This window comes from Microthrixaceae bacterium, assembly GCA_023957975.1.
Lineage (GTDB): Bacteria > Actinomycetota > Acidimicrobiia > Acidimicrobiales > Microtrichaceae > JAMLGM01.
This window is the reverse complement of sequence record JAMLGM010000008.1, coordinates 57,672-115,342: the sequence shown is the minus strand read 5'-3', so window position 1 is coordinate 115,342 and position 57,671 is coordinate 57,672. Positions and strand designations below refer to the sequence as shown.

Sequence of the window (57,671 nt, the reverse complement as noted above, 5' to 3'; positions counted from 1 at the left end):
CGGTGGCCTCCTCCCATTCGGCGTCCGACCCGATCGCCTTCTCCTCGGGCTTGGTCGACAACTCGAGGTAGAAGTCGTCGAGGCCGTAATCGCGCAGCAGGTCCAACACGAAGTCGAGCAGCGAGGAGATCTCGGCGGCCATCTTGTCTTTCGTGGTGAAGATGTGCGCGTCGTCCTGTGCGAATCCTCTCGCCCGGGTCAGTCCGTGAACGACGCCGGACTTCTCGTAGCGATACACCGTGCCGAATTCGAACATGCGAAGCGGCAGATCGCGGTAGGACCGCATCTTCGACCGGTAGATCAAGATGTGAAACGGGCAGTTCATCGGCTTGAGGTAGTACTCGGCGCCGTGACCGTGCTCGTCGTCGAGCGTCATCGGCGGGTACATGCCATCGGCGTACCACTCGAGGTGGCCGGACTGCTCAAATAGTTCGCCCTTGGTGATGTGTGGCGAGTACACGAACTCATAGCCGGCCTGCTCGTGGCGGACCCGGCTGTAGTCCTCCATCAGCTTGCGGATGATGCCGCCCTTGGGGTGAAACACCGCGAGGCCCGAGCCGATCTCCTCGGGGAAGCTGAACAGGTCGAGTTCGGCGCCGAGCTTGCGGTGGTCGCGTTTGGCGGCCTCCTCGAGCCGATGCAGGTGCGCGGCCAGTTCCTTCTTGTTCGCCCACGCGGTGCCGTAGATGCGCTGCAGCATCGGGTTCTTTTCCGACCCGCGGAAATAGGCGCCGGCGACCCGCATCAACTTGAAGTGGCCGAGCCGCCCCGTCGACGGCACGTGGGGGCCGCGGCACATGTCGACGAATTCCGGCGTGTTGCGATAGAAGCTGATCGTCTCACCGCCGGCGACCTCCCCATCGGAGTCGTCGCCCGACTGGGCGAGATCCATGAACGCCTGCTTGTAGGGATGATCCGCCATGAGGTTCTTCGCCTCGCCGAGCGGCAACTCGAAGCGTTCGAACGGTTGGTCGGCACCGATGATCTCGCGCATCTTCGCGTCGATCGCATCGAGGTCCGCGTCGGAAAAGGTTGCGCCGTCCGGCAACTCGAAGTCGTAGTAGAAGCCGTCTGCGATGGGCGGCCCACCGGCGAAGGTCGCACCCGGCCACAGCTCGAGCACGGCCTGGGCCAACACATGCGCGGTCGAGTGGCGGAGGTGTTCGAGCACGTCGGGGTCGCGATCGGTGAGAAACCGCACCGCGACCCCGTCGCTCAACGGTGCCGCGAGGTCGACGGGGGTGCCGTCGACCTCGACCACGAGGGCCGCCTTGGCGAGGCCCGGACCGATCTCTCCGGCCAGCGTGGTTCCGGTGGCGCCCTCGGGGAGTTCGCGCTCGGATCCGTCTGGCAGGGTGATCGTGATGTTCGACATGGCGCCAATCCTACCGGCGGCCAACCACCCTCCCGGTGGAGTAACGGCCGGGGTTCCCGACGGGTGCGGCCGTGGGCGTCAGATCGTCAGATCGACGAGTGGCCGGCTCTGGCGAAGCACCTCGGCCGACGACTTCGGCGCCGTGGCCCCCGAGCGGCTGCCCGTGGCGTCGATGGCGGCTTGGCTACCGACGGCGGGTTCGAGGACGGGGCCGTTCACCTCGATGACCGGGTCGAGCTCGATAATCGGGGTCGGTTGCGTGGTCGCAGGCGTCGGGGTCGCCGGCTTCGCCGCCCCGGCCGCTTGCTTGGTGGCGTAGGTGTCGACGTACTCCTGTCCCGACATGTCGCGGATGGAATACATCACCTCGTCGGTGATCTGGCGCAGCACCATGCGGTCACTCGCCCGGTCGCAGTACCGGGTGACGTCGATCGGCTTGCCGAACCGGATCGTCACTTCGCGAAACGGCTTGGGGGTCTTGGCGTCCGGGGGCTGAACCTCGACGGTTCCGACGATGCCGACCGGAATGATCGGCGCCTTGCAGCGCAACGCCAGGCGGGCGACTCCGGTGTGGCCCTTGTGCAATTTGCCGCTGCGGCTGCGGGTGCCCTCGGGGTAGATGCCGAACAGTTCGCCGCGATCGAGCACACCGGCTGCGGCATCGAGCGCACCCTTGGAGGCATCGCCGCCGGAACGATCGATCGGGATCATCCCCATCGCCGGGAAGAGCCACTTGGTCTTCCAGTCGTCGAGGTATTCCGCCTTGCCGACATAGGTCATGCGCCGCTTCAGCACGAGCGGCACGAAGAAGCTGTCGAGCACCGAGGTGTGGTTCGGGGCGAGAATCGCCGGTCCGTGTTCCGGGATGTTCTCGAGCCCCTCGGTGCGCACCCGCCAGAGGAATCGGAATCCCGGGGTGAGCACCGCCCGAAAGAGTGGTTGTAGTCGTCCCGCATCCTGTTGATCCATCACCCCTCCCTTCAGTCCCTGGGAATGTCGTCGGCCCATGATGGCGCGAATTGACGGGTCGGGTGGATCAATTCGATGAACTGCCGATGAAATTCTTCAGCCACCGACGCCGGCCGCCACCGCTCGACTGGTATCGACACCGAGGAGTACCGCAGCTTCGCTGACCCCGAGCCCCGCCGCTGCGGCGGAATCGATCGCTGCGACGGCCTCGGTGGTGTTCAGGTCCTCGTCGAGTGCGGAACGCACCGAGTCGAGCGCCCCGCTGCCGGGGCCCGCCGCCACCCAGGCCCGCAGCCGCTCGTCGTTGCGGGCCATTCGGGTGTCGTCCCACTCCCATTCGGTGCGGTAATGGTTCTCGACCACCGCGAGGCGAATCGAGCGCGGGTCCCACTCCTTGACCAGGTCGCTCACGAACACGAGGTTGCCGAGGGATTTCGACATCTTCTCGCCGTCCATGCGCACCATCGCCTGGTGCATCCAGTAGCGGGCGAAGCTCTGGCCGGTGGCGGCCTCCGATTGCGCTGCCTCACACTCGTGGTGCGGAAATATCAGGTCCGCTCCCCCGCCGTGAAGGTCGATCGTGGCGTTGCCGTGTTCGCGAAGGCACAGCGCCGAGCACTCGATGTGCCAACCCGGACGCCCCGGACCCCACAGCGAATCCCAACTTGGCTCATCGGGCAGCGACGGGTGCCACAGGACGAAATCGAGGGGATCCCGCTTGTGGGGGTCCTCGACGTTGCCGCCGCGTTCGGCCGCACACTGCAACATGTGGGCGCGGTCGTAGTGACTGATCTGGCCGAACTTCGGGAACTTGGCGATCTCGAAATACACCGATCCGCCGGCCTGGTACGCGTATCCGCCGTCGAGCACCTTGCCGATGAAGTTGCGGATGTCGGCGATCGCCGAGGTGGCGCGGGGCTCGGCATACGACGGGATCATCTCCAACGTCGCCATGTCGTTGTCGAAGCGGGCGATTTCTGCGGCCGCCAGGTCGAGGTAATGCACCCCGAGTTCGCGGGCCTTGCCCAAGATCGAGTCGTCGACGTCGGTGATGTTGCGAACGCAGCGGGTCTCGTGGCCGAGGTCGCGCAACCGGCGCTGCAACACGTCGTAGGTCAGATAGGTCGCCGCATGGCCGAGGTGGGTCGAGTCGTACGGGGTGATCCCGCAGGTGTACATCCGAACGACGGGGCCCACCTCGAACGGGACGATCGCGTCGGCGGCGGTATCGAAGAGTCGCACGGCCGCCAACGCTAGTCGAGTGTCCCGGGGCGGCTATTCGGCCGAGCCGGTACCGGTGTCGGCGCCAGCTGCGGCGGTGCCGGCGTCGGTGCCTGCGTCGGTGGCGGATCCGCTCGCCGACGCCGGAGTCTTGAGCTCCGCCGTCTCGAAGGTGGCGAAGTGCTTTTCGAGCCCGGTGAGCTGCAACGCGACACGGGTCTTGTACTTGACGTTGAGCTGCAGCATCACCGACACGAAGGCCTCGATCGGCGCCGCGTTCGACAGCTCGCCCGAATCGAGCGGACGCATGCCGGGGAGCTTCGACACGATGTCGATGGTCACCTCGGTGGCCTCGGGATGATCCGAACACACCAGCACGTCGGAAATGCAGGGGTGGCGCAGGTTGCCGAGTTCCTTGGCCGGGACGTGGTGCAGCGCACCGGCGACCATGGCCTGGGGAACCGCGGCCTGCACGGACGCCGCGACCGAACCGCGCGGTGGCACCAGGGGTTGAAACTCGTGGCCGACCTTGGCGATGGCATTGGCCATCGAGATCACGACCTTGCCGCGAAGCTCCTCGGCGACCTCCTTGGCCGTCGAGGCGGCGGCGTCCCACGGCGTGGCCACGACGACGACATCGGCGCTCGCCGCCTCGGAGTTGTCCCCCGCGAACAACGGCAGGTCGTAGTCCGCCCACTTTTCGATGAGGTTGTCACGCACCTCGAGCGCACGGTATTTCGACCGGGAGCCGATGATCGCCTCGAATCCGACCGACGCCAACCGCGCGGCGAGACCGCTTCCGGCAGGACCTGTTCCACCCAATACTCCGATTTTCATCGGTGCATCTTGGCGAACCGTGGTCGGGTTGCGCCAACCAAAGGGGGATTCCTTGCCGTACATCAGCGTCTCCTCCCCTCACCGGTAGCCCGGGTTGGCAACCGAAAGCCGGTCCTCGACCGAGCCGCTCAATTGCGACGCTACCGCCAGCAGGCGCTCGTCGAACGCCCCGGCGCGTATCGCTTCGGCGAGTTCCTCATCGCTGCCCACCCCGAGGACGGCGAGGCGTTCCGCGTGGCGCCCGGCTGGTGCCTCGCCCGCCGCCAACTCGCGCTCGACGATCGCCAGCACGTTGATCGCCACCCGGGTGTGGAACCGCACTCGGCCCTCGGTCGCGGCCAGAACGTCGTCGGCCAGGAACTCGCGAACGCCCTCGAGCAGTTCCGCCGCGGTTGGACGCCCGTAGAGGCTCCGGGCCCGATCGTCGCTCAAGTGGCTGACCTCGTCCGGTGCTTGGCCGGCGAGTTCGCCGCCGACGAGCTCCGCGAGCAGGTTCAACGCATCGTGTTCGTTCTCGGCGATGCGCCGCCCGATGGCCGCCAACTCGACCGAACGGGTCGCTCCCGACAGGTGATAGTGCGCCTGCATCGCACAGATCACCCCCCACTTCACGGTTCCGAGAAGCTCCCACCACGCCAACTCCTGCGACGTCACGTCCTCGCCACTCACGGCGCGGTAGCCGGCGAGCAGGTCCTCGACCGAACCGAACCCGCCCGCCCGATGGGGCGATCCGAATCGCCAGGCCCGCACGCAGAACCAGCCGAGGTCCTCCACGGGGTTGCCGAGATGGGTCAGTTCCCAATCGAGCACCGCGGTGAGCCCCGCAGCGTCGGAGTCGTCGTGGTCGACCAGGAGGTTGCCGGTTCGAAAATCGCCGTGCACCACGACCCGATCGCGCCGTGGCGCCGGGTTCAGTTCGAGCCAGCGCAACACGAGTTCGAAGACCGCAGAGACATCGCTCACCGTATCGAGGACCCGGCGCAACGAAGCGATCTGGTCCTCCTCGCTCAGCCGGCCGACGAAGGGCTCCGGGTCGATCCGGTGGATCGCTCCGATGGCCTCGCCGCAACGCCGTGCGAGACCGGCGCGCACCCCGGCGAATCGTTCGTCTCGCAGCAGCGTCCGGGGCAGCGACTCCCCCGGCACGCGCGCACAGATCATCCACGGCGCTCCGAGGGGCTCATCGACGCCGTCCCCGCTGGCCACAACCTCGGGCACCGCGACCCCCGCCGCTCGGGCTGCCCGCAACAGGTCGGCCTCCTGGGCGACCGATGTGGTGATCGACGAGTCCTGCTCCCCGGCCGACGTACCACCCGAGGTCGTACCGCCCGAGGTCGCGCCGGCGGTCGCACGTCGCTGCAGGATCAGCGGTCGATCGGTGTCGAAGGCCCAGGTCTCGCGACTCGCCCCCGCCGAGAGGCGAACCAAGTGGTGGACCTCCGTTCCGAGGGTCGCTTCGAGCGCTTCGGCCACGGTCTCAGCGAGCGACGCTGGCCGCTGTGGTTCAGGTGGACGCTGTGGTTCATTCGGCACGGTGCCGGTCCGACTCATCGACGATGTCTCCCACGATCTCTTCGAGAATGTCCTCCATCGTGACCATACCGACGAGTTCACCGGCGCCGTCGTCGATCAACGCAACGTGGCGCCGAGATCGTCGCATCTGCGCCAACACGTCGCCGAGGGAGGCGTCGCCTTTGGCCCGCAACGTCATGCGGATGATGCCGAACGAGATCGGATGCTCACGCCGGGAGGTCGGGACGGCCATGAGATCCTTCGCGTGTACGAACCCGAGGACCTCATCGTGGCGCGTCGCCGTCGGGCCCCGGACCAACAGGCGACTATGGCCCGAGTTCATCACCACCTGCTCGGCCTCCGCCACCGAGGTCGAACGATCGACTCCGACGATCTCGGCGACGTTCACCATCACCTCCTCGGTCCGGCGCTGTTCGAAGGCCAACGCGTTCACCAACATGGCGTGGTCCTCCTCATCGAGCAGGCCACCCTCAAGGGAGGCTTCCAGCGAAGCCTCCAATGAGGGCTCGAGGCAGGACTCGGGGCCGGACTCGGCCCGCTCAACCCTGTCGGCGGGTCCGACCCCGGACAACGCTGAAGACAACGCTGAGGACAGCGCCGAAGACAGCGCGGTCAACGGCGCCACGACTCCCGAGGCAAGGGCCACGATGGGTGAAGCGAGTTCCAGCACCCGCGCCGGCGATCGCCGCGCCGCCGCGTCCCCGGCCGCGGCACTCACGCCCATCACGACCATGACGAGGACCGCTTCGGACCAGCCGCTGGTGGTACCGATGGCGATCCCACAACCGACTCCCGCGCCAACGACGACAACCTGGGCGGCGAGAACGCTTCGGGCTGGGGCGGCCCACAGGCGAGTCGATGAGCGAGTGCGGACTCCCGCCGCATCGCCGACACCGACCCTCGTGGTCGCATCGGAGCGGCGTGTGCGACGTCGATCCGGGTCGTCGAGTCGCGCCTCAACCGTCGACAGGAGCGCCCGACGAGCCCCGACCGACGCTGCAACAAGCACCGATGCAACAAGCATCGACGGTACGGCAGCGACGTCCACGACCGCCGCCATCACCACCGACCACCGCCCTGACGACGCCGGTCAGGCCCCTGTGCGCCGGTCAACGCTGCCCCTCGGGTTCGATCACCCGCACCGACATCACCCGCCGACGCAACATGTCGAGGACCTCGAAGCGGTACCCGGCGAACTCGAACCGGTCGCCGACTTCGGGCACCGCCCCCACGCGCTCCATGACGAACCCTCCCAGGGTCTCGTAGCGCCCATGCGGTAGGCATAGCCCGACGAGCTCCTCGACCTCGGCGAGGTTGAGACCTCCCGGCAGGACCGAGGTGCCGCCGAACTGCACGGGGTGGCGGCGCGCACCGGCACGGTCGTGTTCATCGTCGATCTCGCCGACGAGTTCCTCCACCACGTCTTCCACGGTGACCAGACCGGCCGTGCCCCCGTACTCGTCGAGCACCACCGCTATCGGCGACGCCGCCACGCGCATCTCGCGGAGCAGCTCGACGAGACGCAACGAGGCGGGCACCATCATCACCTCCACCGCGAGATCGCCCAGAAGCGCCGCAGCGCGCTGCGGCTCGGCGACCGCCAACAGGTTCTTGATGTGGACCTGTCCCACGATGTCGTCGAGGTCGCCGCCGGTCACGATCACCCGGCTCAGACCGGTCCGCTGCGAAAGCTCGGCGAGGTCGGCGCCGGTCGCGTCAGCCCCGAGCGAGACCATCGAGGTTCGTGGGGTCAACACCTCCGCGACCGTGCGTTCGCTGAACACAGCACTGCGTCGCAACATGGCGACCGACCGGAGCGCTACGGGCCCCTGGGGATGCGGAGCGGTCGCCGCCGCCGCTGCCGCCGCCGCTGCGACCAGCTCCGCCTTGGTGGACAGGGAGCCCAGCCGACGATCGGGACGCGACAGCATGGCCCACAGCGCCGACAACCCGACGACGACGACCAGACCGATGGCCGCCAGCCACCCTTCCGACCCCGACCCCAACCCCGATCGCCCGAGCGCGACACCGCCGACCACCGCGACGAGGGTGGCCGTGACGGTGGCCGCCGTCGAGTCCTGGCCGCGCCTGGCGCTCATCGCTGTCAACCTATCGCCCCTCGGCCGATGCCCCGCCGCGACCGGCGCGATCTGGCCGCCGCGACCGGCGCGATCTGGCCGGCGGGTCCGGCGCGATCTGACGTTACGGCAGCACAGCGGCCACGATGATGACGATGCCGCCCACCTCAGCCTCATCATCGAGTTCGTCGTCCGCCCTCGAGATGGCCGACGTTTCGGTCGTGCGCGGCGACCGCACCGTGCTTGCCGATGTGAACTGGTTGGTCGAACCGCATCAACGCTGGGTCCTGCTCGGGGCGAACGGATGCGGCAAGACCACACTCGCCCGCATCGCAGCGCTCTATGACCACGCCAGTTCCGGCACGGTTCGGGTTCTGGGCGAAACCGTCGGCCGCACCGACGTGCGCTCGCTGCGCAAGCAGGTGGCGTTTGTGAGCGCGGCCTTCGTCGATCTGCTCCGTGGGGACCTGATCGCCGCGGACGTGGTGATGTGTGCGATCAACGCCTCACTCGAGCCGTGGTGGCACACCTACAGCGATGACGATCGCGCCGCGGCGCGCGCCGCGCTCGCCTCACTCGGGATCGGCCACCTCGCCGATCGGCGTTTCGGGTCGCTGTCGAGCGGGGAACGCCAGCGGGTACAACTCGCCCGAGCGCTCATGACCGCGCCCGATCTGTTGGTCCTTGACGAGCCGACCGCCGGTCTCGACCTTCGCGGCCGGGAGGAGTTCGTCCGCGACCTCGACGCAATCGCCCTCGACGGCCCCGCAATGATCCTCGTCACCCACCACCTCGAAGAGATCCCGGAAACCTTCGACCGCGTGATGATCCTGGGCTCCGGCGCCGTGATCGCCCAAGGTGACATCGACACCTGCCTCACCGACGCATCGTTGAGCGAGTCGGCGGGGGTCGATGTGACGATTCAACGGCATGGACGACGCTGGGCGGCTCGGGCAGTGTTTTGACCGTGGCCCATGTTCTGCACGCGGTTGGCCAACGGCGGGGCGGCTAGCGCCCCGAGGCCCGGTGGCTGGAGGTGTAGGCCACGAGCCGTGCCCGACTGCGCTCGATCTCGTCACGAAGGAGACGGTCGAGCATCGGCATCCACATCGTGCCGCCGTAGTGAAGGCGCATGGTCAGCTCGGTGCCATCCGGTCGCTCGTTCAGGTCGGCGGTGAGCACCCACTCGGAGTGCTGCCGTCCGTCGAGTTCGGCACGGTCGAATCGCACATACCGGTTGATCGTCGCCTCCGTTCGCACCATGCGCAGCCGCTTCGATCGGCGCAATGGACCGAGCTGACCGCGAAGATCGATCGACCAGGCTTCGATCGGCTCGTCGCTGTCGTCCGGGGCGCTTGAGTCGCCTGCCACTCCAGTCGACGATTCCCTGGCCGACGATTCTCCGGTCGTCCCGGCATCGGTCCTCACGGCACCCGTCGTCGCGGCATCACGCACGGCGTCTGGTGGATCGACCTCGGCGACGGCGCGACCGACGATGCCGATCCACTCCGGATAGGTCGCCAGGTCGATGAGGACCGGATAGAGCTCCTCGGCTCGAAGGTCGGTGCGCAGCGTGGCGTTGATATCCACGTTGTTACCGTTCCTCCTCAGGTACCGCCGCAACGGCCGCGATCGCAGCAGCGACGGCCGATTCCGAACGCATCGGGCGGTCTCCCCACACCGTACGAAGCAGCGGGAAGGGATTCACCGGGGCACCGCCTGCCGGATGGATCTCGAAATGGAGGTGGGTCGCAGACCCGGGAGCACCGGTATTTCCCACGTAGCCGAGGACCGTTCCCGGCTCGACCACCGCTCCCTCGAGTGCCGCCGGTGAGTAGCCGGAGAAGTGGGCGTAGTAATAGCTCGTTCCGCTCACCCCATCGAGCCACAACCGCAGGCCGCCGAGGCCGCCGTCCCCTCCGACTTTGCGCAGCGTTCCCGCCTCGACCGCCACGACTTCGCGGCCACCGGGAGCCATAATGTCGGTGCCTTCATGCCAGTGCGCGTTCGCGTTACCGGTCTGGCGAGCGAATCCCCACGAGTCGATGAAGTTCACCTCACCGGGCACGGGAAAAATGAACCCGTCCGGGCAGACGTGGCTCGCCGCGGCGAACGCACGTTGACACATCGACGCGTTGGCGAGTTCGGTACGAGCCGTCGTGAGCTCGTCCTCGGCAACCCTGCGGCGCTCGTTGGCGTCGACCTGTGTTTCGACGAGTTCGCGTTCCTCCTGATTGAGCCGGGCTACTGCGGCCTTGTAGGCCCGTTCGGCGGAGCGATCCTGATCGGCGAGGGCCTCGAGGTACCGGTTGGTGCGCGAGTATTCCGCAGGATTTCCGAGCGTGGCGAGTAGCTGTATTTTCTGGTCCCCTCGGACATACGCACTGACCGCCCGGCGCCGCATGTTCTCGCGGGCCTCGACGGCGGCCGCAAGGTCCGCTTGACGGTCACGCCCGAGCTGATCGATCCGAGTCGCGGCCCTCGTGTGAGCGTCGATCGCCGCGCTCAGCGTCGTCTCGGCGGTCTGGTACGTCGTCTGGGCCGTTGAAAGCCGATCTGTCGCGGCGGACAGCAGCGGGGCCGACACCGCACGCGACGCCTGCGAAAAGGCTGCTTGCCCGGAATAGGCGCCACCGCTCAACCCCTCTCCCGACTCCGCCAGCGGATCTGCGAACGGGTTGGCCAGCGGGTCGATTCCCTCGGTGGCGCCTTGTGGTGCGACCGGGTTCGCGGCGGTGGGTTCCGGAGACGATCCGGGCCCTGTCGACGGATCGGCGGTGCCTGTGATGCCCGTCGGATTCGGACCTGTCGGATTCGGACCTGGCGGGCTGGCGGGCTGCGAGCTCGGCGAGGCCGCTGCATCCGGGGAGTTTTGTGCCATGGCGATCGGCATGAACACCGACGTCGAACCGGCGGTAACGAGACACACCAGCGACAACGTCACTGCAACCGCCGAACGACTGGGCTTCCAACGCATAGCCAACACACGCTATCGGGTTCGACCCAATTCACCCACCCGCCCAACGGCGGCACACATCGCCCCGACCGCCGATTCTGGGTGGTGGCTGGGGCTTCGGGGTCGGCAGCGTGGCGCGGCACCGGGTGACCGCGTCGAGACAGCGAACGGCGTCACCTGCCTGTCGCTGAGCGCAAACGTTCGCAGACACGGCGCTAGTGTGACTCCATGGTCCAAACGCTGTTGCGAATCCTGCTGATCGTTTTCGGGGTCGGTGTCGCCGGGTGGTTGCTCGTCGCCGAACGGGCGTTCCGCACCAAGTTCGCCTCCTTCTCCGAGCGGGCCTCCAAAGCCAAGGATTCGAAACCAGCGCCCCCGAGCGACCCGGACAAAATCCTGGTCTAACCCACCACCGCCGTTGCGGGACCCGCCGACGCACGAGTTCGTGCGATCCGGCGGGTCTCATGCTTTTTGGGGACCGTTCGGGATCTCATCGGCGTCAGCAGGAGGACCCTGCTGCGCGGCGGCGGGGTCCGCGGCTTGGGTCGGCAGCGGGGTTCTGCGGCCGCGTTTCTGCGGCAGCGTTTCTGCGGCCCGGGTTCTGGCGTTCGCAGTCCCTGGCTTCAGTGTCGGGGGTCGCGTTTAGAATCATACATATGTTCGAGGGCTTCGACAGCGAACTGAATAACCTGGGTTCCGGGATCGACGATGTTGCGGTCCTGTTCGAACTGCAACGCCGTTTGGATCTGCACATGATCGACGCGCTCGGGGAGTTGGATGCGGTTGGGATGACCGACATCGTCGAGGGCCTGTCCACCAAAGCGTGGGTGTCGAAGACGGCTCGTTGTTCGGGGGTGACCGCGGCGCGTCGGGTTTCGGTGGCTCGGGCGGTGCGGCGCCGGTATCGGCCCGAGGTGTTGGACCGCCTGCGGTCCGGGGTCGTGGGGTTTGATCATCTGGTCGTGATCGGCCGGTGGTCGAACCCGCGTATCGAACCCACCTGGTCCGACAACGCCGGACCCATGTTGGATTTGGCCGAGCATTTGACGTTCGCGAAATGGGAAAAGATCATCGCCGCGTTGGCACGCCTCGTCGACACCGACGGCACCGAACCCGCCCCACCAGCCGAAGAATCCTGGCTCGACCTACGCGACATCCACGGCCCCGACGGTGTCATCGGTGTGGAAATCGTCGGAGAGTTCTTCGGCGACTACGCCGAAGTCGTCCGCCAAGCCATCAACGACGCCACCGCACGTCACCGCAAACAGGTCCGAAACGACGCCGAACAGTTCGACCGGTCACCGACGACGTCAGAGTCGCAGTTGCGGGCTAAAGCGTTGATGGACCTGTGCCGGTTCGGCACCCAGTTCACCCTGTCGGGTAACTACCGGCCAGGAACCGCAGAAGTGTCAGTGATTCTGCAGGCCGACGAACACGGCCAACCACGCGCGTATTCGCCTACGGGTGATCCACTCACCGCCGATGTGATCGAACGGATGATGTGTGACCCAGAACTACGTGCCGTGCTGTTGGACTCGTTGGGCCAACCGCTCGATGTCGGCCACTCCGTGCGATTGGCGACCGATGCTCAACGCGCCGCGTTGGCGGCACGGGATGGGGGTTGTTGTTTCCCCGGCTGCGAAGCACCGGTCCAGCAGACCGAAGCCCACCACGTGCGCCATCACCGCAACGGCGGCGCCACCGCAGTGACCAACCTGGCGTGTCTGTGCCGACACCACCACGGCCTGGTGCACCGCGTCGGATGGGCCATGCACATCACCACCGACGGATGGACCCTCTACACCCACCCCTGTGGGATCACGATCTGGGGTCAACAACACGGTGTTCAACGCCAAGGCCCCATCCCCGAAGAACTCGCGGCACAACCCGAACCCCCGGCCCGGCCGAAGGTGAAAGTCCGCGGCGGAACCGTCGATCTCGCTGACGCGATCGCCACGATCCGGCACCGCTACGACCGTATGGCCGCCACCCCCGACACCCGCATCCACCGACCCCACGACGCCCGCAGGTCAGCCTCCAGCCGAGGTTCAGGCGGGACCCGAAGCGGGAGGGGCGGTGGGAGGACGGGGCGGCGAGCCACGGCCGGGCAACTCTCACTCACCCCGACCAAACCACCCCAACCACCGATACGCCAATGAACCGGCGGCGGACGGCGCCAGGACTCACCCCACTAGGACTCACCCCACCCAGGTCACGCGCAATCAGACCCCGCCCTTCACCACGCCCAGGCGTGGCCACCGGCGCGCCCGTGTTTGTGCCGTCGGCGTCGCAGGGGGCTACCCAGGTCGCTGGTCGCTGGTCGCGGGGCTCGGCAGCGACGATCGCGACAGAAAGGCTCTATCCTGCGCCGAGCACCGCTCGCACCGTTCGCCGGTCGGGGGATCGGGTTTGGGGAGACCTCGGGAAAAGGACGCCATGCAATGACCGAAGACAACGTCGATACGCACGACCAGCACACCAGCGACCAGCACACCAGCGACCAGCACACCAGCGGCCCGTCCACGTTCGGTCGCCGCCGGCTGTTTCGTTGGGCCGGTGCAGCGGGCATGCTCGCGGCGACGGCCCCGCTCCCCGTAGTCACCGCTTGTTCCCCTCAAACAATCCCGGGGTCCCAGGGATCCGATGCCAACGGGCTGCGCCTTCCCCCGGGCTTCACCAGCAGGATCATCGCAGCGGGCGGCCAACCGGTCGCCGGCACCACCCACGTCTACGGCATCTTCCCCGACGGCGGCGCAACCTTTGTCGACCGCGAAACCCCCGGTGGGTGGTATTACGTCGCCAACCACGAGGTCCCCTTCGGTGGCGGCGGCGTCACCTCCTTTCGTTTCGCTCCCGACGGCACGATCGTCGACGCCTACCCGATCTGTTCGTGGACCTCGCTCAATTGCGCCGGCGGCGCCACCCCGTGGGGCACGTGGCTGACATGTGAGGAGTTCGACGGCGGCGGCGTCTGGGAATGCGACCCGACTCGGCCACGAAGCGCACGACGACACGCGGCCATGGGGTTGTTCGCCCACGAGGCCGCCGCCGTGGCGATCGACGATCGGGTGTATCTCACCGAGGACCGACCCGACGGCGGGTTCTACCGATTCACCCCGGACCGGACGGGAGATCTGTCATCCGGCCTCCTCGAGATCGCGTGCGGCCCGACACATGCTTCCGAGGTCGGGACCGTGACCTGGCGGCGGGTGCCACATGTTCTCGCCGATCCCGTTCCCTGCCGAAGGCAGGTCCCCGACGCACTTCACTTCGACGGCGGTGAGGGAATCGCCACCTCGAACGACTCGGTGTGGTTCACCACCAAAGGCGACAACCGCATCTGGCACTACTCGATCGCCACCGACGCCATCGATGTGCGACTCGACGCCGACCCGACCATGCTCGGCGGAGTCGACAACCTCTGGGTCACCGACGGACGCCTCGGCGACATCTTGTTGGTGGCCGAAGACGGCGACGACCTGCAGATCGTCGCCGTCCGTTCGGACAACTCCATGTTCGAGGTAGTCCGCGTCATCGGACATCCCGGCAGCGAGCTCGCCGGCCCGGCGCTGAGCCCCGACCGGACGCGGCTCTACTTCAGCAGCCAGCGCGGACCCGCCCCGAACGACCTCGGCCCTGGCGCCCCGGGCCCGATCACCGGTGTGACCTACGAGGTGACCGGCCCGTTCGCTGACCTCTTCAACGCCTGAGCCTTCAACGCCTGAGCCTTGAGGGGTTCAGCGTCGATACCCACACTCGTCGAGCGCTATGGCTGAATCGATGACTGCGAGGTGCGAGTACGCCTGGGGAACGTTGCCGAGGCCTCGCTCGGTGGCCGGGTCGACCTGCTCGCTCAGGAGCCCCGTGGGGCCCACCGGTTTCACGAGGCGGTCGAACCAGTCGGCGGCGTCGGAGACGCGACCGTTGCGGGCCAACGCCTGCACCAGCCACCCCGTGCAGATCAACATGCCTCCCTCCACCCCCGACAGCCCGTCGTCGCTCTGGTAGCGGTACACCGCAATGCCCTCGCAGAGTTCTCGTTCGATCCGACGGATCGTCGACGCGAACCGAGGCTCGGTCGGATCGATGAAACCGACCAGACCCATCATCAGCAGGCCGGCATCGACGGACTCCCCGCCGTATTGCGCCGTGAACGTCTCATGACGATCGCTCCATCCGAGAGAGTGGACCTCGCCGTGGATCGCGTCGCGTTCGGCCACCCACCGTTCGGGAACGTCTCGCCCGGTCGCATCGGCGAGCGAAATGGCGCGGTCGAGCACCACCCAACACATCACCTTCGACACCACGTTGTGCTGCCGGGCAAGGCGCACTTCCCAGATGCCGTGATCGGGCTCCCGCCAATGCTCCACCACCACATCCGCGAGCTGCTCCATCAGCGCCCAATGACGCGCCCGAAGCCCACCTCCACTGGTGAAGATCAGATGGACGAGGTCGGCGACCATGCCGAGCGCGTCGAGTTGCACCTGGTTCTCTGCAGCGTTGCCGATTCGCACCGGCCGACTTCCCGCGTATCCGGCCACCTCGGAAATCGTGGCCTCGGGCACCGGGTCGTCGCCGGTGACCCGATACAGCGGACGCAACAGGTCGGGCCTCGTCGCGTGTTCGACCCGCTCGACGAGCCAATCGAGCAGCGCCAAACCCGGCTCGAACCGTCCGAGCCGCACGAGGCTGGCACACGACATCGACGAATCGCGCGGCCAACAGAACCGGTAATCCCAGTTCCGCGGCCCGCCGATGCTCTCGGGCAGGCTCGTGGTTGCGGCGGCCAGCATCGCTCCCGACGGCTGATAGCGAAGTGCATCGAGCACCAACGCCGAGCGCCGCACCAACGTCGGGGCAACCGAGGGCAGCCGCAGCGGCTCGGTCTTTGCCCTCCAGAACGTGGCGGTCTCGCGCCGACGGTCCGTCTCGGGCAGCGGCGCCACGGCGTCGTGGTCGATCCGACCGAGTCGAAGGTCCAACACCACCGGGGCGCCACCCAGGTTCACCACCGCATGAGCGCTCTGATGTCGCCCCTCGGCGGTGATCTGCCAGTCGACGTCCGGACTGTGCAGGAAGATCGGCTCGTGGCCACCCATCACCGCCACCCCATCGGGGGTGATCTCGAGTTCGGTGTAGCCGCGACCGAAGTCGACCCGCGGCACGAACAGGATCTCGGCTCGCCCATCGCCCTCGAGAACGCGTACCAGATCGGACCGCCCGGCGAGTTCGTTCGCCCGATGTTCCGACACGTCGAGGTAGTCGGTCACGGTCATCGAGCGCCACTTGGTCTCGAGAATCATGGTGTCGGGGAGATACCGCTGCGTCGACGGCCCGTTCGAATCGAGTGGACGCACGGCGAAGTACCCGGTGGTCGGCCCTCCGATGAGCTCGCCGAACACCGCCGCGCTGTCGGCGCGCGGGTGGCACAACCAACTCACTCGAGCGTCGGGGTCGACGATGGCCAGCGTGCGCTGGTCGGACAACATGCTGTGTCGTTCGATCGCCGGAGCACGGTGCCCTGCAAGCCAGGCCTGCCGGTCCTCGAGGAGGCGACCCAACAGGTTCGCCACCTCGGTCGGGCTCTCCACCCGGTGGGCCGCCAGCGTTGTCCCCTCCCCTACCTTCACCCCGATATCGGGTCCGCGCAGGCGTGCGAAGGCGTCCTCGTCGGTGGCGTCGTCTCCGAGGAAGATCACCGTGTCGGCACCGAGGATCGAACGCAGCCGGTCGAGCGCCGCACCCTTGTCGGTGTCGACCACCGACAGTTCGACGACCGCCTTGCCCTCGCGCACGTGAACGCCCGCTCGTCTGGCCGGCCCGGCCAGGACCTCGGCCGCGGCCGTCGCGCCGACATGGGCATCCGCGCGGCGGTAGTGAAAGGCCGCCCCCACCGGCTTGGGTTCGACCGAGCAGCCCGGATAGTTCGATGCGATCGCCAGCATCTCCCTGGTCACATCGTGCAACAGCGCTATCTCGGCCTGGCCCAACCGTCCGGTGTCGTGGGGTTCGAATTCCGAACCGTGACTCCCGACGAGATGGACCTCGTCGGGAAGCCGGGTGAGCAAGGCGAGGTCGCGCAGCGCTCGCCCCGAAATCACCGACACCGACGTGTCGGGAACGAGCGCCAGGCCTCGCAACGCCGTCATCGCCGCGCGAATGGGGTGCGCCGCGGCGGGGTCATCCACGATGGGGGCAAGGGTGCCGTCGTAATCACACGCCACCAGCAACTGCGGCGACCGGGCAGCCGCGGCGAGTGCCTCGCTCAACTCATCGGACCATCCGTTCACCCTGCCGCTCCGTTCACCCTGCCGCTCCGTTCACCGTCTACACCGCCTGCACTGCCCACACCGTCTGCACCGGCGTCGATGCCGAGCGCCTTCATCCAGTCGTCTGCCCAGCGGTACACATCGTTGGTCGTCACCTCCACCCGCAACGCCGCCATTCGGCGCCGCATCTCGTCCTCGGGCAGATGAACGGCGCGATCGATCGCCCACTTGAGGCCGTCGGTGTCGTACGGATTGACCAACAACGCTTCGCTCAGCGCATCGGCAGCCCCGGTGAATTCGCTGAGCACGAGCACCCCGGTGTCGTCGGGTCGAGCCGCGACGAATTCCTTCGACACGAGGTTCATGCCATCTCGAACCGGGGTCACCAACATGACATCGGCGGCAAGGTACAGCGCTACGACCTCCTCGAAGTCCTGACTTCGGTGGATGTAATTGATCGCCGGACGTCCGACGAGGCCGAGGTTGCCGTTGATGTCGCCCACGAGCGCATCCACCCGCTCGCGAAACTCCGCATAGCCCGGCACCGACTCCCTGGTCGGCTCGGCCACCTGAATCATGACGTGACGCGGCATCTCGAGGCGCTCCTCCTGGTGCAACTCTGCAAATGCCTGCATTCGCCGGGCGATGCCTTTGGTGTAATCGAGGCGATCGATGCCCAACACGAGCGTATCCGGATTGCCGAGCGACTCGCGGATCTCCACGGCGCGCGCCTGAACAGCCGGGTCGGCGGCGGTCCGCGCTATTCGCTGGGCGTCGACCCCGATCGGAAACACCCGCACCTCGACCCGCCGACCGTCCACGATGACGTCGTCGCCGTCGGGCGTTCCGATCCCGAGACGCTCGATGAGCGCTCGGAAGTTCGCCGCGCCGCCGGCCGTCTGGAATCCGACCACATCGGCACCCGCGAGGCCGAGCAGAATTTGGCGCCGCCATGGCAACTGCAGGAACAACTCGACCGGGGGAAACGGGATGTGCAGGAAGAATCCGATTCGCACGTCGTTGCGGACTGACCGAATCATCGACGGGGCCAACTGCAATTGGTAGTCGTGAACCCACACGACGCCGCCGGGGGCGACCGCCTCGATCGCTGCGGAGGCGAAGCGCCGGTTGATGGCCAGATAGGAGTCCCACCAGGTGCGGTGGTATTCCGAACGGATGATGGAGTCGTGATAGAGCGGCCAGATCGTGGCGTTGCAGAAACCCTCGTAGTACAGCTGCACCTCGCCGCGGGTGAGATCGACCGGGACCAGGGTCAGGCCGTCCACCTCGAAGGGGTCGAGTTCTTCGCCGTGGGTGCCCGACCATCCCACCCAGGTCGCCTCGCCCGGGCGGCGATCGAACACCGGACCGAGCGCGGCGACGAGGCCACCGGGACTGGCTTCCCAGTGCTGACCTGCCACGTCGGCGATTCCATCGCGCGGCCTCGCTTCGCGATCTCGCACGCGCCTCACCGGAAGACGATTGGCCATCACCACCAATGACGAATCCCGACCGATCCCACAAGGTGCTGTTCGCTGCGCTGTTTGGCCGACCACATCGACAACGCTAGCGATGAGGTCCGGACAAAACGCGGCACCCCAATCGCCACTAGGGTGGCGCCCATGTCGACCGGCGAATGGCACCCCGCATTCGAGGAATACTGCGAGACCATCTATGAACTCGCAGAAGAGGGCGTACGTGTTGTCCAAGCGCGTATTTCCGAGCGCCTCGATGTTTCCCGGCCGTCGGTGTCGGGAATGGTCAAACGCCTGAGTGCAGATGGGTTGGTCGAACTCAACGGCCCCGAGATCGCCCTGACCGATTCCGGACTCGAACTGGCCGAACAGGTCGTACGGCGCCATCGGCTCGCCGAGCGGTTCCTGTGCGACGTCCTCGGGCTTCCGTGGGCTCAGGCTCACCACGAGGCGGGCAAGTGGGAACACGTCATCGGCGACGACGTTGAGGGCGCACTCATCCGCGTGCTCGGGGAACCGACGACGTGTCCGCACGGCAACCCGATTCCTGGCACGGCCTACGAACCTCAGGAGGTGCGGAGCCTCGCGTCGCTGAGCGCAGGCACCGACTTCGTCGTGTCACGGATTCCCGAGTCGCTCGAGTTCGAGCCGGGCGTGCTCGAGTTCCTGGAGCAGTGCCATATCGTTCCGGGCGCTACGGGCACCGTGTCGGCCACGGCACCCGATGGCACCGTCACGCTGCAGATCGACGACAGGACCTTCGGAGTCGGCGCATTCGCTGCCGACCGGATCCTCGTCGCCGCCTGAGCAGCAGCTGACCGTCGGCGGGTCAGTGCGGCAGGGCGGGTCAGTGCGGCAGGGCGGGTCAGTGCGGCAGGGAGGCCAGCACCTCGCGGGCCCGTTGCACGGTGTATTCGATCAGCGTCGCACGGTCCTCGCCCTCAATTCCTGAGCGTTCGAGCACCGCCTCCGCGACGGGGTCGTCTCCAACACCGGCGATGGCGAGCGCTTCGCCGACCGCGACCGCCTGGGCGAACGGGTCGGCCTCCGGGTCGTGATGGCCGGCGACCGCATCGACGAATCGCTGCGGGAACTTCCAGTTGCGCAGGACGTGGGCGGCGGCCTCGGCATGCGACATGCCGAACACCCGCCGTTCGGCCTCCACGAGCCCGGCACCGTGCGAGCCGTGTTCGACGAGCAGGGCGTTGTGTCGGTCAGGATCGATCTGCTGGAGGAACACCATTCCGACGTCGTGCAGCAGTCCGGCCGCGAAGCAGTCCGCTGTCGGGATGCCGAATCGAGACGCCACCGCAGACGCCCCGGCGGCCGTCGACGCCGCATGGGCCCAGAACTCCGCCGGAGTCTTCACCCCACTCGCCGTCACCCCAGCCGCGGCCATCGCGGCAAGCGAGCGAACCGCCGCGAAGCCGATGATGGTCACCGCGAAGTTGATGTTGCCGACGCGCCCCGACAGCCCGTAGTACGCCGAGTTCGCGAGCCTCATAATCTGTGCGGTGAACGCCGGGTCGGTCTCGATCGCCTCGCCGACCTTGTGGATCGTGACGTTCGGATCGTCCACCAACATGAGCACCCGCACCGCGGACGGATGAGCGATGGAGATCGTGTCGAGACGGGCCATGAGCGCCTCGACGTCGGCAGGTGGGTCGACGTCGGTCGGTCCATCCGCAGCGTTCGATCCGGATGGGGCAGTTGAGACATCCGGTGGGCGCAACCCTCCTGGCGCGTTCGGCCGAAGGAGTGTCCGTGGGGTCGGGGTGGCGGAGGTCCTCATCGTTCCTCGTCTGGGTTGGACGGTGCCGACGAGCCGGCGTCGAGGGCGGGTTTCGAGGGAGCCGGCCACGCCTGAAGACAGTCGATGCTTCCGAGCGCAGCGCCGACGCCCCACTCGATCCCGAGCCGATCGACCGTGGCCAACCGATCCGCGGAGTCGACCCGGTGTGCACACATGGCCGTGCCCGAACCACGCAACATGGTGATGAGCGCCTCATAACCGGCGTGATTGCCCGCATCGAGTTCCGAAACGTCGATCACGACGCCGTCGGGCCGGTGAGCTCCGACCGCGAAGCGTTGTAGGGACACCGACTCCCAGCGCGCCCATACCTTCACCCCAAGGTCGCGCACCTGGTCGATCGTGGTGTTGACCATCGACGGAACCGTGGCGTCGTACTTGTGCAGCACCAGGGTGATGTCGCCGCCGGTCAAACGACAACGCACGAGCGAACGAGCGATCTGATCGGCCAGCCCGGGAACGCACAGGTCGGCGACGGCCAACGCGATCACGACTCCACCGGGAGCATCCACGCCGCTGCGACGAAATGCCGAGAGGTCTTCGCACGCCTGGCCGATGTTGGCGAACAACAGCGTCGGCACCATCCCCGACTCGCGGGCGGCCTCCCACAACTCCTCGTCACGGTGCACCTGCCCGTCGGGGTCGGTCCAGGTCACACGACACGACAGCGCGTGGGGTTCCGGCGACCGGTCGCCGGCTCCGCTGCTGACAGGAAAAATCGGCACGTACCCGCGGGTGACCTCACCTCGTTCGATGGCGTCGGTGTCGAGCTCGTGTCGCTGCGAGGTAAACCCACTCGACGCATCCATGGACTCGTCGAACAGCACCACCGTGCCCTTACCCCGGCGCTTTGCGGTGTACATGGCGGCATCGGCCTGCCCGAGCAACGACTCTGCGGTGGATTCGAGGGTCGAACGCACGACCCCCACCGATCCGTCGACCGGTGTGACCGTGGCACAGCTTTCGATCCCGGTGCCGAGGGCGAGCCCGATACGTTCGGCCGCCCGCAGGGCCTCGTCGTCGGTGTTGGTGTTGCGCAGGATTGCGACGAACTCGTCACCGGCAAACCGAAACACCTCGTCGCCCGAGCGCACCGCCGAGGTCAACGCGTTCGCTGCCGTCTTCAACAGATCGTCGCCGGCGGCGTGGCCGAGCAGATCGTTGACGAGCTTGAAGTTGTCGAGGTCGATGAACACCACCGACGTCGAGGTCGGACATTCGAGCAGCGTCGTGGTGATCGCGTCGATCAGGCCCGAACGGTTCTTCAGCCCGGTGAGCGAGTCGTGGCTCGCCTGCCACTCGAGGAGCTCCTCGACGCGCATCCGGTCGGTGACGTCCTCGACGGTGCCGAGAAACGACGCCGGCCCGGAGTTGCTCTGGTGGGGAACGATGCGGATCGACACACTGCGCTGTTCGCCCGACGCCGTGACGAAGCGGGCCGGACACTCCGACGAGACTCCGTCGAGAGCCTGTTGCATACAGCCCATGACGACCTCGAGGTCCTCGGAACGAAAGATCGACATCCATCCGACGCCGAGCAGTTGATCCGCGGGAACCTCGACGAGTTCCGCCAACCAATCGTTCACATAGCCGAGGCGAAGGCCGGCCTCCGACGCGAAGATCCCGATGGGCGCCCGCTCGGTCAGGGCCCGATACCGATGAGCGTCGGTGGCGACCTCATCGGTGGCATCCTCGTCGTCGGCCGAGAAGAACAGGGTCCATCGGGTGAGGTCGCCGTCGGAGATCGGGCACGAACGAAGCGACCAGCTGCTCACCGCTCCGAGTTGCGAGGTCAGGCGCGCATGGGACCGGGTCGACCTCAGCGGATTGAGCGTCCACTCCCAATCGAGGGTCATCAGTCCGTCGAGGCGTTGACCGTTGAGGTCGGCGGGGTCGGCCATCAACAGGTCACAAAAGGCGCGGTTCGCCCACTCGATACGAACCCCGTCGTTCGTCGTCATGACCACGATCGCCGGGTCCGGGGCTGCGGCGACTCCGGAGGCGAGTGCGGTGTCGATCGCCGAAGCACGAAGCGGCGTCACCGTCGTCGTAGCGGCAGCACCTTGGGGATCTTGCATGGTTCTTGCATCGGCGTGTGCACTTCGAACTTGAGGTGCAACCGCCCCGCGCTCTGGGGTTTTTCCTCCGACGGGCGCGCGATCGAGCACCGACGACGGCATTGAACGCCCGTTCCGCTACAACGGCGTAGTGTTTCCCGTTGCGCTCGGCGCAGCCATCCCAACGACCCTCCAGGATCCACATGTTGAAACGTCTGGCGACGAACTATCTGCGGCCCTACAAGCGGCTCATCGTTTTCGTCCTGTTGTTCCAGCTCATCGCAACGATCGCCAACCTGACGTTGCCGAGCCTCAATGCGGCCATTATCGACAACGGCGTCGCCAAGAACGACAACGGCTACATCTGGCGCCACGGCGGCATCATGTTGGCCGTCTCGCTCGTCCAGGTGGTGTTTTCGATCCTCGCCGTCTATTACGGTTCGCGCGCCTCGATGGGCCTCGGGCGCGATGTCCGCCACGACCTGTTCCACCAGGTGACCGGGTTCTCCAGCCGTGAGGTCAACGAACTCGGGGCGCCGTCGTTGATCACCCGCATCACCAACGACGTCACCCAGGTCCAGACCCTCGTGCAGATGACCTGCACGATGTTCATCGCTGCGCCGATCATGGCCGTCGGCGGCATCATCATGGCCCTGCGCGAAGACGTCGGGTTGTCGGCCATCTTGATCTTCTCGATCCCGGCGCTCGCCGCCGCGGTGTCCATCGTCGTCATCCGGCTCATCCCGACGTTTCGCCAGATGCAGGACCGGGTCGACAACGTCAACCGGGTGCTTCGCGAGCAGATCACCGGCATTCGGGTCGTGCGGGCCTTTGTGCGAGAGCCGGCCGAGAGCGAGCGTTTCGGCGTCGCCAACCAGGAACTGACCGACACCTCGCTGCGGGCCGGGCATCTGCTCGCCTTCATGTTCCCCTCGATCATGTTGGTGCTGAACGTCTCCACGGTCGCGACGATCTGGCTCGGAGGTTCACGCATCGATTCCGGCCAACTCGAGGTCGGGCAGATGATCGCCTTCATCGGGTACCTGGCGCAGATCCTGATGTCGCTGATGATGGCCTCGTTCATGGCCATGATGATCCCCCGCGCTGCGGTGTGTGCCGAACGCATCTGCGAGGTGCTCGACACCCCCTCGACCGTGGTCAACCCGACGGCGCCGATCGTGGAGTTGCCCCGCCGGGCGACCCTGGCGATGCGCGGGGTCGGGTTTCACTACCCCGGTGCGGAAGAGCCGGTATTGAGCGACATCAACCTCGAGGTCGCTCCGGGAACCACCACCGCGATCATCGGGTCGACCGGCGCTGGCAAGACGACGTTGTTGAACCTGGTCCCCCGGCTTTTCGACGCGACCTCGGGCACGGTCAGCCTCGGAGGAGTCGACGTCGCCGACCTCGACCTCGAGTTGCTCTGGAGCCGAGTCGGACTCGTTCCGCAACGGCCCTACCTGTTCAGCGGAACCGTCGAGTCGAACCTTCGCCATTCGGCCCCCGACGCCACCGACGAACAGCTGTGGGAGGCGCTCGAGATCGCCCAGGCCGCAGACTTCGTTCGGGACATGCCCGACGGACTGCAGTCTCCGATCACCCAGGGCGGCACCAACGTGTCGGGTGGACAGCGACAACGCCTCGCGATCGCTCGAGCGCTCGTGAGACGACCCGACATCTACCTGTTCGACGATTCGTTCTCGGCGCTCGACCTCGCCACGGACGCGAAGCTGCGCGCTGCGTTACTCCCTTACACCCGCGATGCCGGCGTGATGATCGTCGCCCAGCGGGTGTCGACCATCAAGGACGCCGATCAGATCGTGGTCCTCGAAGACGGCCGCATCGTCGGCCTCGGAACCCACTCCGAACTCCTGCGCTCCTGTGGCACCTACCAGGAAATCGTCGAGTCGCAGCTCTCCCAGGAGGAGGCGGCATGAGCGCAGACAACAACACCACCACCACCAGCAACACCGCCGGGCCGGGCGAGTCGTCCAACGAACCGCAGCGGATCGTCAATCCTCAGCAGGGCTCCGGGGGCGTGCGTTCGAGTCCCGTCGGCATGCCCGTGGCAAAGTCGAAGGACTTCTCGGGCACGACGAAACGCCTCCTGCGCCAGATGCGCCCCGACCGCACCGCAATGCTCGCCGTCATGGCACTCGGCGTGTTCGGCGTGTCCCTGCAGGTGGCCGGCCCCAAGGTCCTCGGACGCGGAACGAACATCATCTTCGAAGGCATCGTGTCGAAGATGCAGGGCGGCTCCGGCATCGAGTTCGACCGGTTGCACCGAGTGCTCATGATCGTGTGTGCCATGTACCTCGTCGCCGCCGGGCTGATGTGGGTGCAGTCGTGGGTGCTCGCCAGCGTCGTTCAGCGGACCATGCAGCGCCTGCGCGCCGCGGTCGAGGAGAAGTTGAACCGCCTGCCGCTGAGCTACGTCGACCAGGCGCCGCGTGGAGATCTGCTGAGCCGCGTCACCAACGACATCGACAACCTCGCGCAGAGCCTGCAACAGACCTTCAGCCAGATGCTGACCTCGGTGCTCAGCCTGATCGGCGTGCTCGGCATGATGATCTGGATCTCACGCCTGTTGGCCATCATCGCAGTGCTGACGATCCCGCTGACGCTATGGACGATGAAGTTCATCATGGCGCGGTCAAAGACGCAGTTCATCGCCCAGTGGGGCCACACCGGCGCGCTGAACGCCCAGGTCGAGGAGGCCTTCACCGGCCACAACCTCGTGAAGGTGTTCGGCCGCAGCGCCGATGTCGAACACACCTTCGCGTCGAAGAACGAGGAGCTGTACCAGGCGAGCTTCAAGGCTCAGTTCATCTCGGGGATCATTCCGCCGGCGATGATGCTGATCAGCAACCTCAATTACCTGTTCGTCGCAGTGGTCGGAGGCCTCAGGATCACCAGCGGCCATCTGACCCTCGGCGACCTGCAGGCGTTCATCCAGTACTCGCGCCAGTTCACACAGCCGCTCACCCAGGTGGCCTCGATGGTGAACGTTTTCCAGTCGGGGGTCGCCTCGGCCGAGCGGGTCTTCGAGTTTCTCGACGCCCCTGAGATCAGCGCCGAGCCGCCGCGGGTCGAACTGCCCGAGCGGGCCACTGGCCGCATCGAGTTCGAACACGTCGCGTTCAGCTACCTGCCGGACCGACCGCTCATCCGCGACCTGTCCCTCGTGGCCGAACCGGGCCAGACCATCGCCATCGTCGGCCCGACGGGGGCCGGTAAGACGACCTTGGTCAACCTGATCATGCGCTTCTACGAGATCAACTCCGGACGCATCACCCTCGACGGCATCGACACTGCGACGATCCCGCGCGACCAGCTCCGCAACCAGATCGGCATGGTGCTTCAGGACACCTGGATCTTCACCGGCACCATCCGCGAGAACCTCGCGTACGGCAACCTCGAGGCGACCGACGAACAGATCCTCGAGGCCGCCCGAGCCACCTATGTGGACCGATTCGTCCACTCGCTGCCCGACGGCTACGACACGGTGCTCAACGACGAGGGAACCTCGGTCAGCGCTGGCGAGAAGCAGCTGTTGACGATCGCCCGGGCGTTCTTGTCCGACCCGTCGATCCTCATCTTGGATGAGGCCACCAGTTCGGTCGACACCCGCACCGAGGTCCTCATCCAAAAGGCGATGGCCGCTTTGCGCAGCGAACGCACGAGCTTCGTCATCGCACACCGCCTGTCGACCATTCGCGACGCCGACGTCATCTTGGTGATGGAGGACGGCGACATCGTCGAACAGGGAAACCACGACACCCTGTTGGCGGCGAACGGCGCCTACGCACGTCTGTACAACGCACAGTTCGCCGGGTCCGCAGCCGAGCTCGACTGACCGCGCGGCCCGCCCACCCGCCGGTTCTCCGCTCCCCCCGGCCTGTTCTCCGATAACCAGTGGTCGTGATCACGACCACTGGTTATCGGAGAACGGGCGGGGCTGGGGGCTAGCGACCGCGGACGGGCAACTCGCCGATGACGATGTGTCGCGCCACCTTCGAGTCATCTCCGGCCGAGTCGTCGCTGCCCGAATCGTCGCTGGCCGAGTCGTCGCGCTGCACCTGCACGTGCACCGTGTCGCCCACCTCAAGATCTGCGACCGATCGCTGAATCGTCTCGGTCACGGTTGCGTCCTCGGCGACGGAGACGGTCACGGTGGTGTCGTCCGCGGTGGTCACGGTGAAGCCGGTCTCGCTCACCGAAGCGACGGTGCCAGACACGCCGCGTCCGCCGCGCCGGCCGAACCCACCCTCACCCTCGGACTTCTGCCCGACCACCGCTGCACCGATCGACACCCGCTGGGCGGTGACGGCCGACCCGTCCTCGCTGACCTCGCCGATCGCGCGGACCGTGTCGCCCACCGCGACATCTGCGAGGCTCGCCTCGACGCGTTCGGACACGGTGGTGTCATCGGTGGTGCTCACGGTGGTCGACTCGCCGGCGCTGTCGGTGATCGTCAACGATGCCCCGTCGATCGCGCTGATCTCCCCCGCCGTCCCACGCCCACGCATTCCGCGTCCGGCGTGCATCCCATCGCCCATTTCGCCGCAGTCCTTCTCGGGGGCGCCGTCGGGAACGCTGTCGGGGGTGCTTTCAGCGGGAGCGATCGACGAGGTCGTATCGTCCTGCGCCGAAGCGAGGTTGACCCCGATGGTGCCCGCAAGCCCCACCGCGCCGAGCGCTGCGACTGCGCCGACGGTTCCGGCGACGAGCCGGGTCCGTGTTGGCGAAGGTGAGCGCTCTGGCTTCGAAGTACCCGGTGCAGCGCCCGGTGAGGGGGTCGATTGGTGGTTGCTCGTTGTCTGATCGTCGGGGTTCATGGCGGTGTCTCCTTTCGGCGCCCTTCGACGCCTGGTTCACCACCGACATTCGCCCACGAAGCTCAGAATCTGCTGGGGATCCACTCCGGACTCACCCCGAACCTGCGGGCAGCCTCAGGGTGTAGCCGACGCCGCGAACGGTCTGAATGAGCGGCGGCTCGACGGCGTCGATCTTGTGGCGCAGATAGCTGATGTAGGTCTCCAACACGCTGGCGTTGGTGGCGAAGGTGTAATCCCAGACGTGTTCGAGAATCTGCTCGCGGGTGAGCACCCGACGGGCGTTCGCCAACAGAAACTGCAGCAGCCGGAACTCGGTCGGTGTGAGTTCGATGAGTGTTCCGCCGCGCCACACCTCGCGGGTATCGACGTCGAGTTCGAGATCCGCATAGCGCAGCGTGTTCGATCCCGGGCCGACGCCACCGGTGCGGCGCAACACCGCACGCACCCGCTCGATGAGTTCCTCGATGCTGAACGGCTTCGTCACGTAGTCATCGGAGCCGAGGCGTAGGCCTTCCACCTTGTCCGAGGTGGTGTCTCGCGCCGTCAGGAAGATGATCGGCACCTTCGTGCCCGCACCTTCGTGTTGGCGAACCCGCCTGGCCACCTCGAAGCCGTCGAGGTCGGGCAACATCACGTCGAGCACGACGAGATCGGGACGTCTGGTGCTGATGGCGGCGAGCGCCGCTCGACCCGAATGCACCCGTTCGACGTCGAACCCGCTATGGCCGAGGCCCATGGCGAGCAGTTCGGTGATGTGCTCCTCGTCATCGACGACGAGCACGAGCGGTTGGTCGGAGTTCGGATCCACGCACCATTCGTAGCGGGTCCGCGACGCCAACGGAACCATGGCCACCGGATTCGGAGCGAACTCCAAGGATTGTTGTGGCCCGGTCTCAGGGTCGGGGCACAGGATCGGACCATGACCGCCGCCGCAACCGCAGCCCATCACCGCGTCGCACTCCAGGGTCGCCGTCTGGGCCACAATGGCGACGACATGACGTTGCGCCTCCGACTCACCCTCGCCATCGTCGCCCTGACCTCGGTTGGCCTCATCGTGTTCTCGGTCGTGCTGACGAGCTTCTATGCCGCCAGCCAGTACGACCGACTCGACGAACGCCTCAGCACCACCGGCCCGGAGGCGATCAATCTTCTTGCCGCGGAGATCGGCCTCGAAGCGCCGACACCCGGGCGTCTGGGCACCGGGCGCCACCGCGTGCTCGGACCCGGCCTCGACGTCTCGGTCGAGCTTCGCGACCGCAACGGTGAGGTGCTCGGATCTGCGGTTCTGCTCGGCACGGAGAACCCGCCGGAGTTCCCCGCGACGGTGAACCCTGAACGGGGCACCAACCTGTTCTTCAACGTTCGAAGCGACACCGGGGAACGCTGGCGGGTCTTCGCCACGAGGATGGCCTTCGACCGCGTCGGGCTCGTAGCGGTGCCGCTGTCGGAGGTCACCGCTGCCATCCGCAGACTCGTCGTGCTCGAGGCGCTGGCCGGAATCGGGCTGGTGGCGGCGCTCGGCATCGGGTCGTGGCTGATCCTGCGCCGGGGACTGCGCCCGCTCGAAAACATCGCGTCGACCGCGTCGTCGATCACGGCCGGCGATCTCCGCCATGGGTCGATCACGGCGCGGGTCGCGCCGGCCAACACCCAAAGCGAAGTCGGACAACTCGGGCTCGCAATCGACACGATGCTCGACGAGATCGATGTCGCGCTCCGCGAACGCGACGCCACCGAACACAAGTTGCGCCAGTTTCTCGCGGATGCCTCCCACGAGTTGCGCACCCCGCTGACCTCGATCCAGGGCTTCGCCGAACTTTTCCGCCTCGGGGCGGCGGACGACCCCGAACAGCTCGCGGTGGTGCTGGGCCGCATCGAGTCGGAATCTCAGCGCATGAGCACCCTGGTCGAGGAGTTGCTGTTGCTGGCTCGCCTCGATCAGATGCGCCCGATCGAACGCCGCCCGGTCGATCTCACCGTGCTCGGCGCCGACGCGTGCACCGACGCACGGGCGACCGACCCTGATCGAGCGGTCACCCTCGACGCCAGCACCAGCGTCGTGGTGGCCGGCGACGCCATGCACCTGCGCCAGGCGATCGCCAACCTCGTCACGAATGCGCTGCGCCACACCCCCGACTCAACGCCGATCGAGGTCGCCGTCACCTCCGACGGGGCAACGGCCACGCTGAGCGTGCGAGACCACGGCGCCGGCCTCGACCCCGAGGCGCTTGAGCGGGTCTTCGACCGGTTCTGGCAGGCCGACAGCGCCAGGGTGGGAACGGGCACCGGACTCGGGCTGGCCATCGTTCACGCCATCGCCGCCGAGCACGGTGGCGGTGTCGAGGCGCGCAATCACCCCGACGGCGGTGCCGAATTCCTGATACGAATCCCGGTAGCCCCGGCCGGCGACCCAGTCCCCGCCCCAGCCCCAGCCCCGGCGTCGAACGCCAACCCATCGGAGTCCACATGAAGATCAGGATCGGCGTCGGAACCGGGGTCGGCCAGACCCTCGAGCAGCCGAGCCAGTTCGGCGAGGTTGTCGACCTCGTCGAGTCGCTCGGGTTCGACTCGCTGTGGGTGTCGGACCGTGTCGTCGGCGAGAGCCTCGACCCCACGGTTTCGCTTGCGATCGCTGCCGGGCGCACCAGCCGCATCAAACTCGGCGCCAACGTGTGGGTACTGCCGGGCCGCGACCCCTACCTCATGGCAAAGCAACTCGCCTCGTTGTCGCTGCTGAGCGACGGGCGGCTGCTGCCCGCATTCGGGCTCGGCTCACCGCATCCCGCCGATCGCGAGCCGTTCGGGGTTGCGAAGGGTCGCCGCGTCGCGATGTTCGAAGAGGGCCTGTCCGTCGTTCGGGCGCTGTGGGCCGGCGAGTCGATTCCCCATCCCCATGGGGGATCCGCGCTGCGACTCAAGCCGCGACCCGCCGAGCCGCTCGACATCTGGTTCGGTGCGAGAAGCGAGGCCGCGCTCGCACGAACCGGGCGCCTGGCCGACGGTTGGATCGGCAGCTTTCAAACCCCGCGGCGCGCCCGTCACTGTCGTGAGGTGGTGTTGCGTGGCGCCGAGGACGCCGGCCGGACCTTCGACCTCGAACACTTCGGCATGACGATCATGTACGCGCGCCACCAGCGCACCGAACTCGGCAGGTTCATCCTGTCCGTGCTCGGCGGCGACGACCGCAGCGACAGCACCGACGGCGGCGGCGACGGGTACGAGGCCGCGTGCTACCCCTGCGGCGCCGACGAACTCGTCGCGGTGTTGAACCAACACATCGACGCCGGCATCTCCAAATTCGTCCTGTCCCCTGCCGATGCGCCCGAGGACTGGGGCGACGAGTTGCGCTGGCTGCGCGAGGTCACCGGCCCACTCGAAACCTGAGCTGCGACCGCTCAGTCGAAACCTGAGCTGCGACCGCTCAGTCCACCGACAGCGGCGGTGGCGGCACCACCGAGGGGATCGAGAAATCCCAATCGGCGATCAGCGCCCGCAGCGCAGTCACGAGGATCTGCGGCACGTCGAGCATCGGGTGATGGCCGGCTTCGGGCAGTTCGATGATCGGGGTGCGACGCCCCATCGCTTCGAACATCCGCTCGCGGATCTCCGGGTTGATCAGTCCGTACTCGGAACGCAACAGCGCGACGCGACAGGCGATATGTGGCAGGTACGGCAGCGCCACGCTACGAACGGCGGTGCCGAGCTGCTCGAAGATCCGGTCGTCGAACTTCCAGGCGAAGCCGCCCTCGACGGCGCGCACCGACCGGCGCGCGACGTAGTCGAGCACGAAGTCCAGATAGTGCTCCTGGGCCGGAATCGTGCGAAATCGAGCCACGGCAGCGTCGACGGAGGGATAGACCCGCTTCTTGCCGAACGCTTCGCGCAGGTGGAACGAACGCACCTCCGGGTCGGGGCGGTCGACCGGGGAATCGACGATGATCACCCCACCGAGGCGGTGGCCGTGACGCGCTGCGGTGGCGATCGAGACCATGCCGCCCATGCTGTGGCCCACCGCCACCGGATGTGGCGCCATGTCCGCGTCCTCGATGACCGCGGCGACCTCATCGGTCCAGCTCTCCAAGGTGTAGACCTCGCGACGGCCGCTGTCGCCGTGGCCCGACAGGGTGATCGCCGCGACACGACATTCGCCGGCGAACCGTGCGGCGACCGGCGCCCACCAGTAGGCATGGGCTCCGCCGCCGTGCACGAACACCAGCCCCGGCCGGCCGCGCTTCCCCCACGCCAGGTACTCCACCGAGACGCCGTCAACCTCCACCTGTTCGATCGTTCCGGGCACCGCCAGCGCCCGTCGGAACCAGGCGGGGGCGTTGGGATGGATCTCATCGGCGGCGAGGGTCGGCAGCGGGATGCCCATGTCGTGGCACCGTAGCCGACTCTGTCGGCCACACTGGTGTGATGGACGTGACGGTATTCCTCGTCGACGATCACGAGATCGTCCGGCGAGGTGTGCGAACCCTCATCGACAACGAATCCGACCTGACGGTGATCGGTGAGGCATCGACCGTGGTCGAGGCGCTCGCGCAGATCCCCGAGGCCGGCCCCCGCGTGGCGCTGTTGGACCTCCACCTGCCCGACGGCACCGGTGTCGAGCTCTGCCGCGCCGTACGCGAGCAATGCCCCGACATCGCCTGTCTCATCCTCACCTCCTATGAGGACGATGGGGCGATCGTCGAGGCAACCGCGGCGGGCGCTGCGGGGTACCTCCTCAAGCAGATCCGCGGCGGCGAGATTCTGTCGGCCATCCGCGCCGCGGCTCAGGGCCAAACGGTGCTCGATGCGGCGCGCGCTTCGGGTGGCCATCGGGCGCCTCGACGAGACCAGGGCGAAGCCGAACTCGATGCCCGAGCGGAGTCGCTGTCGCCTCAGGAGCGGCGCATCCTCGATCACCTCGCGACCGGAGCCTCCAACCGGGAAATCGCCGACGAACTCGGTCTCGCCGAGAAGACGGTGAAGAACTACGTGTCGGGCCTGTTGTCGAAGATGGGCATGACCCGCCGCACCGAGGCCGCGGTCTACGCCGTTCGTCTCGCCGAGCGTCGCCGCGGCTGAGCGCCTCAGGTGAGCATGGTCAGCTCAGGCCGATGAGCTCGACGAGTCGCCGCACCGTGCGCACGATGTCGGCGTGGGTTCCGTGCCCCATCCCGACGGTGACCATGGCGCCGTTGTAGGCGGCGAAGATCACCCCGATCACCTCGGCGTCCACTCCGGGCAACGCCTGGCGAAGCCGACCGAGGGTGATCGCCGCGATCCGTTCACGCAGTTGCATGAGCGCTGGGTCGCCGTCGCCCATCATCAAGGCGACCTGCACGGCGTGGCCGACCGCGGGTTCGCCGGAGAACAACAACGCGGGCCCCTCGATCGCCTCTGCTGCCCGGTCGGCCGGCGAGGCCGACGGTGAGAGCACCAGCGGGTCGAGGCGTTCCATCTCGCGCAGGTACAACTCGGCGACGAGTTGCGCCTTGGATGGCACGAAGGAATAGGCCGTCGTGTGGGTCACCCCCGCGGCGAGTGCAACCGCACGTACCGTCAGCCCGTCGTAGCCGTCTTCGTCGAGGAGCCGCCGAGCCGAGTCGAGGAGGCCGTCGAAGGTCGCCTGGCGCCGTCGGGTCAGCGGTGGCCGTTGCACTGCGGTCATCGGTCGATTGTCGGAAGTTCGCCGAGCCCGCGCAAGTACTCGACCACATCTGCGAAGGTCTCGACGACCGGCCGGTACGACATGTTGAGCTCGGCAAGGGTTCGCGAGTCGTCGGTCGGGCGGCCCGCGCACATGATGATCGCCGCCTCCTCCGAAAGCGGACTCGACGGTGCGCCGGCCTCTCGCTGACGGTCGAAGTCCCTGCCCATCTCGATCATCGCCTCCGCGGTGACCTCGACCGCGGACACCTCGGTGCCGGCGGCCTGTCGAAGCGCCTCGGTCCATTGCATCCAGGTCACGAAGTGCCCACCGCACAGGTACCGGTTCGCTCCTTGGGGACGCTCGAGCGCGGCCACGATCAGGTCGGCCACGTCGCGCACGTCGATCACTCCCATTCCGCCGGGCGGACACAACATGGCAAAGTTCATCGCCCCGATGATCGCCGCGAACCCGTTGTCGAGGGTCGTCGAAATCGGGCCGTAGACCCCGCCCGGATACAGGGTGACGATGTCGCGGCCGTCGTCCTGGGCGGCGCGAACCAGCAGTTCCGCGTCGCGTTTGGACCGCCCGTAGGCCGACAGCGGTTCAGCCAAGGCGCTGGCGTCGGTGATGACCTCGTCGGGGGTGGGCAGGAACACCGCGAGGCTCGAGGTGTACACGACCCGACGCACCCCGTTGTCGGCAGCCGCCTCCAACACGGCGCGGGTGCCGGCGACGTTGATGTCGCCGGCAGGTCCGCTCCCGCCGGCCACCCCGACGTCGGCCGCGGCGTGAACGATCGCCTCGAACCCGCCGGCGGCCCCGTGCGATCCGGCGGCCCCATGCGATCCGGCGGCGACGGCTTCGGCGATCGACGCCGCGGACCCGAGGTCGCCGACCGCGACCGACGGCTGACGGGCAAGATCGAACGGGGCCAGCGCGGTCGCCAGCTTCTGTGGCGACCGCACGAACGCGGTCACCTCGTGTCCGGCGGCGTCGAGGGCCGCGACGGTATGGCTGCCGACAAAGCCGCTCGCTCCGGTGACCAGAACCTTCATTCCAAACCCTTCCCCACGGTTGACAGACAACTTTACAGGTGGAAACCTAGCCACCTGCGACACCCGACACCACGACGAGGGGGAACTATGTCCGGATATCCACGCGAAGAACTCGAAGCGATGGTCGACAAGTGGCTCGAGGCCAACCGTATCGCCGAAGAGTCGGGAGATTGGCGATCGATGGTCGACTGCTACGCCGACGATGCGCACTACGGCTGGAACTACGGCCCCGAGGTCGACTTCATGGCCAACGGCAAAGACGAAATCCGCGACTGGGCGATCGGGCTGGAAATGGACGGGCTGGCCGGCTGGACCTACCCGTATGAGTCGCTGATCATCGACGAAAAGAAGGGCATGTTCATCGGCCTGTGGCGTCAGGTCGCGGACGTGAAGCGTGACGACGGCTCCGACTACGACATCGCCGGCATCGGCGGATCGTGGTTCAAGTACGCCGGCAACATGCAGTGGGCCTGGCAGCGCGACTGGTTCGACCTCGGCAATGCCGCGTCGTTGTTCATCGAGTTGATGGGCAAGGACCAACTCAGCGAGGGCATGACCCAGCGCATGAACCGCCGACTCGGCCCGCCCACCCCCGGCCACTACCGGCGCGGCGAGTCGCCCCGCCCCATCTGGCCCGAGGACCGCTGAGCGAAGTGCCCCGGCCAGGCGACCACGGCACCGCGACCCGGACGGTTCAGTCGATGCGCACGGGAGGGTCGGGCACGCTCGCTCCCTTGGCGATGACGTGGTCGGGCAGCGTCAACATGAACTCGTACTGATCGCTCGGGTAGCCGAGGTGGGGCCCGGCGGCGTCGAGGCCCGGCTGCGCAACCGCCTCGGCCGGGCGTTCGAAGGTCGGCGGCTGCCGGAACCGCTCGACGTCGCCAGCGCTCACCCCGGCCCGTTCGAACACCGACGGGTCGATCCATTCGCGGCCGTCCACGGGCTTGGCCGACCACGCGGCCTCGAGTGTCAGCCCCTCCGGGCCGGCGAAGTAGATCGACGAACACATCCCGTGATCGATCGGACCGAACACCGGCACGCCGTTGGATCGGAGCCGGTCGCGCAGGGTCTCGAGCGCGTCGAAGGTATCGACGTTGAACGACACGTGTTGCATCGTTCCTGCCGCGCTCAGCCCGCCGCCGTGTCCGGCGTGGGTCACCTGGTCGATCGGCTCGATCTCCTCGACGCCCGGCGCCCAGACGAACGCCACGTACTCCGCGTCGTTCAACGCCACGAACGCATGTAGCGCACCTTCGACGCCGTGCATGTCGTAGAGGGCCACGAGCGGCAGGCCGAGCACCTGGGTGAAGAACTCGAGCTGCGCGGGCAGGTCCCTGGTCATGATCGCCAGGTGATGGACGGCGTTGGGTCTCATCAGCTTCCCCCTTGAGATGACAACATGGCCGAACTTAGTTTGTGCGCCGAGGGCGCGGCCCGACGACGGCCGACCGAATCAAGGGGGATCTATGGACGGGTTTGCTGCACGTTGCGAGCGCCTGGTGGAGCTGCTTCGCGAGGAGGCACCCAGCGCGGAGGAACAACGTCGGCTCAGCGATCGGGTCATCGCCGCCGCCCATGAGGAGGATCTGTTTCGATCGGTGGTGCCCTCCTCGCTCGGCGGACTCGCCGAACCGCTCGACGAACTACTCGGCGGCACGCGGATCCTCGCCCATGGCGACGTCGCGTCGGCGTGGACGCTGTCGTTTCTCGTCATGCACAGCTGGCTGATGTCGAAGTTCCCGGCGGCCGGCGTCGCCGAGATCTTCGCCGCCCACCCCGCTCCGCTCGCTCCGGCTCCACTGGCCCCGACCGGGTCGATCACCTCAACCGATGACGGCGTGGTCCTCAACGGATCGTGGGAGTGGGCGACCGGGGTCAACCACGCCGAGTGGGTGATGGTGCACGCCATCCAAAGCGAGCCGAAGTTCGCGATGAAGTTCTGCGTCGTGCCGATCGGGGAGGTCCGCGTCGACGACGTGTGGTTCACCGCCGGCATGCGCGCCACCGGTTCCAACACGGTTCGGGCCGACGACGTGTTCGTCCCGGATCACCGCACCCTGGACGCCCGCGCATTTCTCGACAGCACCGTCGGGGTCGACGGCGACGGATTGGCGAACCTGCCCGTCCCTCCGGTGCTCGCCCTCCTGGCCGCTGCCCCGGCGCTCGGCGGGGCGGAGTGGGCGGTGGACCTCTACGAGGAACGTCTGCGCACCCGCGTGCTCGCCTACAGCCTGGGAGACAAGGCGACCGAGCAGCCCGCGGCACAGATCCGCCTGGCGAAGGCGCGATCGGATCTGCGCCAGGCCCGCGACCACTTCGACGCCACCGTTGCCCGGCTCATGGCGGCCGCCGACCTCGGCGAGGTGTCGATGGGGGTGCGGGTCGACACCCGGCTGGCCGCGGCGGCCGTCGTGGCCTCGGCGCGCTCGGTTGTCAGCACCGTGTGCGAGGGGGCGGGCGCCAGCGTGTACCGCAGCGATCACCCGCTCCAGCGCATCCAACGCGACCTGGAAACCCTGAAGGGTCACGTCATCTTCGACTGGGACCGCACCGCCGAACTCGCCGGCCGGGTCGCGCTCGGATTCGACCTGCGCCCCGCCGACATGGTCTGAGTCCACGCCGCACGCAACACGCAACACGCAACACGCAAGGCGACACCACAACACCACATCAGGGGGGCCTCGTGGGCCACAAAGTCGAGACCATCGCGTACCCGATCGTTAGGGTCGAACAGGCAGCGTTCAAAGACACCTACGGCGGTGACGAGGGCGTCGTGTTGTGCGAGTCGTATCTCCTCAAGCCGGTCGGGGTGGACAGCGACACGGTCATCGTGTTCATGCATCCGGTCGGAGCGGGCGCGTACCTGCCGATGGTGCGCGGTCTCGCCAAGGCGGGACATCACGTCATCTACTGCAACAGCCACTACCGGGCCGACTTCGCCCTCATCATGGAAAAGGTCGTGCTCGACCTCGGCGCCTGCATCCGCGACGCCAAGCAACGCCTGGGCTACGCCAAGGTCGTGCTCGCCGGGTGGTCGGGAGGCGGTTCGCTGTCGCTGTTCTACCAATCGCAGGCCGAACACCCGACGCTCACCGAAACGCCGGCGGGCGATCCGCCCGACCTCACCGCCGCAGACCTCATCCCCGCCGATGGGATCATGCTGCTCGCCGCGCACCCGTCGCGCCACGGCACCCTCACCCTGTCGCTCGACCCCGCGGTACGCGACGAGTCGAACCCGGACGACCGCGACCCGGCCTTCGATCTCTACGGCCCCGACGCCCCACAACCCCCCTACGACCGCGAGTGGCTCGAGCGCTACCGTGCGGCGCAAGTGGCACGGAACCGGCGTATCACCGCATGGGTGAAGGCCAAGCTCGCGGAACTTCGGGCCTCCGGCCGGGACAACGAGGAGTTCGCATTCGTCGTGCACGGCACGATGGCGGATCCGGCCGCGCTCGACGGGACCATCGATCCGAACGACCGCGAGGTCGGCGTGTCGTTCCTCGGTGATCCGCGGGTGGTCAACAACGGCCCCGTCGGCCTCGCCCGGTTCTGTACGCTGCGCAGTTGGCTGTCGCAGTGGAGCCTCGACGACGCCAACGGCGACGGGCCGCGCGCTGCGGCGACGATCTCGATTCCGGCGCTGGTCATCTACAACAGCGCCGACAACATCTGTCTGCCCCAGTTCGCGTTGGACCTCTACGACGCCATCGGCCACGAGGACAAGGAACTGCACTGCATCGACGGGGCGACCCACTACTACCTCGGCGACGACCAGCGCCCGAAGCTCGCCGAGGCCGTGGGCATCATCACCCGTTGGCTCACCGACCACGATTTCGGCTCGCCGGCCACGGATTTAGAATAGGATTCTCAAATTAGCTCCAGGGGGTTTGGACACATGACCGAAGCATGGATCATCGATGCGGTTCGCACGCCGCGAGGCGGGGGTAAGCCGGGCAAGGGTGCCCTCACCGGACATCACCCGCAGCACCTCGGCGCCGCGGTCCTCAAGGCAATCGCCGAGCGCAACGACCTCAACACCGCCGAGGTCGACGACATCATTTTCGGCACGAGCCGACAGGTCGGAACCCAGGGCGGCGACCTCGGGCGCATGGCCGCGCTCGACGCCGGCTACGACACCCTCGCCTCGGGGGTCACCCTCGACCGCTTCTGTGGGTCGGGCATCACCGTGGCCAACCTCGGCGCCGCCACCATCATGAGCGGGATGGAACACGTCGTCATCGCCGGAGGATCCGAGATGATGTCGAGCTATCGCGAGAACTCGCCGCGCACGCCGATGCCCTTCCTCGACTCGGGCAACGAACACCTTCGTGCCATCCACCCCCAACCCCATCAGGGCGTATCGGCCGACGTCATTGCGACGCTCGAGAAGATCCCGCGTTCGGCCCTCGACGAGCTCTCCCTCGAATCCCAACGCCGCGCCGCGGTCGCCCAGGCCGAGGGGCGTTTCGACAAGTCACTCATCGCCGTCCATCACCCCGACGGCTCCCTCGCCCTCGACCGCGATGAGTACCCGCGTCCCCAGACGACGCTCGAGTCGCTCGCCGGATTGACCCCGGCGTTCACGACCCTGGCCGACCACCCGCTCGACGATCAGGGCACCACCTTCCGATCGCTGGTGCACCAGAAGTTCCCCGGCCTCGACATCGAACACGTTCATCACGCCGGCAACAGCTCCGGTGTGGTCGACGGCGCCGCCGCGATCCTCATGACCTCCGACGCCTACGCGAAAGCCAACGGGCTGACGCCCCGCGCCCGCATCCGGGCCTTCGCCAACGTCGGCGACGATCCGACGCTGATGTTGAACGCCCCGGTGCCCGCGGCACGCAAGGTGCTCGACAAGGCCGGGCTGACCTTGGACGACATCGACCTGTTCGAGGTGAACGAGGCCTTCGCCGTCGTGGCCGAGAAGTTCATCCGCGACCTCGACATCGACCGCAACAAGATCAACGTTAACGGCGGCGCCATCGCGCTCGGCCACCCGATCGGCGCCACCGGGGCGATGCTCATCGGCACCGTGTTGGACGAACTCGAACGCACCGACGGCACCTTCGGGCTCGTCACGATGTGCGCTGCGGGCGGCATGGCCCCGGCGGTCATCATCGAGCGCATCTGACCCACACCGCCGACAACCAGATCGAACCGAACGAACCGAACCGAACGAGAGGTACCTCCATGACCATCGCCATCACCGACGACCACCGCACCCTCGCCGAGACCGCGGATGCCTTCCTGACCCGCGTCGATTCCAAGGGCGCGGCCCGCGCGCTGCTGACCACCGACGACGAGACCCTGCCGACGTTCTGGTCCGACCTGGCCGAGCTCGGCTGGCTCGGACTGCACCTTCCCGAGGAACACGGCGGATCGGGTTACGGCGCCCCCGAACAGGTCGTGATCATCGAGGCGCTCGCACGCCACGCCGCTCCCGGCCCGTACGTGCCCACGATCGTGGCCTCCGCCGCCATCGCCGCCTCGGGTGACGAGGCCGCCAAGGTGGCCTGGCTCGGCGGACTCGCCGCTGGCACGACGGTTGCCGCGATCTCGATCGACAACGACCTCACGCTGAACGGATCGGGTGCGTCCGCAACGGTCGACGGCGACGCCGGCGTCGTCATCAGCGGCGCCCTCGCCAACGTGTTGGCCATCGCGGTCGGCGAGGACCTCGCACTCGTCGACACCACCGCCGCTGGGATCACCGTCGAGACCCCGAAGAACCTGGATCTGACCCGCCGCAGCTCGCGCATCACCCTGGATGCCGCACCGGCGACGGTCATCGCCGGCGGTGCCCGTGCGCTCGTCGACTATGCACGGCTCTACTTCGCTGCCGAAGCGATGGGCATCGCCCGTGAGACCACCGACCTCGCTGCCGCCTACGCCAACGAACGCCTGCAGTTCGGGCGGGTGATCGGCACCTACCAGGCCGTCAAGCACCACTGCGCCAACATGGCCGTCGGAACCGAACTGGCCACCGCGGCGGTGTGGGACGCGGCCCGCGCCGAGGCCAGCGGCGGCGACCAGCTCTCGATCTCGAGCGCCATCGCCGCAACCCTCGCCATCGGCACCGCTGAGTGGAACTGCCAGTTGTGCATGCAGGTGCACGGCGGCATCGGCTTCACCTGGGAACACGACGCCCACATCTACCTGCGACGCGCCACCGCGATGAAGGTGCTGTTGTCGGAAAAGGCGAGCGCCGAGCGCATCGTCGAGTTGGCCCGCGATGGCGTGCAGCGCGAGCGCTCGGTCGACCTGCCGCCAGAGGCCGAGCCGATCCGCGACGAGGTCCGCGCCTTCGCCGAGCGGGTCAAGGGGCTCGACTCCGCCGCGACCCGCTCCGCCATGTTGGCCGAGGGCTACGCGATGCCGCACTGGCCCAAGCCGTGGGGCCGTGCCGCAGGGGCCGTCGAACAGCTCGTCATCGAAGAGGAGTTCAAGGCCGCCGGGGTGCGCAAGCCCGCCTATGGCATCACCGGCTGGGTCATTCTCACTCTCATCCAGCACGCGAACGACGATCAGATCGCCCGCTGGGTGCAGCCGGCGCTCAACCAGGACCTCATCTGGTGCCAGCTGTTTTCCGAACCCGACGCCGGCTCCGACGCCGCCGGGATCAAGACCCGGGCGACCCGGGTGGATGGCGGCTGGCTCATCAACGGCCAGAAGGTCTGGACCTCGGGCGCGCACTACTCCAAGTACGGCTTCGCCACCGTGCGCACCAACCCCGATGTGCCCAAGCACCAGGGCATCACCATGGTCGTCATCGACATGGAAGCCGACGGCGTCGAGGTCCGGCCCATCAAGATGCCCTCGGGCGGGTCGGAGTTCAACGAGGTGTTCTTCAACGACGTGTTCGTCCCCGACGACGACGTGGTCGGCCCGGTCGACGGCGGCTGGACCGTCGCCCGCTCGACCCTCGGCAACGAGTCGGTGTCGATCGGCGGTGGCCAAGGCGGCATGAACATGCCCGGAGAGTCGTTCATCCCCATGCACGACCAGCACCCCGAACGACTCATCGGCGGCGCCGCACGCATCGGCCAGTACATCGCCCACGACAACGCCTGCACCCTGTTGAACCTTCGCGCTGCCAACCGTGCGGTCGCCGGCGGCGAACCGGGCCCCGAAGGCGCGATCACCAAGCTGGTACTCAGCGAGAACGGCCACGAGGCCACCGCCATCTTCACCGCCCTCACCGGTCCCGACGCCGCGTTCAACGAGGGCCCCGGCGAGATGTCGAACATGTTGGCGTTGTGGCACCGCGGCCTGTCGATCGCCGGCGGAACCTCCGAGATCAAGCGCAACCAGATCGGCGAACGCATCCTCGGACTCCCCCGCGACCCCCTCATCAGCAACTGAGCGAGCACGGTAGACCGGTCGCGCGACTGTCGGGCGTCGACGAGCGGACGTCTCGACTCACGTCAGTATCAACGCGCGCGCCGAGCGTTCAGCGCACTCGTCGACTCACTGGTGATCGTCGAGGTGACCGAAGCGCTCATCGCCGACGCGGCCGACCTGGCCGAGTCCCAGTCGTTGAGGGGCTACGACGCGGTCCACCTGCCCTAGTGTGGCGGGCCAAGGAGGGCCAGTGGCCGATTTCATCATGGTGACCGTCGTTGTCTTGCGACTCGTCGTCCCACTGTTCATTCCGAAATTTCCGCTGCCAGCAATCGTGTTGGCGCTCATCATCGACGGTGTCGACCAGACGATCTTTCAGATCTTCACCGACAGCGATCTACCGGGATACCAGTCCTATGACAAGGCCCTCGACGTCTACTACCTAGCGATCGCGTACTTGTCGACGATGCGCAACTGGCGCGAACCGGTGGCCTTCGACATCGCCCGGTTCCTCTTTTTATTTCGTCTCGTAGGCGTCGCGTTCTTCGAAGCCACCCAATGGCGTTGGATCCTCATGGTGTTCCCGAACACCTTCGAGTACTACTTCATCGCGTACGAGGCCATCCGTACCCGCTGGAACCCGTTCGTCCTGAAGTCCCGCCAAGTCGCCGGCCTCGCTGCGGCCATCTGGGTGTTCATCAAGTTGCCCCAAGAATGGTGGATCCACGTCGCTCAGTTCGACGTGACCGACACCCTCGCCGAGTATCCGATCGGGTGGTTGGTCATCTTCGGCGGGCTCGGCCTCATCGGGTTCGTGGTCTGGTCGCTGCGGGGGCGAATCCCCGCACCCGATTGGCCTTTCACCGTGCGCGTCGACGATCACCTGCAACTGAGCGACTACGAGGGCCGCGGTCGCGAGCGTTTCTTCTCGGCGATCCTCGTGGAAAAGATCATGTTGTGCGCCTTGATCGCCGTGATTTTCTCCCAGGTCATTCCCGGGGTACAGGCCACCGACACTCAACTCGCCATCGGCGTGACAGTCCTGGTCGTCGCCAACACGCTCATCAGCCAGGTCATCCGGCGTTTCGGCAAGGTGTGGGCGAGTTCGTTCACCCAGTTCCTAGCGACGCTCGCCATCAACATCGCAATCGTGTGGGTGGACGCCCGATTCGGCGGCGACTCGCGGGTCTACGGGCTGCGGTGGTCGACGGTGTTCTACATGGTGATGTTGAGCTTCCTCATGGCGCTGTTCGACCGCTACCGGCTGAGCCGCGACCCCCAGGAACGGATCGACGTGATGCGGACGCTGCGGAGCGGCGAAATCACTCCCCCGCTCGCGCGCCGGCCGTCATAGCGCCCGATCTCACGAGCGCCGCATGGATCACGAACGCAGCACGGATCACAAACTCAGCACGGCGTACGCGCTGGCCACCGCCAACGTGTTGCCGTTGCGGGTGTACCGCCTGCGGGGCACTCAGGTCGAGATGGGGCGACAGTTCGGCCAACTCGCCGCGACCGACGGCGGGTTTCAGGCCGCGATCGATCTCTACGCCGAGCGTCCGACCATGGCGGCCACGATGATCGCCGCGGGAATGCCGCATCGACAGCGCCGTACTGTCGAACGGATCGTCGACACGGTGTTCGCCCGGCAACGTCGAAGGCTTCACCGGATCCGCACCGGGCACTTCGCCGACTACGCGCAACGCACGGCGGCGGGTTTCGCCGAACTCGGCCTGCCGGCGGACCGGGTGAGCGCGACCTTCGTGATGGAGGCCCTGCAGAACATGGTCGGCGTCGTCGGCCGCACCTCGATGTTCACCAAGCCCTTGCAGGTGGCGGCGGTACCGATGTGTTCGGCGGTGGCCGTGTGGGGCGCAGCGACCTCCGACGAGGCGTTGCGCCATGCCCGGAACTTCGACTTTCCCGGAGGCTCGATCTGGGACCGTGCCCCGGCCGTGGTGTTCTGCGATCCCGACGACGGGTTGCGCTACGGATTCGTCACCACGCGGGGCCTCGACGCTCCGGGCATCACCTGTTTCAACGAGGCCGGGCTGACCTTGAGCGTCCACACCCGATTCCACCGCGAGGTCGGCTGGTCGGGCCCGTCGGTGATCGACCTCGGCCACGAGATCATCCGCACCTGCGACACCCTCGACTCGGCGATCGAGACGGGTCGGCGACTCGGCGCCACCTCGACCTGGGGACTGCTCATCTCCTCCGCGTCGCAGAACCGGGCCGCTGTGCTCGAAACCACGGCCAAACGCACCGCCGTCACCCTCAGCGACTCCGCCGACACCCACCTGACCTGCACCAATCGCTACCTGAGCAGCGAGTTGCGCCCCGGAGAGGTCGTCGCCTCCCCCGACTTCGCCACCGATTCCGACGACCGCCAGTGCCAACTCGAGCGATTCGTCGAAGACCATCGCGGTTCGATCGACTCGGCCGCGCTGCAGGAGGTGTTGGGCGACCTCGGGGCGATCGATCAGACCGACCTGAGCGACGACATCGTGCGCCTGTGCGGCCACAGCGTGGTGGCCCACCACTCGGTGGCCTCGATCGTGTCGAATCCGCAAGCCCGGTCGATCGATGTCTCGGTCGGCGCAACCCCGACCGGGTTCGGTCCGTACGCGACCGTGCCGTGGAGTTGGGACGGGCCCGTCGGCGTCGTGGGAGTCGTCGACGACGAACAGATCGGCATCGGACCGATTCGGGGTCGCGACCACCGCGGCAGACCGCTCGCTCTCGACGAACGGGCGGTCTCCTACGAGATCGCGGAGGTCGTCCAGCGGCACCTCGGCGGGGCAACTCCCTCGACGACACGGGCCGCGATCGAGTCGCTGTGTGCGCGGGTTCCGAACGAGCCGAACCTGCGTCGTTTCGCCGCCCAGCTCGCGCTGATGTGCGGCGACCCCGGCCGAGCGGTCACCCATGTCGACCACGCGCTCACCCTCGAGGGCACCCCCGGCGCACGAGCCAAGCTGCTCCTCGCCCGCTCACGAGCCCACCATTCACTCGGCGACCCGGTCGCCGCGGCGACCGACCGCGACGAGGTGATCGCCCTCGGCCGGGACTCGGCGCCCTTCGAGTTCGCCGCAGCCCATCGCGAGCAGGCCAAAGCGCTGTCGGCCTCGGCGCTGCGCAAGCTCTCGATCGACATCTTGCACCTCGACGCCCGCTGAGCCGAGGCAACGTCGCCGCGCGCTGCGATTCAGCGCATCTCGATTCAGCGTTTCGAGTGTGTGACCGCGCCCGACTGCATCTTCTTCGTCGACGCCCACGAACAGATCGGACAGGTCGTCAGATCGTGGTTCCGCGCCGGGCAGTGCTCGCGCCCGAAGAAGATGATCTGCAGGTGACGGCGGTTCCAGGTGTCCTTGGGAAACACCGCCTTGAGATCGCGTTCGGTGCGATCCACCGTGGTTCCGTTCGACAGCCCCCACCGATGAGCGAGCCGATGGATGTGCGTGTCGACGGCGAAGGCCGGGACGTCGAAGGCCTGGCTCATCACCACACTCGCGGTCTTGTGACCGACCCCGGCCAGCGATTCGAGAAACTCCCAATCCGCGACGACCTCGCCCCCGTGTTCGACGATCTGATGTGCCATCGTCGACAGGTTCTTGGCCTTCGTCGGCGCGAGGCCGACCTCGCGGATGATCTCGCGGATCTCCTCGGGGTCGAGCAACGCCATCTCCTGAGGGGTCGATGCCCTCGCGAACAGCGCCGGGGTCACCTCGTTGACCTTCTTGTCGGTTGTCTGTGCCGACAGCGCCACGGCCACGAGCAGGGTGTAGGGATCGTGGTGGTCGAGCGGGATCGGTTGTTCGGGGTACATCTCGTCGAGCATCTCGCCGATGCGGTCGGCCTTGTCCTGGCGTTTCACGACCCTCGCTCCACTCTCCAACGGTTACGTCGCCAAAGGGTAGCGATCGAGCGTCACGGCCCGAACGTTGTCCGATACGTTGGGCGCCATGGCCGGTCCCGGGCGCCCGAGGCGTTTCGACGAAGCACACGAACGACAGCTTCTGTTGGATGCGTCGATCGCCGTCATGGAACGCAACGGATTCGACGATGTGGCGGTCGCCGACATCCTCGCCGAGGCCGACGTGTCGACCCGCTCCTTCTATCGACATTTCGCGTCCAAGGACGAACTGGTCTGCGCCATCTATCATCGTGAGGCTCAGCGCATCGCCGAGCAGATCACCCTGCGGACCAAGAACGCCGCCGATCCGGTCGAGGCCCTCGATGCCTGGCTCTCCGCGATGCTGGCGGTCGGCCACCATCCTCGCAAGGCCAAACGAGCCGCCATTCTCGCGTCGCCGGGGGCTCGACGCGCCGAGGGGTACACCGAAACGGTGCTCGCCGCGCTAGAACTGTTCGCCGAACCGCTTCGGGACACCATCAGCGCCGGTCGCGCCGCAGGAATGATGCCGTTGGCCACCGACGAGGACGTCGAACTCCTGCAATCGCTCGTCTGGGGCGCGGGCGGGGTGCCCCCGGGACGGATCTCGCAGCGCAGCTTCGAGCAGTCACTCGCCATGGTGCGTTCCTTCGCCCATCGAGCGCTCGGCATTCGCGACGCGTAGCTGTCCGACACGGTGCTGTCCGACACGGTGCTGTCCGACACGGTGCTGTCCGACACGGCGCTGTCGCCTCGCGTAGCCTTCGCCTCGTGCCACACGCGCTGCTCAGTTACCTCGACGACGCCGAACGAGCCGACTACCTCGCCACCCTCACGGCGGTGACGTACCCGCCGGGCGCGGTGATCTTCACCGAGGGCGGCCCGGGGGAACGGTTCATGTTCGTCACCGGCGGTAATGCATCGGTCACCGTCGGAGGCGAGGACGTCGCTTCGGTGGGTGCCGGTTCCATCCTCGGCGAGTTGGCGTTGCTTCGCGGCACCCGACGCACGGCAACCTGCGTGGCCACCGAGGAGGTCACCGGCTATCAGGGAACCCTCGAACACCTCCTCGACCTGTTCGACCGCTCCCCCGACGCCGGGCGCGACCTGGCCGAACTCACCGCTCGACGCATCGCCCCTCGCGTGCCGGCGGTGCGGGTGACCCTTCCCGATGGCGGGGCGCTGCGACTGCGGCCGTTGCTCGCCACCGACCACGACGCCTTCATGCACGTCTATGAGAGCTGGCCGCCCCGCAAGCGCTACATGCGGTTCTTCTCGGCCGCCCCGCCCGATCACGTCCTGCGCCAACTCATCGACATCGATTTCGTCGATCATTTCGCCTGGATCGCCTTCGCCGACAACGGTGACGGGATCGACGAGCCAACCGAGGCCGTCGGTTCGGCGCGCTACATCCGCGTCGACGATCCGGCCTCGGCACAGATCGCCTTCGGCGTGGCCGAAGACTGGCAACGGCGCGGCGTCGCGTCGGTCCTCATCGCCGCGCTTGGCGCTGCAGCGCAGGTGAACGGCATCACCGAATTCACCGCAGAGGTGTTGTCGGAGAACCTCGCGTCCCAGGCACTGTTGCGAAAGTTCGCCATGGTCTTCGATTTCAGCGAGGCCGGCGAGTTGCACGGCACCGGGCCGGTAGCCGACCCGTCGATCGCGTTGAGCGATGACGAGGCCGAGGCGATGGCCCAGGCTGCTGCGCTGATCACCCAGGTGCAGTAACCACGACGCGGCGGCCGTGTCAGGATGGCTCATATGACTCTCGACTCCCGCGTTCAGAAGCTTCTCAAGTTCGCAGCGCTACGGCCCAACGACCTGACCCAGCCGATGTCGGTTCGTCGCACGCAGAGCAACGCAGTCTCGGCCAAGGGCGCCAAGCTGGTCATGAGGATGGGGCCGAACCCCGCCCGGGAGGTCGAGTACTCCGTGCCGGTCGACGGCGGCCGGATCCGGGTCCGGTGCCTGGTTCCGCACGGGCCGGGGCCGCATCCGCTCTATGTGTTCATCCACGGCGGCGGGTGGTGCGCCGGAACGATCGAGGAGCGCGAGGGACGCTGCCGGATGGTCTCCGACGGCGCCCGCTGTGTCGTCGCCTCGGTCGATTACCGACTCGCCCCCGAGAATCAGTTCCCGACCGCTCCACTCGACTGCTTCGCCGCATTGAACTTCCTGGTCGATCACGCTGAGGAACTCAACCTCGACGTCACGAGGATCGCGGTCGGCGGAGAGTCCGCCGGCGGCAATCTTGCGGCGGCGTTGTGCCTGTTGGCGAGGGATCGCGGCGGCCCCGAGATCATGTACCAGTGGCTCGACGTCCCGGCCCTCGACTGCACGTTGTCTCAGGAGGGCCACCGCAACGTGCCCGACGGCTACCTCCTCGACGCCGCGGCGATCGACGACTACCTGGAGTCCTACATCGACGACCCGGCCGAGTACACCAACCCGCTCGCGTCGCCGCTGCTCGCCGAGGATCTCAGCGGTCTACCGCCCGCGTGGATCATGACCGTCGGCTACGACCGCCTTCGCGGCGACGGTGCGGCCTATGCCGACGCGCTCATCGCCGCGGGCGTCGACGCGCGCCACACCCGACTCGACGGCCACATCCACGTCTCGTTCGCCTTCACCCGATTGGTCCCGAGCGCGGCCGCCTACGAGGACCGTGCGATCGTCGCGCTCGCGGATGCGTTTCGACTGGCCAAGGTCCGCGTCGGTTCATCTGCGTCCTGAGCGACGCTCGTTCAAACAAACCAAGGAGTCGGTTGCCATGACAGAGAATTTCCAAGGGACGATCGGCAACACGCTGTCGGAGTCGACCCCGTGGTGGCCCGAGGCCGACCACGGACCGACCGGGGCGCCGAACGTGATCGTGGTGGTGCTCGACGATGTCGGCTACGCCCAGTTCGGCTGCTACGGCTCCGATATTGCAACCCCGACCTTCGACCGGCTCGCCGCCGGTGGTCTGCGCTATTCGAACTTCCACACCACAGCCCTGTGCTCCCCCACCCGCGCGGCGCTGTTGAGCGGCCGCAATCACCACAGCAACTCGATGGCGAGAATCATCGAGTTGGCCTCGGGATTTCCCGGTTACAACTCCCACATCCCGCACGAGAACGGCTTCCTGTCGGAGATCCTGCGCGATGCCGGCTACGCGACCTTCGCACTGGGCAAGTGGCATCTCGCCCCGGCGACCCAGACCGCTGCGGGCAGCCCGAAGGACAAGTGGCCGCTCGGGCGTGGCTTCGAACGGTTCTACGGATTCCTCGGCGGCGAAACCGATCAGTTCGCTCCCGACCTGGTGCGCGACAACTCCCACGTCCCGCCGCCACGAACGCCCGAGGAGGGCTACCACCTCACCGAGGACATCACCGACGAGGCCATCGGCTACCTCGCCGACCTGCGAGGTTCGATGCAGCGGCGGCCGTTCTTCATGTGGTTCGCCCCCGGCGCTTGCCACGCACCCCATCAGGCGCCGGACTCCTACATCGACGCCTACCGGGGGCACTTCGATCAGGGGTGGGATCTGTGGCGCGAACAGGTTTTCGCACGGCAACTCGCGAGCGGGTTGGTGCCCGAGGGAACCCAGTTGTCGTCGCGGCCGGCCTGGGTGCCGGCGTGGGACTCGTTGAGCGCCGACGAACAGCGCCTCGCCGCACGAATGATGGAGGTATACGCCGGATTTCTCACCCACACCGACGCCCAGGTCGGTCGGCTACTCGACTATGTCGAACGTCTGGGCGAGGCCGACAACACCATCGTGATCGTGTTGTCGGACAACGGTGCGTCCGCCGAGGGCGGGGCGGCCGGTTCGTTCAACGAGCTGTACTTCTTCAACTTCGTCCCCGAGCACCTCAACGAGAACCTGCGCCGTATCGACGAACTCGGAGGACCGAGGGCCAACAACCACTACCCGTGGGGGTGGGCGTGGGCAGGAAACACACCGCTCAAACGCTTCAAGCGCGACACCCACGAGGGCGGCGTCACCGACCCCCTCATCATCTCGTGGCCCGCTGCCATCGCGTCGCCGGGCACGACGCCGCGCCGCTACGTGCATGCCATCGACCTGATGCCGACCCTGCTGGAGCTCATCGGCATCGAGTCCCCACGATCGATCGCCGGGGTCCAACAGAGCGAGATCGAAGGGACGAGCTTCGCTGACACGCTGCTCGCTGGCGGCGGGGCTGGCGGCGGGGCTGGTGGCGGCGAGGCTGGCGGGACTGAGCCGCCTCGGACGCAGTACTACGAGATGATCGGATCACGAGCGCTGTATCACGACGGCTGGAAGGCGGTGACCTTTCACCCGCCACAGATCGCCAACTATGAGGGCATCAGCGCCGCCACCTTCGACGACGACCGTTGGGAGCTCTATCACGTCGCCGAGGACTTCTCGGAGTGTCACGATCTGGCCGAGTCCGAACCCGACAAACTCGCCGAATTGCAGGAGCTCTGGTGGCGCGAGGCCAAGCGCTTCAACGTGTTGCCGCTGAACAACGAACCCGGGGTGCACGGCGACGGGCGATACAAGCGAATGGCGTACCGCTACCACGGACGCGTCGGGCCGCTGTCGGAGGCGATCGCTCCGAATCTCAAGAACCGCGAGTGGACCATCGAGGCCGACCTGAGGTTGAACCGACGCGATCCGTCGTCGCCGGTTGCCGGGGTGATCGCGGCGCACGGCAGCCACGCCGGCGGCTGGGTGCTGTTCGTGCACGACGATCGGCTGATGTTCACCTACAACTATCTCGACACCGAACGCAGTACGGCGACGGCGGAGGTTGCGCTTCCTGCCACCGATGTGACGGTCCGCGCCAATTTCGTGCGCGACCCGTTCGGCGCCGGCGGGACGGTCGAGCTGCTCTATGGCGACGTGCCGGTCGGGTCGGCCTTGGTGGCCGCCACCACTCCCCTGACCTACGGCACGGCCGGATTCACTATCGGGTTCCTTCCGTCGAGCCCTATCGATCACCGCCTCAGCGCACGCGCCGAACTCGACCCCGAGGTGCTCGGTGAGGTGCGATTCGAACTGCGCGGCGTCGACCCCATACGCGACTCGATGGCTCCCCCGATCGACAACCGGGTCGATCTCGCCACCCAGTAGGACCACTCAGTAGGACCACTCAGACCGTGCCGATCAGACCGTGCCGATCAGAGCGTGCCGATCAGAGCGTGCCGAGTTCGGCGAGTTGGAACCATCCCTGCTCGGTATAGGTCGAGGCCCCGATGACGGTGTCGGTTTCGGCCTCGAGGTTCCGCTCGTTGCGCACGGGCAGACCCGTCTCCGCGTCGAACCACACGTCGGTTCGCTCGGTTCCGGTCTGGGCTCCGCTCATCGTGCGCTCCCGCACGAAATGCAACACGTCGAGATTTGTGTCGCCGACCGCCAGCGTCGTCTCGCCGGCGAAACGGTAGGGGCCGGTCGAGGTCATCTCACCCTCGGCCGCATCGTTGGTTCCGACACAGGTTCCGGTCCACGAGGCCCCATCGCCTCGTTCGGCCGGAATCACGACCGTCTCGTCAGTGCACTCGAAGACACCGGTGTTCGCGATCGATGTCGGGCCGATCACCCAACGCTGCCACGTCGTTCCACCCGTCTCGACGAGATCGTCCCCGCTCCAGCAGTAGCGCCACTGCTGCCAGTGGTTGGTGCTGTAGTCGATGCGGAAGGTCCAGCAGTCGTCGCCGTCATGTTCGACCGTCGCGGGCATCTCCGGACCCTGGGATTGCGACAGCGGCGGTGTCGACAGCGACTCGGTCCCCTCTCCGGTGAACCGATAGATGCCGGGTGCCGGACGAACGCGTTCCGTCGAGGGGGTGGGGCCCTGCTCGCCCTCACCCTGCTCGCCCTTGGCTTCGAGGTCGACGGTGGTGGAGATCCGGTTCTTGGCGTCCTCGATGTCGACCGGCCGGGCGTTGTCCCGCAACGTCATCCATGCGAACACCCCGACGAGCACCACCACGAGGATCCCGAGGATTCCCACGGCCCTGCGTCCTGAGATTCCCGCCCTGCCCGCGGTGCCAGAGTCGGTGCCAGAGTCGGTGCCGGAGTCGGTCGGGCGCTGTTCGGTCGGTTCGCTCGGTTGCTGCTCAGTCACGGGGATGCCACCAATCGTCTTCGCCGGCTGCCGGGAGCCTAGCCACCGACCAACACCCGCACGCCAACACCCGCACCCCAAACCCCGCCGCCAAACCCGTTCTCCGATAACCAGTGGTCGTGATCACGACCACTGGTTATCGGAGAACGAAAACATCACGAAATGTGTCGTAACTACTTGCCAAACTCGAACGTCTGTTCGTATACTTACCCCCATGGTCACGGCCGACAACGACATCCTCCTCAGCGAACTCGCCGCCGTCGTCGACCGTGCGGAAGGTCTTCTCGGCGCCGTGCTGGATGCCATGCCCCTCAACCGCGGCGACTCCGTCGACATCGACTGGCTCCGCAAACTCAACGGGCTCACCGCACAACTGCGACACCGAGCGGAGCTCGCCGAGATGCTCGCGGCCGGAGCGGTCAACGTCGCTCAACTTCACAAGGTCGATCAGGTCTCCACCAGTCGGCGCTGGGTCGCCGAACATCACGGGCTCACCCACGCCGAGGCCTCCAAGCTCGTACGCGCTGACAGCGCGTGGCGGCGCCACCGCGGGCTCACCGACGCCATCCGCAGCGCCACGATCACCGTCGCTCACCTCGATGCCATCTCGGGCATGATCCCCCAGCACCTCTCCCCTGAAGACGAACAACTCGCCACCGAAGTCATCGATTCGGTGCTCGACGACTTCCTTCAAGGTGCCCGCGACGAACGCGTCGACGACTTCCGCTCCATGTGCGGCCGCGCCCATCAACTCATCGACCCCGACGGCTCCGCGCCCGAAGGCTCCAGCAAGCCACACGCACCGTCCAACGTGCGCCTGTCGCCGCTGTTCAACGGACGCTGGTCGCTCACCGGCGACCTCAGCGCCGACGACGGCGCGTTCATCGCATCGCTGCTCGACGCCGCAATGGCCAACGCCCACCGCGCCGCCAAGAACGCCGGCGACGATGCGTTGGCACAACACCAGGCCAAGTCGGCCGCCCAGCGTCGCGCCGATGCGTTGTTGGACCTCCTCATCAAAGGCAGCGGTGCCACCGAACCGGGACGCGCCGGCATCTACCTGCACATCGACCTCGATGCGCTCCTCAACGCCGATGTCGCCTCCCCCGACGATCTCGTCACCGGCGCGGGTATGCGCGCCCACACCGAAGCCAACCTCGACGTCACCGACGAGACCCTCTGGGCCTGGTTCGCCGGCGCCGACGTCACCCCCGTGTTCAACCACGGCGGGCAACCGGTCGGCCACGGAAGAACACGCCGAGTCGCCTCCGACATCCAACGTCGCATCCTCGCCCACCGCTACCGAGGGTGCGTCAACCCCGCCTGCGACGCCACCCCCAACTGGTGTCAGGCCCACCACATCACCCCCTGGGAACACGGTGGAGCCACCGACATCGACAACCTCGTCCCGAAGTGCGGTTACGACCATAAGGCCGACCACGACAAACACCGCGAGATCCAAGATCAACCGCCCAAGCCCAAGGCCTGGCTCCACCGCCTCCGGCGACGACGAGAAGCCAACCCCAGAGACCGCGGTGCCGGCAACAGGGACATCTCAGGCAACGACGAGCGGCTCGCGAGCTGATGCCGAGTCGCGCTGGAACATCGATATGGAGTGCATACCATATGCATATGGCAACTAAAACGACGATCAATCTCGACGACGAGATGGAAGCAGCGCTCGCCGAGCTCGTGGAGCTTGACGGCACGAAGACGCTGGCAATCAAGCGGGCGCTGCTCGGCGAGGTCAACCGCAGGCGTCGGAACCATGCGATTCTCGAGCTCATCGAGGGATGGGAGGCCGACCACGGCCCAATCGATCAGGCACATGTCGACTGGGCTGATTCCGTTCTCGACCGTCAAGGGGTGCCGAGATGATCGTCGATGCCGGGCCGCTGATCGTCGACGGCGAGAACCTCAACTCGAGGCTGTGGGCGCTGGTCCGGCAGTGCATACGGCGCGGCGACGATGTGTCGACGACCCACCCGGTGCTCGCTCAGGTGTGGCGACAACCCCAGCGCCAGGCGAACCTCGCACGGTTGATTCGCCAGATGGACACCTACGGATTGACCGACTCCCGAACGGTCGGCCGAAGGCTTGCCGACTCGGACACCTCGGACGTCGTGGATGCTCACCTCGCCGTGATCGCTGAACGCCTCGGCACCTTCATCCTCACAACAGACGCTGAGGACATGGCCCGCCTCGACGCACGATTCGAGCGGTACTGAGCTGAGCGGTACTGAGCTGAGCAGTACTGAGCTGAGCAGTACTGAGCTAAGTGGTACTGAGCTGAGCGGTACTGGCCTGAACGGCACTGACGCCGATCCGCCCCCCGCCGCAGGCTGCATGCCACGATGGAAGTCGATCGCTCCGAATCGTCCACAAACACCTGCGGGGAGGAACGATGAAGATCGAACGGATTGGCCTGTCGCTGTCCTCCATCGCCGAGGAACGCCGCCGCGAGCAATTGGAGACACCCCCCGAACACGACGATCGCGACGCCGGCGACGGCCATTCCGATACTGATACGGGAGAGGGCGCGGGCGCGGGCAACGACGCGATGTTCGCTCGACTGACCGCGACGGAACCTGAGCCGCCGGACGACTCCGGGGTCCCCCACGTCGACGACCCGACCGCGCGGCTACGACTAGAACCCCTCGACGCCGACCACCACCCCACGCGACAGCACGCCATCGACGCCTACGGCACCGCAGCCCGTGACGAGGCACCCCACCTGCTCGACGAAACCGACCTCTAACCGCGCGAACATCACCGCGCGAACATCACCGCGCGAACATCACCGCGCGAAGGATGCGCCTCCGTTGACCGGAATCGTCTGGCCCGTCACCCAGCCAGCGAGTGGACTCGCGAGCATGGCAACCATCCAGGCGACGTCGTCGGGTTCGCCCGGGCGACGAACGAGGTAGCCGCTCAGGATCGCACGCTGGCGCTCGAGGTTCGCCTCGTCGGCCCAGAACCCCTCGGTCATCTCGGTTCTCATCGTGCCCAGGGCCAGGCTGTTGACGGTGATGCCGTGACGGGCAACCTCACTCGCCAGCCCGCGGCCGAATCCGGCGGCCCCGGCTTTGGCCGCCGCGTAGGCGGCCATGTTCGCGTCCCCGGTGCGGGCCGAATCGGACACGATGTTGATGATCCGCCCCCACCCCGCATCGATCATCTTCGGCAGTACCGCGTGAGCGCAATGCATGACGCCGTACAGGTTCACGTCGATGAATCGCTGCCACTGCTCCGGCCGGGATTCGACGAAGGGACCGATGCCGCCGAACCCTTCTGCCCCGGCGTTGCCGGCGTTGTTCACGAGAATGTCGATACGACCCGAGCCCGACGCCGACTCGATCCCCGCTCGCACGGCATCACGATCGGTGACGTCGAAGGCGGCCGGATGCGCAACTCCACCGGCAGAACGGATCTGTTCGACGACAGCCTCGGCGCGATCGACAACCAGATCGTTCACCAGCACGTCGACACCGGCCGCGGCGACCCGACGAGCGATGGCCGCGCCCACGCCCTGCCCGGCGCCGGTCACAAGCGCCCGCTTACCCTCGAGTTCGAACGTCATGGCTCCCTCGCAGGCCTTCTGGCGCCAACCGAGCGCAGATCAGCGGATCTTCGGCTTCACCCGTGCGCCACTCGAGAACACGTCCTGGCCCTCGTTCAACGCGTCGACGGTGGTGGCGAGGTGCAGGAACACGTTGCCGAGTTCGGTCGCCTGCTGTGGGGTGAGGCTGCGGGCCGCCCACAGCGTGCGAACCGTCGTCTGAATCGTGCGGGTCGGGGCTGAGGCAATCGCCCGGGCCAGTTGCTGCGCAGAGGCGAGCGCCTCGTCGAGTGGCAGCACCTCGGACACGAAACCGACGTCGTGGGCGCGTTGCGCGCTGATTCGCTCGTGGTTGCCGGCCAGCGCCATGCGCATGACCTCGCCGAAGGGCATCATCGGCAGCAGCAGGATCGGTTCGTACACCGCCATCATCGAGTAGGTGACGTGCGGGTCAAAGAACTGGGCGTGGTCGGCAGCGATGATGACATCGGACTCGCCCAGGAAGTAGAACGCCCCGCCGCACGCGATGCCGTTGACCACCGAGATGACCGGCTTCCACAGCTCCTGAGTCTTCGGCCCGAGCAGCCGACCCGGGTCCTCATACAGCAGCGGATCCCAGGCGAACTCGGCCTGGTCACGGTCGATGCCAGCACAGAACGCCCGCTCGCCGGAGCCGGTCAGCACCACGGCGCGGACATCGTCGTTCGTGCGCAGGTGCTGCCACAGGTCGCGCACCTCGTTGCACATGGTCTCGTTGAACGAGTTCATGGCCTCGGGCCGGTTGAGGGTGACGGTCGCGACCCCATCGGTCACGTCGAGGAGGAGCGTTTCGAAATCCACGTCGTTGTTGTACCACGCAGCGCTCACCCCTTCGAAGTTGCCGGCTGTGTCCGTGTCCTGAACGGTCACGATCGAATCCTGTAGAGTTTTTGAACGGAACCGCCCGACAGGGGGTGCCGGGGGAGATCTCGACGATGAGCCAACACGTGGTGTTCTTGCTCTTGGGCTTGGCGAACGGCGCCGTATTCGCGGGGCTGGCACTCGCGCTCGTACTCACCTACCGCAGCTCGGGCGTCATCAATTTCGCGACCGGAGCGGTCGCCCTGTTCAGCGCCTACTTCTACGCGTTCCTGCGCGAAGGGCAGATCCTCATCCCGATCCCCGGGCTTCCGACCTCGATCGACATCGGCTCGCCGCTCACCATGCCCTCGGCCATCGCGGCGACGCTGCTGGTCGACGCGGCGGTCGGGCTCATCATGTACGCCACCACCTTTCGACCGCTGCGCGGCGCCCCGTCGATCGCGAAGGCGGTGGCCTCCATCGGGGTGATGGTGGTGCTCACCGGCCTCGTCACGCTTCGGTTCGGCACCAACCCGATGGCGGTCGGAGCGATCTTTCCTACGAACACGATCGAGATCGGCTCGGTGCGCGTCTCCGCCGACCGCATCTGGTTCGCCGCAACCATCCTCGTGCTCACCGGCGCCGTGTTGGCCCTGTTTCGCTTCACCGTGTTCGGCCTGCACACGAGAGCGGCCGCAGAGACCGAGACCGGGGCGTATGTCTCGGGCATCTCGCCGGACCGTATCGCTGCTGCCAACTGGGTGATCAGCGCGGTCGTCGCCGGGTTCGTCGGCATCCTCATCTCGCCGGTGTCGCCGCTCGTGCCCTACTCCTACACGCTGTTCATCGTGCCGGCCCTCGCCGCGGCGATCGTCGGAGGGTTCGACCGGATCGGGGTCGCGGTCGCCGCGGGGCTGGCGATCGGCATGTTGCAGTCGGAGATGACCTACCTGCAAACGACGTGGGACTGGCTCCCCGACTCCGGGATGCCCGAACTCGTGCCGCTCGTGTTGCTCCTCGTGGTGCTGGTCATCCGAGCCAGGCCGCTGCCGTCGCGGGGCACCCTCGCCACCGCCGATCTCGCGCGGGCCCCGCGACCCGAGCGCCTCGCAACCTCCACCCTGATCGGCGCAACCCTCGGGGTCGTCGCCATCCTCGCAACGACCGGAGCGGTTCGCGCCGCGCTCGTCACCTCGTTCATCTTCGCGATCATCTCGCTGTCGGTGGTCGTGGTCACCGGATTCGCCGGGCAGGTCTCCTTCGCCCAACTCACCCTCGCCGGGGTCGCCGGATTCACGCTCAGCCCGCTCACCAACGACTGGGGGGTGCCGTTCCCCATCGCCCCGATCCTGGCCGCCGCGGTCGCGATGGTCATCGGCGTGGTGGTCGGGTTGCCCGCGTTGCGCGTCCGGGGTCTGCCCGTCGCGATCGTCACCCTGTCGCTCGCCGTCACCCTGCAGACCCTGTGGTTCCAGAATTCGAGCTGGGTCGGGTTCACCGGCATGAAGGTGGCCCCGCCGTCGCTGTTCGGCCTCGACCTCGGACCCGGCACCGGTGCCGCCTATCCCACCGTTGCGTTCTGCGTGATGGTGTTGACGGTGCTGGTGGCGGTGTCCCTCGCCGTGGCAACGCTTCGACGCAGCAGTGTCGGGTCGTCGATGCTGGCTGTTCGGGCGAACGAGCGGGCCGCCGCTGCGGCGGGCATCAACGTCGTCGCCACCAAGATCGCGGCCTTCGCCATCGGGGCGTTTCTCGCCGGCATCGGCGGATCGCTGCTCGCCTACCGGGTCGGCACGGTGACCTTCGACCTGTACG

49 protein-coding genes (2 of these 49 cut by a window edge) are annotated in these 57,671 nt (G+C 67.1%); 26 read left to right on the top strand and 23 right to left on the bottom strand.

Going from position 1 to position 57,671, the window contains the following annotated elements; translation table 11 throughout:
- The 7 genes from thrS to M9952_12245 all read right to left on the bottom strand — a co-directional run.
- Positions 1-1,375: the 5' portion of a threonine--tRNA ligase gene (gene thrS, locus M9952_12275; protein MCO5313699.1), read on the bottom strand. Its footprint begins 602 nt before the window's first position; 1,375 of the gene's 1,977 nt are visible here — the first part of the coding sequence; the start codon lies at positions 1,373-1,375; the stop codon falls past the left edge of the window.
- Between the two features lie 78 nt (positions 1,376-1,453).
- Positions 1,454-2,344, bottom strand: a complete 891-nt coding sequence (locus M9952_12270) for a 1-acyl-sn-glycerol-3-phosphate acyltransferase (protein MCO5313698.1) — start codon at positions 2,342-2,344, stop codon at positions 1,454-1,456.
- A 96-nt stretch (positions 2,345-2,440) separates the two neighbouring features.
- On the bottom strand, positions 2,441-3,586 hold the full coding sequence (locus M9952_12265; GenBank protein ID MCO5313697.1) for a cysteine--tRNA ligase: 1,146 nt from the start codon (positions 3,584-3,586) through the stop codon (positions 2,441-2,443).
- A 33-nt stretch (positions 3,587-3,619) separates the two neighbouring features.
- A complete protein-coding gene (npdG, locus tag M9952_12260; GenBank protein MCO5313696.1) occupies positions 3,620-4,465 on the bottom strand; it encodes an NADPH-dependent F420 reductase in 846 nt (281 codons plus the stop codon).
- Between the two features lie 15 nt (positions 4,466-4,480).
- The gene (locus tag M9952_12255; protein ID MCO5313695.1) at positions 4,481-5,953 is read right to left on the bottom strand and encodes a phosphotransferase family protein; all 1,473 of its coding nucleotides are present in this window, start codon (positions 5,951-5,953) and stop codon (positions 4,481-4,483) included.
- The gene (locus tag M9952_12250) at positions 5,925-6,959 is read right to left on the bottom strand and encodes a CBS domain-containing protein (protein MCO5313694.1); all 1,035 of its coding nucleotides are present in this window, start codon (positions 6,957-6,959) and stop codon (positions 5,925-5,927) included. Before M9952_12250 ends, M9952_12255 begins: the two co-directional genes overlap by 29 nt.
- 85 nt (positions 6,960-7,044) lie before the next feature.
- Positions 7,045-8,034, bottom strand: coding sequence for a hemolysin family protein (locus M9952_12245; protein MCO5313693.1), 990 nt, complete (start codon positions 8,032-8,034; stop codon positions 7,045-7,047).
- A gap of 134 nt (positions 8,035-8,168) precedes the next feature.
- Here M9952_12245 and M9952_12240 point away from each other — a divergent pair, with 134 nt between their 5' ends.
- Positions 8,169-8,978 carry an ATP-binding cassette domain-containing protein gene (locus tag M9952_12240; protein MCO5313692.1) on the top strand — a complete coding sequence of 270 codons (810 nt, stop codon included), beginning with the start codon at positions 8,169-8,171 and terminating at the stop codon, positions 8,976-8,978.
- A 43-nt stretch (positions 8,979-9,021) separates the two neighbouring features.
- Here M9952_12240 and M9952_12235 read toward each other — a convergent pair whose 3' ends face one another.
- Both M9952_12235 and M9952_12230 read right to left on the bottom strand, forming a co-directional pair.
- The gene (locus M9952_12235) at positions 9,022-9,603 is read right to left on the bottom strand and encodes a hypothetical protein (GenBank protein MCO5313691.1); all 582 of its coding nucleotides are present in this window, start codon (positions 9,601-9,603) and stop codon (positions 9,022-9,024) included.
- A gap of 4 nt (positions 9,604-9,607) precedes the next feature.
- Positions 9,608-10,990 (bottom strand): peptidoglycan DD-metalloendopeptidase family protein, encoded by a 1,383-nt coding sequence (locus tag M9952_12230; protein MCO5313690.1) that lies wholly within the window; start codon positions 10,988-10,990, stop codon positions 9,608-9,610.
- A gap of 207 nt (positions 10,991-11,197) precedes the next feature.
- Here M9952_12230 and M9952_12225 point away from each other — a divergent pair, with 207 nt between their 5' ends.
- The 3 genes from M9952_12225 to M9952_12215 all read left to right on the top strand — a co-directional run bounded on the left by M9952_12225 (position 11,198) and on the right by M9952_12215 (position 14,679).
- A complete protein-coding gene (locus tag M9952_12225; GenBank protein ID MCO5313689.1) occupies positions 11,198-11,374 on the top strand; it encodes a hypothetical protein in 177 nt (58 codons plus the stop codon).
- Between the two features lie 251 nt (positions 11,375-11,625).
- Complete coding sequence (locus M9952_12220; protein ID MCO5313688.1) at positions 11,626-13,128, top strand: HNH endonuclease; 1,503 nt, start codon at positions 11,626-11,628, stop codon at positions 13,126-13,128.
- Positions 13,129-13,410: 282 nt separating this feature from the next.
- Positions 13,411-14,679, top strand: coding sequence for a PhoX family protein (locus M9952_12215; GenBank protein MCO5313687.1), 1,269 nt, complete (start codon positions 13,411-13,413; stop codon positions 14,677-14,679).
- A gap of 27 nt (positions 14,680-14,706) precedes the next feature.
- Here the strand turns inward: M9952_12215 and otsB are convergent, their stop codons facing one another.
- Both otsB and M9952_12205 read right to left on the bottom strand, forming a co-directional pair.
- Positions 14,707-17,259, bottom strand: coding sequence for a trehalose-phosphatase (otsB, locus tag M9952_12210; protein ID MCO5313686.1), 2,553 nt, complete (start codon positions 17,257-17,259; stop codon positions 14,707-14,709).
- Complete coding sequence (locus M9952_12205; protein ID MCO5313685.1) at positions 17,256-18,794, bottom strand: trehalose-6-phosphate synthase; 1,539 nt, start codon at positions 18,792-18,794, stop codon at positions 17,256-17,258. The genes otsB and M9952_12205 overlap by 4 nt, the downstream gene beginning before the upstream one ends.
- 66 nt (positions 18,795-18,860) lie before the next feature.
- Between M9952_12205 and M9952_12200 the strand changes: the two genes are divergently transcribed.
- Positions 18,861-19,520, top strand: coding sequence for a metal-dependent transcriptional regulator (locus M9952_12200; protein MCO5313684.1), 660 nt, complete (start codon positions 18,861-18,863; stop codon positions 19,518-19,520).
- A 58-nt stretch (positions 19,521-19,578) separates the two neighbouring features.
- On the opposite strand, the gene M9952_12195 is transcribed toward M9952_12200, so the two are convergent.
- Positions 19,579-20,505: an HDOD domain-containing protein gene (locus M9952_12195; protein ID MCO5313683.1), complete on the bottom strand. Its 927-nt coding sequence runs from the start codon at positions 20,503-20,505 to the stop codon at positions 19,579-19,581.
- A complete protein-coding gene (locus tag M9952_12190) occupies positions 20,502-22,601 on the bottom strand; it encodes a diguanylate cyclase (GenBank protein ID MCO5313682.1) in 2,100 nt (699 codons plus the stop codon). Before M9952_12190 ends, M9952_12195 begins: the two co-directional genes overlap by 4 nt.
- Positions 22,602-22,783: 182 nt before the next feature.
- On the opposite strand from M9952_12190, the gene M9952_12185 reads away from it, so the two are divergent.
- Entirely contained in the window at positions 22,784-24,517 is a 1,734-nt protein-coding gene (locus M9952_12185; protein ID MCO5313681.1) for an ABC transporter ATP-binding protein/permease, read from the top strand.
- Positions 24,514-26,436, top strand: a complete 1,923-nt coding sequence (locus M9952_12180; protein MCO5313680.1) for an ABC transporter ATP-binding protein/permease — start codon at positions 24,514-24,516, stop codon at positions 26,434-26,436. The genes M9952_12185 and M9952_12180 overlap by 4 nt, the downstream gene beginning before the upstream one ends.
- A gap of 109 nt (positions 26,437-26,545) precedes the next feature.
- On the opposite strand, the gene M9952_12175 is transcribed toward M9952_12180, so the two are convergent.
- Together M9952_12175 and M9952_12170 are read right to left on the bottom strand one after the other, a co-directional pair.
- The gene (locus tag M9952_12175) at positions 26,546-27,418 is read right to left on the bottom strand and encodes a DUF5666 domain-containing protein (GenBank protein MCO5313679.1); all 873 of its coding nucleotides are present in this window, start codon (positions 27,416-27,418) and stop codon (positions 26,546-26,548) included.
- A 91-nt stretch (positions 27,419-27,509) separates the two neighbouring features.
- Positions 27,510-28,154 (bottom strand): response regulator transcription factor, encoded by a 645-nt coding sequence (locus M9952_12170; GenBank protein MCO5313678.1) that lies wholly within the window; start codon positions 28,152-28,154, stop codon positions 27,510-27,512.
- Between the two features lie 183 nt (positions 28,155-28,337).
- Here M9952_12170 and M9952_12165 point away from each other — a divergent pair, with 183 nt between their 5' ends.
- Together M9952_12165 and M9952_12160 are read left to right on the top strand one after the other, a co-directional pair.
- Positions 28,338-29,888 carry a HAMP domain-containing histidine kinase gene (locus M9952_12165; protein MCO5313677.1) on the top strand — a complete coding sequence of 517 codons (1,551 nt, stop codon included), beginning with the start codon at positions 28,338-28,340 and terminating at the stop codon, positions 29,886-29,888.
- The gene (locus tag M9952_12160) at positions 29,885-30,802 is read left to right on the top strand and encodes an LLM class flavin-dependent oxidoreductase (protein MCO5313676.1); all 918 of its coding nucleotides are present in this window, start codon (positions 29,885-29,887) and stop codon (positions 30,800-30,802) included. The genes M9952_12165 and M9952_12160 overlap by 4 nt, the downstream gene beginning before the upstream one ends.
- Before the next feature lie 37 nt (positions 30,803-30,839).
- On the opposite strand, the gene M9952_12155 is transcribed toward M9952_12160, so the two are convergent.
- Positions 30,840-31,793, bottom strand: coding sequence for an alpha/beta hydrolase (locus M9952_12155; GenBank protein ID MCO5313675.1), 954 nt, complete (start codon positions 31,791-31,793; stop codon positions 30,840-30,842).
- Positions 31,794-31,834: 41 nt separating this feature from the next.
- Between M9952_12155 and M9952_12150 the strand changes: the two genes are divergently transcribed.
- The gene (locus tag M9952_12150) at positions 31,835-32,488 is read left to right on the top strand and encodes a response regulator transcription factor (GenBank protein ID MCO5313674.1); all 654 of its coding nucleotides are present in this window, start codon (positions 31,835-31,837) and stop codon (positions 32,486-32,488) included.
- 19 nt (positions 32,489-32,507) lie between these two features.
- Here the strand turns inward: M9952_12150 and M9952_12145 are convergent, their stop codons facing one another.
- Together M9952_12145 and M9952_12140 are read right to left on the bottom strand one after the other, a co-directional pair.
- Positions 32,508-33,074 carry a TetR/AcrR family transcriptional regulator gene (locus tag M9952_12145; GenBank protein MCO5313673.1) on the bottom strand — a complete coding sequence of 189 codons (567 nt, stop codon included), beginning with the start codon at positions 33,072-33,074 and terminating at the stop codon, positions 32,508-32,510.
- Entirely contained in the window at positions 33,071-34,111 is a 1,041-nt protein-coding gene (locus M9952_12140) for an NAD-dependent epimerase/dehydratase family protein (protein MCO5313672.1), read from the bottom strand. The genes M9952_12145 and M9952_12140 overlap by 4 nt, the downstream gene beginning before the upstream one ends.
- A gap of 87 nt (positions 34,112-34,198) precedes the next feature.
- Here M9952_12140 and M9952_12135 point away from each other — a divergent pair, with 87 nt between their 5' ends.
- Complete coding sequence (locus M9952_12135) at positions 34,199-34,759, top strand: nuclear transport factor 2 family protein (protein ID MCO5313671.1); 561 nt, start codon at positions 34,199-34,201, stop codon at positions 34,757-34,759.
- Between the two features lie 46 nt (positions 34,760-34,805).
- Here the strand turns inward: M9952_12135 and M9952_12130 are convergent, their stop codons facing one another.
- Positions 34,806-35,489, bottom strand: a complete 684-nt coding sequence (locus tag M9952_12130; GenBank protein ID MCO5313670.1) for a VOC family protein — start codon at positions 35,487-35,489, stop codon at positions 34,806-34,808.
- Positions 35,490-35,580: 91 nt separating this feature from the next.
- Here M9952_12130 and M9952_12125 point away from each other — a divergent pair, with 91 nt between their 5' ends.
- The 6 genes from M9952_12125 (at position 35,581) to M9952_12100 (ending at position 44,640) form a co-directional block, all read left to right on the top strand.
- Positions 35,581-36,726 (top strand): hypothetical protein, encoded by a 1,146-nt coding sequence (locus tag M9952_12125; protein MCO5313669.1) that lies wholly within the window; start codon positions 35,581-35,583, stop codon positions 36,724-36,726.
- 71 nt (positions 36,727-36,797) lie between these two features.
- Positions 36,798-37,979: a lysophospholipase gene (locus tag M9952_12120; GenBank protein MCO5313668.1), complete on the top strand. Its 1,182-nt coding sequence runs from the start codon at positions 36,798-36,800 to the stop codon at positions 37,977-37,979.
- 33 nt (positions 37,980-38,012) lie between these two features.
- Entirely contained in the window at positions 38,013-39,251 is a 1,239-nt protein-coding gene (locus tag M9952_12115) for an acetyl-CoA C-acetyltransferase (protein ID MCO5313667.1), read from the top strand.
- Positions 39,252-39,310: 59 nt separating this feature from the next.
- Positions 39,311-41,482, top strand: a complete 2,172-nt coding sequence (locus M9952_12110; protein MCO5313666.1) for an acyl-CoA dehydrogenase — start codon at positions 39,311-39,313, stop codon at positions 41,480-41,482.
- A 229-nt stretch (positions 41,483-41,711) separates the two neighbouring features.
- Entirely contained in the window at positions 41,712-42,815 is a 1,104-nt protein-coding gene (locus M9952_12105; protein MCO5313665.1) for a hypothetical protein, read from the top strand.
- A gap of 22 nt (positions 42,816-42,837) precedes the next feature.
- Positions 42,838-44,640, top strand: coding sequence for a C45 family autoproteolytic acyltransferase/hydrolase (locus tag M9952_12100; protein ID MCO5313664.1), 1,803 nt, complete (start codon positions 42,838-42,840; stop codon positions 44,638-44,640).
- Positions 44,641-44,684: 44 nt separating this feature from the next.
- On the opposite strand, the gene nth is transcribed toward M9952_12100, so the two are convergent.
- Entirely contained in the window at positions 44,685-45,341 is a 657-nt protein-coding gene (gene nth, locus M9952_12095) for an endonuclease III (GenBank protein ID MCO5313663.1), read from the bottom strand.
- A gap of 88 nt (positions 45,342-45,429) precedes the next feature.
- Between nth and M9952_12090 the strand changes: the two genes are divergently transcribed.
- The 4 genes from M9952_12090 (at position 45,430) to M9952_12075 (ending at position 50,463) form a co-directional block, all read left to right on the top strand.
- Positions 45,430-46,044, top strand: a complete 615-nt coding sequence (locus M9952_12090; GenBank protein ID MCO5313662.1) for a TetR/AcrR family transcriptional regulator — start codon at positions 45,430-45,432, stop codon at positions 46,042-46,044.
- A gap of 86 nt (positions 46,045-46,130) precedes the next feature.
- Positions 46,131-47,090, top strand: coding sequence for a GNAT family N-acetyltransferase (locus M9952_12085; GenBank protein ID MCO5313661.1), 960 nt, complete (start codon positions 46,131-46,133; stop codon positions 47,088-47,090).
- 33 nt (positions 47,091-47,123) lie between these two features.
- A complete protein-coding gene (locus tag M9952_12080) occupies positions 47,124-48,095 on the top strand; it encodes an alpha/beta hydrolase (protein ID MCO5313660.1) in 972 nt (323 codons plus the stop codon).
- A gap of 37 nt (positions 48,096-48,132) precedes the next feature.
- The gene (locus M9952_12075; protein ID MCO5313659.1) at positions 48,133-50,463 is read left to right on the top strand and encodes an arylsulfatase; all 2,331 of its coding nucleotides are present in this window, start codon (positions 48,133-48,135) and stop codon (positions 50,461-50,463) included.
- A 61-nt stretch (positions 50,464-50,524) separates the two neighbouring features.
- Here M9952_12075 and M9952_12070 read toward each other — a convergent pair whose 3' ends face one another.
- Positions 50,525-51,457 (bottom strand): hypothetical protein, encoded by a 933-nt coding sequence (locus tag M9952_12070; protein ID MCO5313658.1) that lies wholly within the window; start codon positions 51,455-51,457, stop codon positions 50,525-50,527.
- 214 nt (positions 51,458-51,671) lie between these two features.
- On the opposite strand from M9952_12070, the gene M9952_12065 reads away from it, so the two are divergent.
- The 4 genes from M9952_12065 (at position 51,672) to M9952_12050 (ending at position 54,215) form a co-directional block, all read left to right on the top strand.
- Complete coding sequence (locus tag M9952_12065; protein ID MCO5313657.1) at positions 51,672-53,042, top strand: HNH endonuclease; 1,371 nt, start codon at positions 51,672-51,674, stop codon at positions 53,040-53,042.
- A 47-nt stretch (positions 53,043-53,089) separates the two neighbouring features.
- The gene (locus tag M9952_12060) at positions 53,090-53,335 is read left to right on the top strand and encodes a hypothetical protein (GenBank protein ID MCO5313656.1); all 246 of its coding nucleotides are present in this window, start codon (positions 53,090-53,092) and stop codon (positions 53,333-53,335) included.
- Positions 53,332-53,685 (top strand): hypothetical protein, encoded by a 354-nt coding sequence (locus M9952_12055; protein ID MCO5313655.1) that lies wholly within the window; start codon positions 53,332-53,334, stop codon positions 53,683-53,685. The genes M9952_12060 and M9952_12055 overlap by 4 nt, the downstream gene beginning before the upstream one ends.
- A gap of 176 nt (positions 53,686-53,861) precedes the next feature.
- Complete coding sequence (locus tag M9952_12050; protein MCO5313654.1) at positions 53,862-54,215, top strand: hypothetical protein; 354 nt, start codon at positions 53,862-53,864, stop codon at positions 54,213-54,215.
- A 39-nt stretch (positions 54,216-54,254) separates the two neighbouring features.
- On the opposite strand, the gene M9952_12045 is transcribed toward M9952_12050, so the two are convergent.
- Complete coding sequence (locus M9952_12045; protein ID MCO5313653.1) at positions 54,255-55,037, bottom strand: SDR family oxidoreductase; 783 nt, start codon at positions 55,035-55,037, stop codon at positions 54,255-54,257.
- A gap of 39 nt (positions 55,038-55,076) precedes the next feature.
- Positions 55,077-55,925: an enoyl-CoA hydratase/isomerase family protein gene (locus tag M9952_12040; protein MCO5313652.1), complete on the bottom strand. Its 849-nt coding sequence runs from the start codon at positions 55,923-55,925 to the stop codon at positions 55,077-55,079.
- Positions 55,926-55,990: 65 nt separating this feature from the next.
- On the opposite strand from M9952_12040, the gene M9952_12035 reads away from it, so the two are divergent.
- Positions 55,991-57,671: the 5' portion of a branched-chain amino acid ABC transporter permease/ATP-binding protein gene (locus tag M9952_12035; protein MCO5313651.1), read on the top strand. Its footprint extends 1,112 nt past the window's final position; only the first 1,681 of its 2,793 coding nucleotides appear in the window; its start codon is at positions 55,991-55,993; its stop codon lies beyond the right edge, outside the window.

Bases quoted from the DNA above. Each gene is read 5' to 3' on its own strand.
- M9952_12270 (MCO5313698.1), bottom strand. From the start codon at position 2,344: ATGGATCAACAGGATGCGGGACGACTACAACCACTCTTTCGGGCGGTG.
- npdG (MCO5313696.1), bottom strand. From the start codon at position 4,465: ATGTACGGCAAGGAATCCCCCTTTGGTTGGCGCAACCCGACCACGGTT.
- M9952_12255 (MCO5313695.1), bottom strand. From the start codon at position 5,953: ATGAGTCGGACCGGCACCGTGCCGAATGAACCACAGCGTCCACCTGAA.
- M9952_12250 (MCO5313694.1), bottom strand. From the start codon at position 6,959: ATGCTTGTTGCATCGGTGCTTGTTGCAGCGTCGGTCGGGGCTCGTCGG.
- M9952_12245 (MCO5313693.1), bottom strand. From the start codon at position 8,034: ATGAGCGCCAGGCGCGGCCAGGACTCGACGGCGGCCACCGTCACGGCC.
- M9952_12240 (MCO5313692.1), top strand. From the start codon at position 8,169: ATGCCGCCCACCTCAGCCTCATCATCGAGTTCGTCGTCCGCCCTCGAG.
- M9952_12230 (MCO5313690.1), bottom strand. From the start codon at position 10,990: ATGCGTTGGAAGCCCAGTCGTTCGGCGGTTGCAGTGACGTTGTCGCTG.
- M9952_12225 (MCO5313689.1), top strand. From the start codon at position 11,198: ATGGTCCAAACGCTGTTGCGAATCCTGCTGATCGTTTTCGGGGTCGGT.
- M9952_12220 (MCO5313688.1), top strand. From the start codon at position 11,626: ATGTTCGAGGGCTTCGACAGCGAACTGAATAACCTGGGTTCCGGGATC.
- M9952_12215 (MCO5313687.1), top strand. From the start codon at position 13,411: ATGACCGAAGACAACGTCGATACGCACGACCAGCACACCAGCGACCAG.
- M9952_12200 (MCO5313684.1), top strand. From the start codon at position 18,861: ATGTCGACCGGCGAATGGCACCCCGCATTCGAGGAATACTGCGAGACC.
- M9952_12195 (MCO5313683.1), bottom strand. From the start codon at position 20,505: ATGAGGACCTCCGCCACCCCGACCCCACGGACACTCCTTCGGCCGAAC.
- M9952_12190 (MCO5313682.1), bottom strand. From the start codon at position 22,601: ATGCAAGATCCCCAAGGTGCTGCCGCTACGACGACGGTGACGCCGCTT.
- M9952_12185 (MCO5313681.1), top strand. From the start codon at position 22,784: ATGTTGAAACGTCTGGCGACGAACTATCTGCGGCCCTACAAGCGGCTC.
- M9952_12180 (MCO5313680.1), top strand. From the start codon at position 24,514: ATGAGCGCAGACAACAACACCACCACCACCAGCAACACCGCCGGGCCG.
- M9952_12175 (MCO5313679.1), bottom strand. From the start codon at position 27,418: ATGAACCCCGACGATCAGACAACGAGCAACCACCAATCGACCCCCTCA.
- M9952_12170 (MCO5313678.1), bottom strand. From the start codon at position 28,154: ATGGGCCTCGGCCATAGCGGGTTCGACGTCGAACGGGTGCATTCGGGT.
- M9952_12165 (MCO5313677.1), top strand. From the start codon at position 28,338: ATGACCGCCGCCGCAACCGCAGCCCATCACCGCGTCGCACTCCAGGGT.
- M9952_12160 (MCO5313676.1), top strand. From the start codon at position 29,885: ATGAAGATCAGGATCGGCGTCGGAACCGGGGTCGGCCAGACCCTCGAG.
- M9952_12155 (MCO5313675.1), bottom strand. From the start codon at position 31,793: ATGGGCATCCCGCTGCCGACCCTCGCCGCCGATGAGATCCATCCCAAC.
- M9952_12150 (MCO5313674.1), top strand. From the start codon at position 31,835: ATGGACGTGACGGTATTCCTCGTCGACGATCACGAGATCGTCCGGCGA.
- M9952_12145 (MCO5313673.1), bottom strand. From the start codon at position 33,074: ATGACCGCAGTGCAACGGCCACCGCTGACCCGACGGCGCCAGGCGACC.
- M9952_12140 (MCO5313672.1), bottom strand. From the start codon at position 34,111: ATGAAGGTTCTGGTCACCGGAGCGAGCGGCTTTGTCGGCAGCCATACC.
- M9952_12135 (MCO5313671.1), top strand. From the start codon at position 34,199: ATGTCCGGATATCCACGCGAAGAACTCGAAGCGATGGTCGACAAGTGG.
- M9952_12130 (MCO5313670.1), bottom strand. From the start codon at position 35,489: ATGAGACCCAACGCCGTCCATCACCTGGCGATCATGACCAGGGACCTG.
- M9952_12125 (MCO5313669.1), top strand. From the start codon at position 35,581: ATGGACGGGTTTGCTGCACGTTGCGAGCGCCTGGTGGAGCTGCTTCGC.
- M9952_12115 (MCO5313667.1), top strand. From the start codon at position 38,013: ATGACCGAAGCATGGATCATCGATGCGGTTCGCACGCCGCGAGGCGGG.
- M9952_12110 (MCO5313666.1), top strand. From the start codon at position 39,311: ATGACCATCGCCATCACCGACGACCACCGCACCCTCGCCGAGACCGCG.
- M9952_12100 (MCO5313664.1), top strand. From the start codon at position 42,838: ATGGATCACGAACGCAGCACGGATCACAAACTCAGCACGGCGTACGCG.
- M9952_12090 (MCO5313662.1), top strand. From the start codon at position 45,430: ATGGCCGGTCCCGGGCGCCCGAGGCGTTTCGACGAAGCACACGAACGA.
- M9952_12080 (MCO5313660.1), top strand. From the start codon at position 47,124: ATGACTCTCGACTCCCGCGTTCAGAAGCTTCTCAAGTTCGCAGCGCTA.
- M9952_12075 (MCO5313659.1), top strand. From the start codon at position 48,133: ATGACAGAGAATTTCCAAGGGACGATCGGCAACACGCTGTCGGAGTCG.
- M9952_12065 (MCO5313657.1), top strand. From the start codon at position 51,672: ATGGTCACGGCCGACAACGACATCCTCCTCAGCGAACTCGCCGCCGTC.
- M9952_12060 (MCO5313656.1), top strand. From the start codon at position 53,090: ATGGCAACTAAAACGACGATCAATCTCGACGACGAGATGGAAGCAGCG.
- M9952_12055 (MCO5313655.1), top strand. From the start codon at position 53,332: ATGATCGTCGATGCCGGGCCGCTGATCGTCGACGGCGAGAACCTCAAC.
- M9952_12050 (MCO5313654.1), top strand. From the start codon at position 53,862: ATGAAGATCGAACGGATTGGCCTGTCGCTGTCCTCCATCGCCGAGGAA.
- M9952_12045 (MCO5313653.1), bottom strand. From the start codon at position 55,037: ATGACGTTCGAACTCGAGGGTAAGCGGGCGCTTGTGACCGGCGCCGGG.